The organism is Dyella sp., from assembly GCF_036384435.1.
GTDB lineage: Bacteria > Pseudomonadota > Gammaproteobacteria > Xanthomonadales > Rhodanobacteraceae > GSA-30.
This window is the reverse complement of sequence record NZ_DASVMI010000157.1, coordinates 57,672-115,164: the sequence shown is the minus strand read 5'-3', so window position 1 is coordinate 115,164 and position 57,493 is coordinate 57,672. Positions and strand designations below refer to the sequence as shown.

General features: G+C 61.7%; 51 protein-coding genes, 1 tRNA gene, 1 pseudogene and 1 riboswitch (1 of these 54 running past the window's edge). Of the genes and pseudogenes, 21 read left to right on the top strand and 32 right to left on the bottom strand.

Going from position 1 to position 57,493, the window contains the following annotated elements; translation table 11 throughout:
• Both VF436_RS15620 and VF436_RS15615 read right to left on the bottom strand, forming a co-directional pair.
• Positions 1-1,497, bottom strand: a pseudogene (locus VF436_RS15620) (efflux RND transporter permease subunit); the annotation flags it as partial.
• Between the two features lie 168 nt (positions 1,498-1,665).
• Complete coding sequence (locus VF436_RS15615; protein ID WP_330904945.1) at positions 1,666-2,931, bottom strand: efflux RND transporter periplasmic adaptor subunit; 1,266 nt, start codon at positions 2,929-2,931, stop codon at positions 1,666-1,668.
• Positions 2,932-3,346: 415 nt separating this feature from the next.
• Here VF436_RS15615 and VF436_RS15610 point away from each other — a divergent pair, with 415 nt between their 5' ends.
• The gene (locus VF436_RS15610; protein WP_330904944.1) at positions 3,347-3,868 is read left to right on the top strand and encodes a c-type cytochrome; all 522 of its coding nucleotides are present in this window, start codon (positions 3,347-3,349) and stop codon (positions 3,866-3,868) included.
• 143 nt (positions 3,869-4,011) lie between these two features.
• Here VF436_RS15610 and VF436_RS15605 read toward each other — a convergent pair whose 3' ends face one another.
• Complete coding sequence (locus VF436_RS15605; RefSeq protein WP_330904943.1) at positions 4,012-4,614, bottom strand: ACP phosphodiesterase; 603 nt, start codon at positions 4,612-4,614, stop codon at positions 4,012-4,014.
• A gap of 48 nt (positions 4,615-4,662) precedes the next feature.
• Here VF436_RS15605 and VF436_RS15600 point away from each other — a divergent pair, with 48 nt between their 5' ends.
• The 4 genes from VF436_RS15600 (at position 4,663) to VF436_RS15585 (ending at position 8,214) form a co-directional block, all read left to right on the top strand.
• Positions 4,663-5,349, top strand: a complete 687-nt coding sequence (locus tag VF436_RS15600) for an alpha/beta hydrolase (protein WP_330904955.1) — start codon at positions 4,663-4,665, stop codon at positions 5,347-5,349.
• A gap of 4 nt (positions 5,350-5,353) precedes the next feature.
• A complete protein-coding gene (locus tag VF436_RS15595; protein ID WP_330904942.1) occupies positions 5,354-6,367 on the top strand; it encodes a lysozyme inhibitor LprI family protein in 1,014 nt (337 codons plus the stop codon).
• A gap of 183 nt (positions 6,368-6,550) precedes the next feature.
• Positions 6,551-7,666: a cell division protein ZapE gene (gene zapE / locus VF436_RS15590; protein WP_330904941.1), complete on the top strand. Its 1,116-nt coding sequence runs from the start codon at positions 6,551-6,553 to the stop codon at positions 7,664-7,666.
• 158 nt (positions 7,667-7,824) lie between these two features.
• Complete coding sequence (locus VF436_RS15585; protein ID WP_330904940.1) at positions 7,825-8,214, top strand: peptidase C13; 390 nt, start codon at positions 7,825-7,827, stop codon at positions 8,212-8,214.
• 165 nt (positions 8,215-8,379) lie between these two features.
• On the opposite strand, the gene VF436_RS15580 is transcribed toward VF436_RS15585, so the two are convergent.
• Positions 8,380-9,180 (bottom strand): serine protease, encoded by an 801-nt coding sequence (locus VF436_RS15580; RefSeq protein ID WP_330904939.1) that lies wholly within the window; start codon positions 9,178-9,180, stop codon positions 8,380-8,382.
• A gap of 336 nt (positions 9,181-9,516) precedes the next feature.
• Here VF436_RS15580 and VF436_RS15575 point away from each other — a divergent pair, with 336 nt between their 5' ends.
• Positions 9,517-10,809 carry an MFS transporter gene (locus tag VF436_RS15575; protein WP_330904938.1) on the top strand — a complete coding sequence of 431 codons (1,293 nt, stop codon included), beginning with the start codon at positions 9,517-9,519 and terminating at the stop codon, positions 10,807-10,809.
• A 112-nt stretch (positions 10,810-10,921) separates the two neighbouring features.
• Positions 10,922-11,142, top strand: a riboswitch (cobalamin riboswitch).
• A 150-nt stretch (positions 11,143-11,292) separates the two neighbouring features.
• Entirely contained in the window at positions 11,293-13,803 is a 2,511-nt protein-coding gene (locus tag VF436_RS15570; protein WP_330904937.1) for a ribonucleoside-diphosphate reductase subunit alpha, read from the top strand.
• Between the two features lie 262 nt (positions 13,804-14,065).
• On the opposite strand, the gene VF436_RS15565 is transcribed toward VF436_RS15570, so the two are convergent.
• Positions 14,066-14,200, bottom strand: coding sequence for a GIY-YIG nuclease family protein (locus VF436_RS15565; protein ID WP_330904954.1), 135 nt, complete (start codon positions 14,198-14,200; stop codon positions 14,066-14,068).
• A 143-nt stretch (positions 14,201-14,343) separates the two neighbouring features.
• Here VF436_RS15565 and VF436_RS15560 point away from each other — a divergent pair, with 143 nt between their 5' ends.
• The 3 genes from VF436_RS15560 to VF436_RS15550 all read left to right on the top strand — a co-directional run bounded on the left by VF436_RS15560 (position 14,344) and on the right by VF436_RS15550 (position 17,167).
• Positions 14,344-15,360 (top strand): ribonucleotide-diphosphate reductase subunit beta, encoded by a 1,017-nt coding sequence (locus tag VF436_RS15560; RefSeq protein WP_330904936.1) that lies wholly within the window; start codon positions 14,344-14,346, stop codon positions 15,358-15,360.
• Positions 15,361-15,455: 95 nt separating this feature from the next.
• Positions 15,456-16,292, top strand: a complete 837-nt coding sequence (locus VF436_RS15555; RefSeq protein WP_330904935.1) for an energy transducer TonB — start codon at positions 15,456-15,458, stop codon at positions 16,290-16,292.
• A 23-nt stretch (positions 16,293-16,315) separates the two neighbouring features.
• On the top strand, positions 16,316-17,167 hold the full coding sequence (locus tag VF436_RS15550) for an energy transducer TonB (protein ID WP_330904934.1): 852 nt from the start codon (positions 16,316-16,318) through the stop codon (positions 17,165-17,167).
• 59 nt (positions 17,168-17,226) lie between these two features.
• Here the strand turns inward: VF436_RS15550 and VF436_RS15545 are convergent, their stop codons facing one another.
• Positions 17,227-17,868, bottom strand: coding sequence for a DUF2076 family protein (locus VF436_RS15545; RefSeq protein WP_330904933.1), 642 nt, complete (start codon positions 17,866-17,868; stop codon positions 17,227-17,229).
• A 758-nt stretch (positions 17,869-18,626) separates the two neighbouring features.
• Positions 18,627-19,634: an aldo/keto reductase gene (locus VF436_RS15540; RefSeq protein WP_330904932.1), complete on the bottom strand. Its 1,008-nt coding sequence runs from the start codon at positions 19,632-19,634 to the stop codon at positions 18,627-18,629.
• 113 nt (positions 19,635-19,747) lie between these two features.
• Between VF436_RS15540 and VF436_RS15535 the strand changes: the two genes are divergently transcribed.
• Entirely contained in the window at positions 19,748-20,659 is a 912-nt protein-coding gene (locus VF436_RS15535) for a LysR family transcriptional regulator (protein ID WP_330904931.1), read from the top strand.
• A gap of 147 nt (positions 20,660-20,806) precedes the next feature.
• Here the strand turns inward: VF436_RS15535 and VF436_RS15530 are convergent, their stop codons facing one another.
• A complete protein-coding gene (locus tag VF436_RS15530) occupies positions 20,807-21,202 on the bottom strand; it encodes an acyl-CoA thioesterase (RefSeq protein ID WP_330904930.1) in 396 nt (131 codons plus the stop codon).
• Between the two features lie 165 nt (positions 21,203-21,367).
• Between VF436_RS15530 and VF436_RS15525 the strand changes: the two genes are divergently transcribed.
• Entirely contained in the window at positions 21,368-23,674 is a 2,307-nt protein-coding gene (locus tag VF436_RS15525) for a S9 family peptidase (protein ID WP_414649871.1), read from the top strand.
• Positions 23,675-23,930: 256 nt separating this feature from the next.
• On the opposite strand, the gene VF436_RS15520 is transcribed toward VF436_RS15525, so the two are convergent.
• Both VF436_RS15520 and VF436_RS15515 read right to left on the bottom strand, forming a co-directional pair.
• Entirely contained in the window at positions 23,931-25,883 is a 1,953-nt protein-coding gene (locus VF436_RS15520; RefSeq protein WP_330904929.1) for a M56 family metallopeptidase, read from the bottom strand.
• A gap of 1 nt (position 25,884) precedes the next feature.
• Positions 25,885-26,271, bottom strand: coding sequence for a BlaI/MecI/CopY family transcriptional regulator (locus tag VF436_RS15515; RefSeq protein WP_330904928.1), 387 nt, complete (start codon positions 26,269-26,271; stop codon positions 25,885-25,887).
• A gap of 92 nt (positions 26,272-26,363) precedes the next feature.
• Between VF436_RS15515 and queF the strand changes: the two genes are divergently transcribed.
• The 4 genes from queF (at position 26,364) to VF436_RS15495 (ending at position 30,273) form a co-directional block, all read left to right on the top strand.
• Positions 26,364-27,188, top strand: coding sequence for an NADPH-dependent 7-cyano-7-deazaguanine reductase QueF (gene queF, locus VF436_RS15510; RefSeq protein ID WP_330904927.1), 825 nt, complete (start codon positions 26,364-26,366; stop codon positions 27,186-27,188).
• Between the two features lie 117 nt (positions 27,189-27,305).
• Complete coding sequence (locus VF436_RS15505) at positions 27,306-27,941, top strand: hypothetical protein (RefSeq protein ID WP_330904926.1); 636 nt, start codon at positions 27,306-27,308, stop codon at positions 27,939-27,941.
• A gap of 240 nt (positions 27,942-28,181) precedes the next feature.
• Positions 28,182-28,388, top strand: a complete 207-nt coding sequence (locus tag VF436_RS15500; RefSeq protein WP_330904925.1) for a CsbD family protein — start codon at positions 28,182-28,184, stop codon at positions 28,386-28,388.
• Between the two features lie 223 nt (positions 28,389-28,611).
• Complete coding sequence (locus VF436_RS15495) at positions 28,612-30,273, top strand: hypothetical protein (protein ID WP_330904924.1); 1,662 nt, start codon at positions 28,612-28,614, stop codon at positions 30,271-30,273.
• Between the two features lie 12 nt (positions 30,274-30,285).
• Here the strand turns inward: VF436_RS15495 and VF436_RS15490 are convergent, their stop codons facing one another.
• Entirely contained in the window at positions 30,286-31,245 is a 960-nt protein-coding gene (locus tag VF436_RS15490) for an NAD-dependent epimerase/dehydratase family protein (protein ID WP_330904923.1), read from the bottom strand.
• Between the two features lie 90 nt (positions 31,246-31,335).
• Here VF436_RS15490 and VF436_RS15485 point away from each other — a divergent pair, with 90 nt between their 5' ends.
• On the top strand, positions 31,336-32,223 hold the full coding sequence (locus VF436_RS15485) for a LysR family transcriptional regulator (protein ID WP_330904922.1): 888 nt from the start codon (positions 31,336-31,338) through the stop codon (positions 32,221-32,223).
• Positions 32,224-32,416: 193 nt separating this feature from the next.
• Here VF436_RS15485 and VF436_RS15480 read toward each other — a convergent pair whose 3' ends face one another.
• From VF436_RS15480 to VF436_RS15435, 10 genes are all read right to left on the bottom strand, one after another.
• Positions 32,417-32,902: a glutathione peroxidase gene (locus VF436_RS15480; protein WP_330904921.1), complete on the bottom strand. Its 486-nt coding sequence runs from the start codon at positions 32,900-32,902 to the stop codon at positions 32,417-32,419.
• A 110-nt stretch (positions 32,903-33,012) separates the two neighbouring features.
• On the bottom strand, positions 33,013-34,128 hold the full coding sequence (locus VF436_RS15475; protein WP_330904920.1) for a hypothetical protein: 1,116 nt from the start codon (positions 34,126-34,128) through the stop codon (positions 33,013-33,015).
• Positions 34,125-35,273: an ATP-grasp domain-containing protein gene (locus VF436_RS15470; protein WP_330904919.1), complete on the bottom strand. Its 1,149-nt coding sequence runs from the start codon at positions 35,271-35,273 to the stop codon at positions 34,125-34,127. The genes VF436_RS15475 and VF436_RS15470 overlap by 4 nt, the downstream gene beginning before the upstream one ends.
• Positions 35,266-36,585, bottom strand: coding sequence for a F390 synthetase-related protein (locus tag VF436_RS15465; RefSeq protein WP_330904918.1), 1,320 nt, complete (start codon positions 36,583-36,585; stop codon positions 35,266-35,268). Before VF436_RS15465 ends, VF436_RS15470 begins: the two co-directional genes overlap by 8 nt.
• On the bottom strand, positions 36,582-37,409 hold the full coding sequence (locus VF436_RS15460) for an MBL fold metallo-hydrolase (protein WP_330904917.1): 828 nt from the start codon (positions 37,407-37,409) through the stop codon (positions 36,582-36,584). Before VF436_RS15460 ends, VF436_RS15465 begins: the two co-directional genes overlap by 4 nt.
• Complete coding sequence (locus VF436_RS15455; RefSeq protein WP_330904916.1) at positions 37,396-38,391, bottom strand: NAD(P)-dependent oxidoreductase; 996 nt, start codon at positions 38,389-38,391, stop codon at positions 37,396-37,398. Before VF436_RS15455 ends, VF436_RS15460 begins: the two co-directional genes overlap by 14 nt.
• Before the next feature lie 15 nt (positions 38,392-38,406).
• Positions 38,407-39,417: a 3-oxoacyl-[acyl-carrier-protein] synthase III C-terminal domain-containing protein gene (locus VF436_RS15450; protein ID WP_330904915.1), complete on the bottom strand. Its 1,011-nt coding sequence runs from the start codon at positions 39,415-39,417 to the stop codon at positions 38,407-38,409.
• A 143-nt stretch (positions 39,418-39,560) separates the two neighbouring features.
• Positions 39,561-40,835, bottom strand: a complete 1,275-nt coding sequence (locus tag VF436_RS15445; protein ID WP_330904914.1) for an adenylosuccinate synthetase — start codon at positions 40,833-40,835, stop codon at positions 39,561-39,563.
• A gap of 15 nt (positions 40,836-40,850) precedes the next feature.
• Entirely contained in the window at positions 40,851-41,774 is a 924-nt protein-coding gene (locus VF436_RS15440; protein WP_330904913.1) for a hypothetical protein, read from the bottom strand.
• A gap of 1 nt (position 41,775) precedes the next feature.
• The gene (locus tag VF436_RS15435; protein ID WP_330904912.1) at positions 41,776-42,831 is read right to left on the bottom strand and encodes a hypothetical protein; all 1,056 of its coding nucleotides are present in this window, start codon (positions 42,829-42,831) and stop codon (positions 41,776-41,778) included.
• 132 nt (positions 42,832-42,963) lie between these two features.
• On the opposite strand from VF436_RS15435, the gene VF436_RS15430 reads away from it, so the two are divergent.
• Complete coding sequence (locus VF436_RS15430) at positions 42,964-43,656, top strand: NUDIX hydrolase (protein ID WP_330904911.1); 693 nt, start codon at positions 42,964-42,966, stop codon at positions 43,654-43,656.
• 253 nt (positions 43,657-43,909) lie between these two features.
• Here VF436_RS15430 and VF436_RS15425 read toward each other — a convergent pair whose 3' ends face one another.
• The 4 genes from VF436_RS15425 to VF436_RS15410 all read right to left on the bottom strand — a co-directional run bounded on the left by VF436_RS15425 (position 43,910) and on the right by VF436_RS15410 (position 45,363).
• On the bottom strand, positions 43,910-44,365 hold the full coding sequence (locus tag VF436_RS15425; RefSeq protein WP_330904910.1) for a hypothetical protein: 456 nt from the start codon (positions 44,363-44,365) through the stop codon (positions 43,910-43,912).
• 385 nt (positions 44,366-44,750) lie between these two features.
• Positions 44,751-45,014: a hypothetical protein gene (locus tag VF436_RS15420; RefSeq protein ID WP_330904909.1), complete on the bottom strand. Its 264-nt coding sequence runs from the start codon at positions 45,012-45,014 to the stop codon at positions 44,751-44,753.
• A gap of 41 nt (positions 45,015-45,055) precedes the next feature.
• Positions 45,056-45,181, bottom strand: a complete 126-nt coding sequence (locus VF436_RS15415; protein WP_330904908.1) for a hypothetical protein — start codon at positions 45,179-45,181, stop codon at positions 45,056-45,058.
• On the bottom strand, positions 45,178-45,363 hold the full coding sequence (locus VF436_RS15410) for a hypothetical protein (RefSeq protein ID WP_330904907.1): 186 nt from the start codon (positions 45,361-45,363) through the stop codon (positions 45,178-45,180). The genes VF436_RS15415 and VF436_RS15410 overlap by 4 nt, the downstream gene beginning before the upstream one ends.
• Before the next feature lie 107 nt (positions 45,364-45,470).
• On the opposite strand from VF436_RS15410, the gene VF436_RS15405 reads away from it, so the two are divergent.
• The gene (locus tag VF436_RS15405) at positions 45,471-45,707 is read left to right on the top strand and encodes a hypothetical protein (RefSeq protein ID WP_330904906.1); all 237 of its coding nucleotides are present in this window, start codon (positions 45,471-45,473) and stop codon (positions 45,705-45,707) included.
• Between the two features lie 171 nt (positions 45,708-45,878).
• A complete protein-coding gene (locus tag VF436_RS15400) occupies positions 45,879-46,982 on the top strand; it encodes a S41 family peptidase (RefSeq protein ID WP_330904905.1) in 1,104 nt (367 codons plus the stop codon).
• On the opposite strand, the gene VF436_RS21730 is transcribed toward VF436_RS15400, so the two are convergent.
• The 3 genes from VF436_RS21730 to VF436_RS15390 form a co-directional block, all read right to left on the bottom strand.
• Positions 46,919-47,323 carry an Arm DNA-binding domain-containing protein gene (locus VF436_RS21730; RefSeq protein WP_414649870.1) on the bottom strand — a complete coding sequence of 135 codons (405 nt, stop codon included), beginning with the start codon at positions 47,321-47,323 and terminating at the stop codon, positions 46,919-46,921. The two genes, VF436_RS15400 and VF436_RS21730, sit on opposite strands and share 64 nt — an antisense overlap.
• Before the next feature lie 102 nt (positions 47,324-47,425).
• Positions 47,426-47,502: transfer RNA gene (locus VF436_RS15395), tRNA-Arg, on the bottom strand.
• 158 nt (positions 47,503-47,660) lie between these two features.
• On the bottom strand, positions 47,661-49,517 hold the full coding sequence (locus VF436_RS15390) for a M61 family peptidase (protein ID WP_330904952.1): 1,857 nt from the start codon (positions 49,515-49,517) through the stop codon (positions 47,661-47,663).
• Between the two features lie 295 nt (positions 49,518-49,812).
• On the opposite strand from VF436_RS15390, the gene VF436_RS15385 reads away from it, so the two are divergent.
• Complete coding sequence (locus VF436_RS15385; protein WP_330904904.1) at positions 49,813-50,388, top strand: outer membrane protein; 576 nt, start codon at positions 49,813-49,815, stop codon at positions 50,386-50,388.
• Between the two features lie 46 nt (positions 50,389-50,434).
• Here VF436_RS15385 and VF436_RS15380 read toward each other — a convergent pair whose 3' ends face one another.
• From VF436_RS15380 to VF436_RS15365, 4 genes are all read right to left on the bottom strand, one after another.
• A complete protein-coding gene (locus VF436_RS15380; RefSeq protein ID WP_330904903.1) occupies positions 50,435-51,868 on the bottom strand; it encodes an amino acid permease in 1,434 nt (477 codons plus the stop codon).
• Between the two features lie 103 nt (positions 51,869-51,971).
• Positions 51,972-53,291, bottom strand: coding sequence for a sterol desaturase family protein (locus VF436_RS15375; protein WP_330904902.1), 1,320 nt, complete (start codon positions 53,289-53,291; stop codon positions 51,972-51,974).
• Positions 53,292-53,370: 79 nt separating this feature from the next.
• Positions 53,371-54,462 (bottom strand): glycerophosphodiester phosphodiesterase, encoded by a 1,092-nt coding sequence (locus VF436_RS15370; RefSeq protein WP_330904901.1) that lies wholly within the window; start codon positions 54,460-54,462, stop codon positions 53,371-53,373.
• Between the two features lie 145 nt (positions 54,463-54,607).
• Positions 54,608-57,493, bottom strand: the 3' portion of a protein-coding gene (locus VF436_RS15365) for a glycosyltransferase family 32 protein (RefSeq protein WP_330904900.1). Its footprint extends 36 nt past the window's final position; 2,886 of the gene's 2,922 nt are visible here — the last part of the coding sequence; the start codon falls outside the window, past its right edge; the stop codon is at positions 54,608-54,610.

Here is a 57,493-nt window from a genome sequence, read left to right as displayed (position 1 = left end):
GTCGCCTTCGGGCAACGCGTCGGGGCGCAGCAGGTACGCGCACATCATGGGCGTGAGCGTCAGCGACACCAGCATGGAGATCGCCACCGCGATGGTGAGCACCCAGGCAAATTCATGGAACAGGCGGCCGGTGACGCCCGGCATCAGCAGCAGCGGCAGGAACACGGCGATGAGCGACACGGTCAGCGACAGCACCGTGAAGCCGATTTCCTTGGCGCCGATCTCGGCCGCTTCCTTGCCATCCTAGCCCTGCTCGATGTAGCGCACGATGTTTTCGATCATCACGATCGCATCGTCCACCACGAAGCCAGTGGCAACGGTCAGCGCCATCAGCGAGAGGTTGTCCAGGGACATGCCGGTGAAGGCCATCACGCCGAAGGTGCCTAGCAGCGACAACGGCACCGCGACAGACGGAATCACCGTCGCCCACAGCCGTCGCAGGAACACGAAGATCACCGCCACCACCAGGCAGATGGTAAGGATCAGCGTGAACTGCACGTCTTCCACGGAAGCACGGATGGTGACGGTACGGTCGGCGAAGATGTCCAGGTGCACGTCGGCCGGCAACACGGCCTGCAACTCGGGCATCAGGTTACGCACGCGCTGCACGGTCTGCACGATGTTGGCACCGGGCTGGCGACGGATGTCGAGCAGCACGGCGGGCTTGCCATTGGCCCACGCGGCGAGCTGGTCGTTCTCCACGCCATCGACCACGCTGGCCACATCGGACAGGCGCACGGGCGCGCCATTCTTGTAGGCAAGGATGGTGCTCTTGTATTCCTGCGCGTCGCTAAGCTGATCGTTGGTGCCGATGCTGTAGGACTGCGTCTTGCCGTTGAGCGTGCCCTTGGGCGCGTTCACGTTGGCCTGGGTCAGCGAGCTGCGCACGTCTTCCAGGGTGAGGCCGAGATTGGACAACTGCGCGGGATTGACCTGGATACGCACGGCCGGACGCACGTTGCCGGCGATAGACACCAGGCCCACGCCCTGCACTTGCGAGAGCTTCTGCGCCAGGATGGAGTCGGCGTAGTTGTTGACGTCGCGTAGCGGCAGGCTGTCGGAGGTGAGCTTGAGCGTGACGATCGGTGCATCAGCCGGATTCACGCGGTTGTAGACCGGCGGGTATGGCAGGTTGTTCGGCAGCGTGCCCTTGGCCTGGCTGATGGCCGCCTGGACGTCCTGCGCGGCGATGTCGATGTCGCGATCCATCGAGAACTGCAACACGATGGTGGACAGACCCGCCGAGGAGTCGGAGGTCATCATCGACAGGCCGGAGATCTGGCCGAAGTTGCGCTCCAGGGGCGTGGTGATCAACGCCGCCATGGTCGAGGCACTCGCACCCGGGTACTGCGTGGTCACCACCAGGCTGGGCGCATCGATTTCCGGCAGCGCCGAGACCGGCAGCTGGCGATAGCCGAGAATGCCCAGCAGCAACACCGCCACCATGAGCAGCGAGGTAGCGATGGGGCGGCGAATAAAGAGGGTGGAAAAGCCCATGGGTTTCTAGACCGTCACTGGTTTTGCTGCACGCTGGCAGCCTTGGCAAGTGCCTTGGAGACGAGAGACAGATAACGGGGGCGTAAGCGCGAGCGACCGGTGTGAACCGAAGGCTTGCGCAAACGCAACCTCATCGCACCCACGACCCATCTCCCTCTCCACTAAGAGTTACCGGCCGCGACGGCCGCCGCCCTTCTGCGAATCTTTCTTGGCCTGCTGCAATTCCGCGTCGGTCGGAGCGGCTGGCACTTCGCCGGGCTTGAGCGGCTTGATCTTGCTGCCGGGCTTAAGGCGGAACTGGCCCTCGGTGACCACCTGATCGCCCTCCTTCAGGCCCGAGGCAATCATCACGTGGCTGTCGCCGACTTCGGCGGCGGTCTTGACCGGCTGCATCTTGACCGTGTTGTCGCCCTGCACCAGGTACACGTAGTCGCCATCCGGACCGCGCTGCACCGCCTGCGCCGGGATCACCAGGCCACCGTTGACGGTGTTGACCTTCAGCTGCACGTTGACGAACTGGCCCGGCCACAATTCGGCCTTGGGATTGGGGAATTCCGACTTCAGGCGGAAGGTGCCGGTGGTGGTGTCGATCTGGTTGTCGACCACGCGCAGCACGCCATCGCTGGCGATGGTGTGGGCATCGGCGCGATCAAGCGCGGACACTTGCAGCGGCAGGCCCTTGTTCACCGCTTCACGCACCACTTCGAGGTTCTGCTCGGGCAGCGAGAACATCACGTTGATCGGATGCAGTTGGGTCAGCGTGACGATGTTTGAGGTGGTCGTGACCACGTTGCCCGGGTCCACGGCACGAATGCCGGCCACGCCATCGATCGGCGAGAGGATCTTGGTGAAGCCCAGTTGCACCTTGGCACTGTCGATCGCGGCCACGTCGGCCTGCACGGTCGCCTGGTTCTGGCTCAGGGTATTGCGCAGGGTGTCCATGTCCTGCTTGGAGATGTAGCCCTTGGCACCGAGGTCGACGCTGCGATCGAGGTTGCTGCGGGCGGTGGCCAGCGCGGCCTCATCCTGCAGTTTCTTGGCCACGGCCTGCTGATAGCTCGCCTGGAAGGTGCGCGGATCGATCTCGGCGAGCACGTCGCCGGCCTTCACTTCCTGGCCTTCCTTGAAGTTGAGCTTAAGTAGCTGGCCGCCAACCTGCGGATTGACCGTGACGGTGTTGAGCGCCTGCACGGTGCCCAGCGCGGTCAGGTAGATCGGCACATTCTGCTTGACCGTGGGCACTACGGTGACCGGCACCGGCTGGTTGTTCTTGTCATCGCCGTTGGCATCGGATGCCTGCTGGCCGCCACGATGACGCCCCTGGCCCGCGTCGGCAGCTTGATCGCCCGAGGGCTTGTGAAGCATATGCAGGCCCACGAAGGCAATCACGATCACGACGATGACGATCAGCGCGATCTTCCAAAAACGCGACATGTAGAACTCCCAAAAATTGAGCTGGCGGGTCACCCGCCCTCACGCGGCGCGGCAGGCGCCCGCCTTATGTTGAGTGAAAGGATAGGGGCAGTTGAACGAGATTTGACAATGCCGGTTGACATGGTCGATCCATGACCGATGGCAGGGCAAAGCCCTATGGTATGCCAGTGAAGACCTCAACCTGAGAGAAATAGTTGCCTATTTATGTGACGACAAAGCGCTTTCGGCGGCTTCGGGGGCAACTGCAAACTTCCGGCGGGGTTCGTCTATACTCTGGGGCTTGTTGCCCGGGGACACTTTGTCCGGGGGAGCGGCAAGCAGAGCAATCGCCTCGTTCCAGCGCCACGCCGTGTCGTGTACTGGTTCGATGCCCGCCGACTTTACTTTTGACTGGAGTAATTGCGTGAGCGGTTCCATGAGCAAATCCGACCAGAGCTTCATGCGCAGCTTTTCGCTGCTGATCGTTGGCCTGGCCGTGCTGACCCTTGTGTTGATTGGCCTGGCATGGTCGATCTACAGCAACGAGCCGAAGGAAACCGATCCGACCGCGCAAGCGCAGGTTTCCGCCCGCATTGCTCCCAATGGCGCCGTCTACGCCGGCAATACCGGTCGCGCGGCCATGCTCGCCGCGCAGGAAGCGGCCGCCAAGGCCGCCGCATCCCAGGTTGCCTACGGTGGCACCAAGGACGGCAAAACGATCTACGACAACCTCTGCCACAGCTGCCATACCGCTGGCGTGGCCGGCGCACCGAAGCTGGGCGACAAGGCCGCTTGGGGCCCGCGCATTGCCCAGGGCCTGGACACGCTGGTCAAGCATGCGACCGAGGGTTATCACGGCCCTGACGGCAATTTCATGCCTCCCAAGGGCGGCAACCCGGCGCTGACCGACGATCAGGTCAAGGCCGCAGTGACCTGGATCACACAGCAGGCGAAGTGAGGTTTTGAGGCTTCGCGGGATGGGGAGGGCCGCCTTGGGGCGGCCTTCGCTATTTTGGGGTCGGGAGACGAGTGGCGGGGGCGCACGCAAGCTCGTCATGCCACTTCTAGCCCAAGGCTCATGTCGCACCATGAAAGCTTGCCTCAGGTGGCAGGCTTTCGCGCCTCACCACGCCACTCCCGCGCAAACCCTTGAAGATGCGGAAAAAATGCTTCGAAGCGCAGTTGCAACGGCTCCCTGAGCGCCTCCAGCACGGGTAATGCGGCGCCCAGCGGATTTTCGCGCTTGAGGCGTCGAGAGATGCCAGCCAGTGAGCGGCCGATCGCGGCCGGTTCGGCGTAGCCGGCTGGCAGGCCGTGGGATTCCATATAGATCAGGAAGCGCTTGAGATCGGGCGGCAGCAGCTTCTCATGGCGATAGAGGGTATCGCGCAAGGCTGGCGAGAACAGGTGCAGCGGCTGGCCGCTCCAGCGCAGGAAATCCCGCGCCAGGCAGTGATCGAACCACATGTCCAGCAGGATGCCGGCGTAGCGACGGAACGGCGGCTCGAACAGCCCGCGCGCGGCCACCACTTCCGGGTGGCTGTCGGTATAGACATCGATCGCCCGGTGCAGGCGTATTCCCTCGATGGCGCGCTCAGGCAGGGCCAGGGCCTCGGGCGGGCCGTGCACGAAATCGCCCAACATACCTCCCAGGCGCATCAGCTCGTCGTCGCCCGCGAGCAGGGCATGGGCGAGATGATTCATGGGTGAGGCGCGGGCGGCCGGGCGGCCCGGCCGGTTATCATGGCGACTATGAACATCCTGGCGTTACCTGCAAACCCTGATCTTTTCCCGTCCGAAGCCGCCAGCTTCGCGCTCACCGGCCCTATGGGCAAGCTCGAAGTGGTCAGCGATGTGGCCGAACGTCCGGGGGCGCGGCGCGGTACGGCCATCGTCTGCCACCCGCACCCGCTTCAGGGTGGCACCATGCACAACAAAGTGGTGACGATGGCCGAGCGTAGCCTGCTGGAATCGGGATTGGATACGTTGCGCTTCAATTTTCGCGGTGTCGGCGCCTCGGAAGGCAGCTACGACAACGGTAACGGCGAGGGTGACGACCTGGCCGCCATCGCCGCCTGGGTACGCAAGGTACGGCCGGATGACGAGCTGTGGCTGGCCGGGTTTTCATTCGGCAGCTATGTATCGATTCGGGCGGCCGTGCGATTGCGCGCCAGCGCGCTGATCAGCATCGCACCTCCGGTGGGTCGCTGGCCCTTCGAGAGCATCGAGCTGCCAACTTGCCCCTGGCTGGTGGTACAGGGCGAAGACGACGAAGTCGTTGATCCCCAGGCTGTGTTCGACTGGATCCAGGCCATGGAACACCCACCGGAACTGGTGCGTATGCCCGAGACCAGCCATTTCTTTCATCGCCGGTTGATGGACCTGCGCGGTGCGATCAAGCACGCGGTCCGGGACTGGCTGCCACCTCCAAGGAGTTGATCCGATGCGTCCATGGATTGCCATGGCGGCGCTCATCGCGCTGCCGCTCGCGGCACACGCCGCCAGTTTCGATTGCGCCAAGGCATCGAGCACGGCCGAAAAAGCGGTTTGTGCCGATGCCGACCTGTCCCAGTTGGATGGCGACCTGGGCAAGGCGTTCGTGCAGGCCATGTCGGCCGCCGGCAATAGCGATGCCCTGCGTACATCGCAGCGCGCATGGCTCAAGCAGCGCGATGCCTGCGGTAGCGACAAGCGCTGCCTGCAACGCAGCTACCGGCAAAGGCTGGACCGCCTGCATGGCACCGCCAGCAGCGACAAGGGCGGCGACGCGCGCTGGACGCAGACCTGGCAGCTGGACAGCGGCAATCCGTCGGTGAACAGTCAGATCGACATCACCGGCAAGGGCCCGACCTACCACTTCGACATGTCTGCCGCCAATGGCGGCAACATGGGCCGGCTTGAAGGTGACATCACCGTCGCCAATGATCGCGCGCACTTCGATGGGGGTGCCGATGCTCCCGGCTGTACCATCGATTTCGTCCGCGTGGGCCAGCGGCTCACACTCAAGCAGAGCCAGAATGATTGCGGCGCCGGCAATGGCGTGTATTACGCAGGCACCTATCTGCCTGCATCGGTGATGGCCGCCAAACCGAAGGCCGACCTGGTCAGCCTCAAAATACTCGATGCGGCACAGAACACGGCCGCACGCCAGTTGCTGGGCAAGGATTATCAAACCCTGGTCGATGACGTGAACGTGTGCGGCAATATCGACGACAAGGACGGACTCGGCGCCAGCGTGACGGATTGCTTCGTGCGCGGACTGGCCCCCACCAATGCCGCCGTGGTGATGAGCAAGGGCTCGCAGTTGTGGATTGGCATGCTGGTCTTGGACAAACAAAACAACTCGCGGCTGCGTTACTACACGAATGTGCCAGCGTGGAAGCACAAGCTGCCCAGGACCATTCAGGCCTGGCATGACGAACATGACAAAACGCTGCCTGTGGATCTGATGCCGTGATGCGCTCGCGTGCGGGCTACGACAAGCCCTGGCGCTGGCCGGAGCGACCCGCGCCGCGAAAGCCGTTCGCGGGATGGCCTCGTCGACGGCCAATACATGGAAACACTCCAGACCGCCGCACACATCCAAGCCACCCTTTGAACCACCTCTCCACTTTTTAGCCTTCCAAACGATTACGCGTTCATGAGTGACACATCTTTTTCTCCCAGCGCCCGCTACCAGGAGGGCGTCGCGGCGCATCGCTGGGAAGCCGATCCCGCGCAGATGGCGATGCTGCCGGAATTCGATCGCATGCATGCCGCGCTGAGCGCAGCGCGCCAGGATACCGGCGGCTTATTGGGCAAACTCAAGTCGTTGCTGGGCAATGACACTCCCGATGCCGTGCCCGGCTTGTACCTGTGGGGTAGCGTCGGCCGTGGCAAGACCTTCCTGATGGACATGTTTGTCGCCAGCCTGCCGCAAGGCATGGCGCTGCGACGCCACTACCACCGTTTCATGGCCGAGGTGCACGAGCATCTGCGCGAACTGGGTGAACGACAGGACCCGTTGATCGAAGTCGCCGCCGGCATCGCGCAGCGTTGCCGCGTGCTGTGCCTGGATGAATTCCTGGTCAGCGACATCGGTGACGCCATGATCCTGGCGACGTTGCTCGAATCACTTTTCGCGCGTGGCGTCACCCTGGTGACCACGTCCAATACCGCGCCGCCCAATCTCTACAAGGACGGCCTGCAACGCGCACGCTTCCTGCCTGCCATCGCAATGATCGAAAAGCACTGCCACGTGGTGGAAATGATCTCCAGCCGGGACTGGCGCCTGCGCGCTCTATCGCAGGCCTCGGTGTACTACACGCCACCGAGCGCGGAAGCCGAACGCGCACTGGCGAAGATCTTCACCACACAGGCCATGGGTGACATCATCGAAGATGGCCAGATCGTCATCAACGACCGCGCCATTGCACTGCGCAAGCGCGCGGACAATATCCTGTGGTTCGAATTCGACGCCTTGTGCGACGGACCGCGCGCAGTGGCCGACTACATCGAGCTGGCCAAGGCCGGCCCGGCGATCATCGTATCCAACGTGCCGCAATTTACTATCTACACCGAAAACCAGGCCAAGCGTTTTGTACTACTGGTCGATGAGTTCTACGATCGCCACGTGAAGCTGATCCTTTCGGCCGCCGCGCCGATCACCGAACTTTACGACGGCGAACGACTGCGTGCGGAATTCGGGCGAACGGAATCGCGGTTGATCGAAATGCAAAGCGAAGCATATCTAGGGTTGGAGCACCGGGCCGATTGACGGGTGGGAGAGAGATAACGGGGACGCAAGTTCGTCAGCGTGCGCCCCCTGACGTTCACACCGCTCATGTCGATCAACGCAAAATCACCTTCATAGCCCGGTCTTTGCCCCCCCTGCACCCATCTCCCATCCCGAACCGTCGATCCAGGAGTCCAGCCATGCGTACAGTCCTCGCTATCGCCCTACTACTGGTCACCATCTGCGCATTCGCCAGAGATGACTTCGATCAGCGAGTGCAGGCGGCGAAAATGGCTGAGGGTACGGCGACGGGGCCGGCTTACCAGCGGGCGTTCTGGGATAAGACCGGCAATCCAATGACCGATGCGCTCAAGAGCTGCATCAAGAGCAACGAGCCGGCGGACAAATCGCCCTTCACGCTGGTGGCCGATATCTCCGCCGACGGCCATCCGCAGCGGGTGGATGTTCGCGCCCCCACACCGCTAGCTCGCTGCCTGGCCGGGCAGTTTTCGGGATGGACCTTTCCCAAGCCGCCGCTGAAGGAAGGCGCGAGCTATCCCGTCGAGATCGACGTCAGCGTGACGCAGTAAAGCAATCAGCCGCCAAACCGGTCGACATCATGGCCACGGCTCGATCCGCATCATGCCCGTCTGCGCTGCATTGGCTTGGCCCAAGCGTTCGTTTTATTCGGCCCACGCTCACGCCGTGACTGCGACCTGCTCTGACAGGTCGCAGTCGAAGCGCCAAACATAGGCTTAGCTTTCAGGTCTCACCCAGATTGGCGTAAGGCTATCAAATAGATCCTGCCGGCTGAGGTTGACATAAACGCCAGGTGCCCCTTGTTCGGCACAACCTTTGCCGCTAGAGACGACGCCGATCTGAAATACTCGGCCACGGATGGCGCGAATGATCGGACCACCGCTATCGCCCTGACACGCATCCCGACCTCGCATACCAGCGCAGAACTCGGTGCTCGAATAATCGGGATAGGAGAGAGCACATTCTTCGGGTGACAAGATGGGCACGTCGACGAAACGAAGACGATCCGGCGCAAATGGCACTTCGGGGTCCGTATTACCCCAGCCCATGACGGTGGCGAACTGTCCTGGTTGGTAAAGTGCATCACTATTGGCGGTAGGCAATGAAACAGGAGTGACGTTCAGCACGGGTTTTTCCAGTATCAGCACTGCCAAGTCGGAAGATGGCGAGACTCTGACCTCACTGATGCGCCGACGTTGTGCACCTGTTTCATCCGACAGCAAAGTCTGCCCGACTATCACCGAATACTGATCGGCTATTTCTGTGGTCTTGATGTGCTCCACACAATGCGCAGCAGTAATGACCATCTGGAAGTTCGCCAGTGAAGCTCCGCATGCGTGCTGCTCATTTTCACGAATGGAGGCCATGAAAGGATACTGCCCCCTGGATGCCTCCCAACCGCCGACGATGCTGGGTCTGATCTGAGTGGCACCCTCTGCGGCAACCCATCCCGAGAACCCCAGAGCCGCCGTCAATAATAACTGGCATATGGTTCGTGTTTTGCTTAGATATTTCATGGCATTCCTTTCCTGCGCACTAGTGAGGCATCCGATCAACAGTTGTCGGCGCTCCCGCAAAAACTTAAGTCTCTGAACGGTCCTGCACCATAAGCATGCACGTGACATCCTTGTAAGCATGTCACCGAGCGCTTTGTAGCCAGTAGGCCTGTACACTTGGCTCGCTTCCACACACCGGGGACTCAACGGGATGGCCCTCACTCCATACCGATATCCTGGCTGGGATATCCATGGCAGCCGCATCGCCATGCTGCCTCCGGTCGTGGCATGCCTTGAAGCCTGGGTGACAGTTTCTTGTGTCGACTTTCCGGCTGCGGTGCGAGTGGGAGTCATCGAGTGAACACCCATGACTTGCCGACACGTTCGCGTGGCGAGAGCGTCAAGGCCATCGTGCGCGTGGTCAGCGGCAATTTCCTGGAGATGTATGACTTCATGGTCTACGGCTACTACGCCTCGGCCATCGCTCATGCGTACTTCCCGGCAAAGAGCCAATACGCCTCGCTGTTGCTGACCCTGCTGGCATTCGCCGCCGGCTTCGTGATGCGACCGGTCGGCGCCGTGGTACTAGGCGCGTATATCGACCATCATGGGCGCCGCAAGGGACTGATCCTCACCTTGCTGCTGATGGCCATCGGCACCCTGCTGGTGGCAGCCGTGCCTGGCTACGACCGGATCGGCGTGCTGGCACCGGTGCTGGTGCTGGCTGGCCGCCTGCTACAAGGCTTCTCCGCCGGTGTGGAATTGGGCGGCGTGTCGGTCTACCTGAGCGAAATCGCCCGGCCTGGTACCCGTGGGTTCTATTGCGCCTGGCAGTCCGCCAGCCAGCAAGTGGCCGTGGTATTCGCCGCGCTGCTTGGATTGTTGCTTCAGCACTGGCTGACACCCGCGCAAGTCTCGGACTGGGGCTGGCGAGTACCGTTCCTGGTCGGCTGCCTGATCGTGCCATTCCTGTTCCTGATCCGCCGCTCGCTGGAGGAAACCGAATCGTTCCTGGCACGCCGCCGGCCCGGTATCGATGAAATCTTCCGTTCGATGCTCGCCAATAGCCGCATCGTGCTGTTGGGCGTGGCGCTGGTGATGATGACCACCGTGTCGTTCTACCTGATCACCGCCTATACGCCGACGTTCGGCAGCGAGGTGCTCAAGCTCTCGCAGGGCGACGTGTTCGTGGTAACGCTCTGTGTAGGCGTGTCCAATTTCGTCTGGCTGCCGCTGATGGGCGCGCTTTCCGATCGTATCGGCCGGCGGCCGCTGCTGCTGGCCTGTACCGCCCTTGCCTTGCTGACCGCTTACCCTACCCTGCGCTGGCTGGTCGCCGAACCGGATTTTGGCCGTCTGCTGACCGTGGAACTGTGGCTATCGTTCATCTATGCCAGCTACAACGGCGCCATGGTGGTAAGCCTGACCGAGATCATGCCCGAAGCGGTCCGTACGACAGGTTTCTCGCTGGCCTACAGCCTGGCCACTACGGTTGGGGGGTCCAGTCTGGCCATCTCACAGTGGCTGATCCACGTGACGGGAGACCGCGCCGCGCCCGGGTTGTGGATGTCCTTCGCCGCCCTGTGCGGCCTGGTGGCGACCTTGTGGGTATTCGGCGATCCCCGGCATCGGGATCTGCACCGCCATTGATCGGATGGGTCCGAAAAAAAGTAAATCCCGCAAGCCCGCGCCACGCCTGGGTTCGGGCCGCTTATCCACGGGTTATCCACAATTTATCGGGTTGACCGGGCCGACTGACCCCTATATGTTGTGCCTCGTCGGTGCCTTTCTCAGACCCACGGTCGGATCGGCTTAATAGGGAATGCCGGTGTAACTCCGGAACTGCCCCGCAGCGGTAAGTGGAAACGAACGCCTCTCTTGCGCACTGGCCTTCTGTCAGGCTGGGAAGCGAAGGCTAGTAGGTGGATCACCTGTCGATCCGCGTCCACAAGTCCGAAGACCTGCCGACACATCGCAGCCTGTCTGCTGCGGTGAGTGATGGCGGCCTCCGCGGGGAGGTGCGTCGTAGCCGCGGGGCGCCAGCCTCGCCATACGACCGTCCGCGACCCCATCACACCTTTTCAGCCCTGCGCGGGGAGCAGGCGATGGAAACTTCTTCGGAGCGCTGCCGCCATGCAACCTCTTGATACCTCCACGCGCGAACGCACTGTCGGTCGCGTGGATGCATCTTCTTTCTCCGCCGATACCCACCTCGGCGGCACCAGCACCCCTGCCGCATCGGAAGCTCCGTTTGCGCTGACCCCGCCCCACAATCCCGGCCAGATGCGGGTGACCAAGCGCAACGGCGGCCAGGAGATCGTGGACGTCAACAAGATCGTGCGCGCCGTGACCCGCGCTGGCGAAGGCCTGCATGCGGTCGATCCACTGCGCGTGGCGCTCAAGACCATTGGCGGCCTGTACGACGGCGCGACCACCCAGGAACTGGACGAACTGTCCATCCGCACCGCCGCCGCCCTGACCGCCGAGGAGCCTGAATACGGCCAGCTCGCTGCTCGCCTGCTCGGCGCCTACATCGACAAGGAAGTGAGCGGCCAGGAAATCCAGAGCTTCTCCCAGTCGATCGCGCGCGGCGCGGAACTGGGCATCCTCAATGCACGCCTGCGCGACTTCGTCGCCACCAATGCGCGCAAGCTCAACGATGCCGTCGATGTGCTGGCCACGCGCCGCTTCGAATACTTCGGCCTGCGCACGGTGTACGACCGCTACCTGCTGCGCCATCCGCAGTTGCGCAAGGTGATCGAAACGCCGCAATACTTCTTCATGCGCATTGCGTGTGCGCTCGGCGGCAATGACATTGGCGAGACGCTGGAACTGTATCGCCTGCTGTCCTCGCTGGAATACATGGCCAGTTCGCCGACCCTGTTCAATGCAGGCACGGCGCACGAACAGTTGTCTTCGTGCTTTCTGCTCGATTCGCCGACCGATTCACTGGAATCGATCTACGAGAAGTATGGCGACGTGGCCAAGCTCAGCAAGTTCGCCGGCGGTATTGGCCTGGCCTATTCGCGCGTGCGTTCGCGCGGCTCGCTGATCAAGGGCACCAATGGCCACTCCAACGGCCTGGTGCCGTGGCTGAAGACGCTGGACGCCTCGGTGGCGGCAGTGAACCAGGGTGGCAAGCGCAAGGGCGCGGCCTGCGTATACCTGGAGCCGTGGCATGCCGATATCGAGGAGTTCCTCGAACTGCGCGACAACACGGGCGATGAAGCACGCCGTACGCACAACCTCAATCTCGCCAACTGGATCCCAGACGAATTCATGCGTCGCGTCGAGAACGACGGCGACTGGTCGCTGTTCGACCCGAAGGTCGTGCCGCATTTCGTCGATAGCTGGGGCCCGACGTTCGAGCAGGCCTATCGTGATGCCGAGGCCGCCGGCCTGGCGGTAAAGAAGATCAAGGCGCGTGAGCTTTATGCGCGCATGCTGCGCACGCTGGCGCAGACCGGCAATGGCTGGATGACCTTCAAGGACCGCTCCAACGCTACCAGCAACCAGACAGCCAGGGCAGAGAACGTCATCCACCTGTCCAACCTGTGCACCGAGATCCTGGAGGTCACCTCCTCCGGAGAGACGGCCGTGTGCAACCTGGGCTCGGTGAACCTGTCACGCCACGTCGTCGATGGTGCGTTCGATTTCTCCAAGCTGGCTTCGACCGTGCGCACCGCCGTGCGCCAGCTCGATCGCGTGATCGATCTGAATTTCTACCCCATCGATACCGCGCGCACGGCCAACATGAAGTGGCGCCCGGTCGGCCTGGGTGTGATGGGCTTGCAGGACGTCTTCTTCAAGCTACGCCTGCCATTCGACTCGGCCGAGGCGCTGGCGCTTTCCACGCGCATCGCCGAAGAGATCTACTTCAACGCGATGGACGCGTCCAACGAGCTGGCCAAGGCCAGTGGCGCGCATCCGGGCTTCGACGAAACCCGCGCCGCCAACGGCGAGTTGCAGTTCGACTATTGGCCACAGGCCAAGCCGAACGACACCGCGCGCTGGGACGCCCTGCGTGAGCGCATCAAGGCACATGGCTTGCGCAATTCGCTACTGATCGCGATCGCGCCGACCGCCACGATCGCTTCGATCTCCGGTTGCTATGAGTGCATCGAGCCGCAGGTGAGCAACCTGTTCAAGCGCGAAACGCTGTCGGGCGACTTCCTGGTGGTCAATCGCTACCTGGTCGAGGAACTCAAGACGCTGGGCCTGTGGACGTCGGAAGTGCGCGACGCGATCAAGCTAGCCGAAGGCTCGATCCAGGGTATCGCCGCGATCCCTGAGCGCCTGCGCCAGATCTACCGCACCGTATGGGAACTGCCGCAGAAAGCCCTGATTGACCTGGGTGCCGCACGCGGCGCATACATCGACCAGAGCCAATCGCTGAACCTGTTCATGGAGAACCCGAACATCGGCCAGCTCAGCTCCATGTACATGTACGCATGGAAATCGGGCATCAAGACCACCTACTACCTGCGCTCGCGCCCGGCGACCAAGATTGCCAAGACGACGGTTGCCAGCAGTGCTGCCGCTCCGGTAGCACCCGTAGCGCCAGTGGTCGATGCACAGGAACAGGCTACGGCTGCCGTCTTTTGTTCTCTTGAGAACCCGGAATACTGCGAGGCTTGCCAGTAACGCCTCACGTCGCCCCGGCGAAGGCCGGGGTCCAGTGTCTTTCGCCCGTTCGATAAAGAGCAAAGACACTGGATCCCGGCCTTCGCCGGGATGACGATCCGGTCAGGGTTCGGACGGAGAGAAGATTGGCGGCCAGATAAGGTCTTAAAGATCACGCGAGCAAGGGTTGGCGTCTTCAATAAGTTTCAGCTTTCAGGCGCGCCGCCAGGATTTCAACGCTTTTTCCGCGCAGGATCGCCGACTCCATGATGTCGTGTCGCTCTTACCAGACAAGCCTGTGGATGTTGTAGCGGCTGGTAAGACCCTCGACAAAAGCTTCCCGATGCTGCCAAACCCGCTGCACCAGATTCGAAGTAACACCTACGTAGAGAGTTCCGTTTCTTTCAGTCGCAAGCATGTAGACGCAAGGTTCTCGTGACATGCTCGTGGTATCGCTCAAATAAAATCTGGCATCAGTCATCTATCGCTGCCTCGTCGCGTCATCCCGACGAATCCCGCAGCCCCCTGTGACTGAAGCGCCATCTATAAGAAAGGCCATTTATGTCAACCACAACCCAGCACATTCTCGATCCAGGCTTCGAACTCACCCTTCGCCCGATGCGCTACCCTGAGTTCTATGAGATGTATCGCAACGCGATCAAGAACACCTGGACGGTGGAGGAAGTCGATTTCTCGCTCGACGTCACCGACCTGAAGTCGAAGATGTCCGATGCCGATCGCCACCTGATTCATCGCCTGGTCGCGTTCTTCGCCACCGGCGACACGATCGTGGCGAACAATCTGGTGTTGAATCTCTACCAGCACATCAACGCCCCCGAAGCGCGTATGTATCTCTCGCGCCAGTTGTTCGAGGAAGCACTGCACGTACAGTTCTACCTGACGCTGCTCGACACTTATATCCCTGATCCGAACGAGCGCAACAAGGCGTTCGCGGCGATCGAGAATATTCCTTCGATCCGCCAGAAGGGCGAGTTCTGCTTCAAGTGGATCGACTCGATCCAGCATGTGCAGCGCCTGGAGACGCGCGAACAGCGGCGGCAGTTCCTGTTGAACCTGATCTGTTTTGCCGCCTGCATCGAAGGCTTGTTCTTCTATGCCGCGTTCGCCTATGTATATTTCCTGCGTTCGCGCGGCCTGCTGCATGGCCTGGCCTCGGGTACCAACTGGGTGTTCCGCGACGAATCGGGCCACATGGCGTTTGCCTTCGCCGTGGTGCGCAAGGTACGCGAGGAAGAGCCCGAGCTGTTCGACGAGACGATGCGCGAGCAGGTGGAACAGATGATGGAGGAAGCCATTGCCTGCGAAACACAGTTCGCCAGTGACGTGTTGTCGGGCGGCGTGGCCGGCCTGTCGGTCGCCGATATGCGGGCTTACCTGGAATATTGCGCCGACCAGCGCCTGACCCAGTTGGACCTGCCCAAGAAGTACGGCACCAAGAATCCGTTCGACTTCATGGACCTGCAAGACGTGCAGGAAGTGACCAACTTCTTCGAGCGCCGCGTCTCGGCCTACCAGGTCGGTGTGCAGGGTGAAGTGGCGTTCGACATGTCGTTCTGAGTACCCATGACGGGGCCGGCTTGCGCCCCCGTCATGTAATTGCGACGCGACAGGCGCATACTCCCGCGAACCGGACAGGTATCGGGGGGCGAAGGATGAAGCGCTGGGCCGCAGTGTTGTTGTGCGTCGGTTTTATCGGTAGCACCCAAGTTGTCGGTGCGGTATCCGCGCGCAAGTCCGTGGAGGCGAGCATGATGCTTACCGGCTCGCTCGAGCTGGCTGCCGATGGCTCGGTTAGTTCATACGCCCTGGACCGACAGGATCTCCAGCCGGAGATCGCCGATCTGATCAAGCGCAATGTCGCCACCTGGCGTTTCAAGGCGCAGGACGGCGGCACCCTTCCTGGCAAGACATCGATGCTATTGCGCCTGGTCGCCAAACCCGTGGGCGATGGCAACTTTGGCGTGTCCATCGTGGGCGCCAATTTCGGCGAGAAGGACCCGGCCAGCAGCATCAGCTTCAAGGATCGCCAGTGGCCAAAGTATCCAGACATGGCTCGCCATGCCAAGGCCGGAGGCATCGCATATCTGATGTTGCGCGTGGACCGCAGCGGTCACGTGACCGACGCGGCGGTCGCCCAGGTGGACCTCACGTCCGTCAGCTCCGATAGCGATATGCGCACGCTGCGCACCGTGCTCGGCGACGCGGCGATGCGCGCGGCACAGAACTGGACCTTCAATCTTCCTACGCAAGGGCCGCACGCCAACGACGCGTCGTGGGTGGTGCGAGTGCCGGTCAATTTCCACATGCGCGACCAGGGCTTGCCGGACAAGGATGGTTGGATGGCTTATATCCCCGGCCCGAGGCAGGAGATTCCGTGGCTGGCCGCTTATCGTGCCAGCATCGCCGGTGCAGTGGACACCTCATCGGAAGAAACGCCTTCGCTGGTGGGTACCGGACCGGTACTGACCACACCATTGAACCAGGGTTGATGCAAAACAAAGGGAGTCAAGGAATGAAACGTTTGCTCGCAACGTGTGTATCACTTGTGCTGGCCGCGACGGCCATGGCGACAAGCCCGCAGGCCCTGCGCAAGCAGGCCGAGGCAAGCATGCTGGTCACTGGCAACATCCAGGTCGCTCCGGACGGCTCGGTCAGCTCCTATACGCTGGACCATGCCGATGAAGTGCCCGCCATGGTCACGGACCTGATCAAACGTGGTACGCAGGCCTGGCATTTCCAGATGCCACCCAATGCCGCGCCAATCACGGCGAAAATGAGCATTCGCATGCTCGCCAAACCAGATGGCAATGGCAATTACACCGTATCCATCGCGGGTGCCAACTTTGGTGAATACCATCCGGATAATGAAAGGATCAGCAGCAAGCAGATGCAGCCACCGCGCTATCCTGAAGCTGCGATCAGGGGACGCGTCGCTGGCACGGTGTTCCTGCTCGTACGTGTGGGCAAAGATGGACACGTTACCGATGCAGCAGCCGAACAAGTAAACCTGGAAGTCGTGGACACCGATGCCGGCATGACACGCTGGCGCAAGGCATTGGCCGATAGTGCAATCAAGGCGGCCATGGCATGGACCTATAACATTCCCACGCAGGGCAAGAGCGCCAATGCACCGTTTTACCTGGTGCGCGTACCGGTCAACTACAACCTCAACGTACTCGGCGCCAAACTGGATCACTATGGCCAATGGGTAGGCTATATTCCGGGCCCGCACGAGTCAGTGCCCTGGTTCGAGGACTACAAGAATCAGCACAAGATGGGAGCGTTCAATGACGCGCTGCCTAATGGCGGGACTTTCCTGGTTGACGATAGCCTCAAATTAACCACGCCGCTCGGAAGTTCCTGATCGACGGCGGCTAAAAAAGGCCTGGCATGATGCCAGGCCTTTTTCGGTTACCGCGTCGGTTACGACCAGCTGCTGTCGTCAAAACTGCTGTCATCGAAGTTATCGTCGGCAAAATCGCTGTTGAAATCGTTGTTACCAGCGTTGAAGTTGTCGCCACGATTGCCATCGTCGTAGAAGTTGTTTTCGGTGATGTTCTCGATCACCTCCGGCTGCTGGCCACTGCCGAACAAGCCGCCGCCGTGATGGCCGCCGAGCAGGTTTTCGATACCGTCGAACAGGAACATGCCGCCGGCGACGCCTGCCGCGGTGGTGGCTGCGCTAGCCAGGAAACTCGGTGCCGCACTCGGCTGCTGGGGGGCGCCGCCACCGAACAGGCGATCACGCCAGGTGGGGGCAGGTGCCTGCTGCGGCATGGGCGGAGGCATCGGTTGCTGCGGCTGAGCCCAGCCTTGCTGCTGCCCCCCCAGGAAACTTGCACCGCCCTGCTGCTGGGCCTGCTGGAGTTGCGCAATCTGTGCCTTGGCCGTATCGAGTGCGTGCTGCTGCAACAGGCAACGCTGGACAAGCAGGTACAACGCATCCGGATGAGCGGACAGGTATCGCTGGATCAACGCATCGGCTTGCGGGTCCTTGGCGGCGCCCTGGACGGCCGACAAGCGCTGCAGGAAATCTTCAAGGAGCTGTTGTTCTTGCGGAGTCATGGCTTATCTACCTGTGGTTTGTGCCGATGATAAGGGCGCTACGGGCCGGTTCAATGACGTGCCGGCACATCGTGCGCCGCCGGTTTAAGCGTGGGACAGTGCCGGAAGTGGATGATTGCGCAGCGGTGGGGGCACGTCGACAAAGCGTAAATTCATGCGTCTTCCTCGACCTGCATTCTGCGTCGCTGCAAGGTTCGCGACATATTTGATCGGTGCAGACCAGGCTGCATCGAAATCAGTGAGGAACGTCGCTAGCCCGTGGAAGCGATCAATCGCCGCCCGTCGCCGCTGACGACCTGGATGACAGGAGGGGAAGTAACGCCTGCGGCCTTCATGAGCGCACCTCATGCGCGCCTTGCGATGATGACGGCGCGGATTCTACTCCCGCTTTTTGGGAGCCGCACACATTCTGCAACGTAATGACATATCGGCCAAAACCACGATGCGCCAGTCAAGCAAGCTGCTGTTTGCGTGATGGTCTGCGATGACAAGCTTTCGGTCGAAGCGCGATTGCTTCGCGGGTGGCCAAGCTCGCGCGTGGAAGCCGGTTCGGCATGGAGGGTCTAAAACCTCCCATCTGCTAATGAATTTGCTGCTACCAGGCTGCCCATGCACGGAGCCATGCCTGATTCGAATCCAGCACTGACGCCCAGGATACGATCTCACGCTTCAAGCCCCTCTCTCCCGGCTCAGCCGGGAGAGAGGGGGCGTGCGTGAAGCGGCCGTTCAGATGCGGCAAAGCGTTTCAAGCCATGCGATCACACATTGACCCGCTGCATCATCGCTTCGGGATAGCGCGTGCCCGCAGCGGCATCTGCCGGGAATGCGGCTTCGATCTCACCACGCTCGGCGTCGTTCAATGACACCTTCAGTGCTCCGACATTCTCTTCCAGGTATTTGCGACGCTTGGTGCCGGGAATCGACACGATATCCTTACCTTGCGCATGCACCCATGCCAACGCCAGCTGGCCCGGCGTGCACCCCTTGCGCTCGGCCAGCGCCTTCACCTTGGCGACCAGTTCCAGGTTGCGCGCAAAATTCTCACCCTGGAACCGAGGGCTAAGGCGGCGATAATCGTCGGCTTCGAAATCATCAGGCGAGGTGATCTGGCCCGTGAGGAAACCGCGACCCAGCGGGGAATAAGCCACCAGGCCGATGCCCAGGCGGCGGCAGGCATCGAGCATGCCGTTGGCTTCCGGATCGCGTGTCCACAGGGAATATTCCACCTGCAATGCACTGATCGGATGCACCGCGTGCGCGCGCTCGATCGTCTTGGCGCCGGCCTCGGACAAGCCCAGGTAACGCACCTTACCCGCCTTGACCAGTTCGGCCATGGCGCCCACGGTCTCTTCGATCGGCACGTCCAGATCCACACGATGCTGGTAGTAAAGATCGATATGATCCACGCCCAGACGCTTGAGGCTGGCATCGCACGAGGAACGCACGTATTCCGGTCGTCCGCTCACGCCCCGTGCCTGCGGGTTGGAGGGATCACGCAAGATGCCGAACTTGGTCGCCAGCACCACGCGATCACGGCGATCGGCAATGGCCTTGCCGACCAGCATTTCATTGGTGTGCGGGCCGTACATATCAGCTGTGTCGAGAAAATTGACGCCCAGCTCCAGCGCGTGGTGGATGGTGGCAATCGATTCGCTGTCGTCGAACGAGCCGTAGAAGTCGCTCATGCCCATGCAGCCCAGGCCTTCGACCGAAACCTTCAGGCCCTGCGTGCCAAGCGCGCGTTGTTCGAGTGAGGTATTGAGCATGGTTCTTTCCTTGAGGGGAGGAGGGGACGAAACCGGGCTATTCTTCGCTCATACCGCTTGTCGATAAATAGCCAATAATCGACAAGTCTGTTCCAAATTGATAAATAATCGGCATGGACCGCCTGCACGCCATGCGCGTATTCACCCGGATCGTCCAGCTGCGCAGCTTTACCCGCGCCGCTGACGACATGAATCTTCCTCGCGCCACCCTCACCCATGCCATCAAGCGCCTGGAGTCAGAGCTGGGCACGCAGCTGCTGCAACGAACGACGCGGCGAATCCATGTCACGCGTGATGGCGAGACGTATTACACGCACTGCCAGCGCCTGTTGGCTGACCTGGACGAGGTCGAGGGTAGTTTTCGCGACGATGCACAGGGGCCGCGTGGCCGCCTGCGCATCGACCTGCCGATCTCCCTGGCTCGCACGCTGGTGGTGCCGGCGCTACCGAGCTTCTTTGCGCGCTATCCACAAATCGACCTGGACGTAAGCAGCGGCGATCGGTTCGTGAACCTGGTGCAGGAAGGCGTCGATTGCGTGCTGCGTATCGGCGAACTGGCGAACTCGGAGCTGGTCGGACGCCGCGTCGGCGTGCTGCCGCGGATCACCGTGGCCAGCGCCGGATACCTGCGCAAGCACGGTGTTCCGGAAAATTTGACCGACTTGCAGAACGGGCACTTGGCGGTGAACTGGGCTTCGCCGACCACTCGCCGGGCCGAATCGCTGGAATTCATAGTCAATCGCAAGTTGCGCGCGGTCGACCTGCCCGGCCGCATCACCGTCAGCAGCACGGACGCCTATGTGGCCGCCTGCATGGCGGGGCTGGGTATCGCACAAATGTCGCGCTATCGCATCGAACCCTACCTGGCGAAAGGGCAGCTGCGTGAAATCCTGTCTGCCTGGTCGCCGCCGTCCCTGCCTGTGACCGTGCTCTACCCCAGGCAGCAGCAATTGCCGGCAAGGCTGCGCGTATTCGTGGACTGGCTCGTGGCGCTGATGGAAGCCGAGCCGCTAGGCCTGCGGTAGGAGCGAATTCATTGGCGAAGCACTCTGCGATTCAGTCGCAGATTGGGGCTCTGAACCTGCAAGCCCAGGCGCTCACGTCCCGGCCTGCGCCGGGACGATGGATCGAAAGGCTTTCAGCGTCCCCTGAGATCACACCTCACGACAAGATCAGACGATATCGCCATTCTTCAGCGGCGGCACGTCGGTAGGCGTGCCGTTGGAATCGAGTGCCACCATCACGAAACGGCCCGTGGTGCACACGCGACGGTCGCCGGTCAGCGGGTCTTCGGCGGTCATTTCCACTTCCACGTGCATCGAGCTGTGACCTACCTTGATGATGCGGGCGACCAGTTCGACCAGTTGGCCCTTGCGCACCGGGGTGCGGAAGCTCACTTCCTCCGAGCGCGCGGTTACCACGGTACGGCGGGCATGGCGGGAGGCCACGATGAAGGCCGCCTTGTCCATCCAGGCCAGGGCTTGTCCACCGAACAGCGTGCCCAGGTGATTGGTATGGTCGGGAAAGACCATCTCCAGCAGGCGGGCTTCAGACAAGGCGGTGCTCATGGGTTTTCCCGGTAACGACGTTGGACGAATCCGCATTTTGCCGCATTGCAGGACGGAACGGCAGGACTTCCGGCAGGGGTCCCCCCTTGGCGGCGGGCGTAGGATCGAAGGATTGTCCACGCCGGGCCCGAAGGGCTGGCACGTATTCTTCAAGGGGAGCCTCGCATGGGCCCGATGTTTGTACGTACGCGCCTGTTCGGCGCGCTGATTCTCGCTGCCCTGTCCGCCAGCGCGACCGCCCAGACGGCGACGTTGAGCCGGGATGACTACGCCCGCGCCGAACGCTTTGTCAGTTTCAACACCACGCCCCTGGTCGACCACGCTGTGACATCCGTCAACTGGCTCGATGGAACGCATTTCTGGTATCGCGACCATGACGCCTCGGGCGACCACTATCTGCGTTATGACACAGCCACTGGCCAGGCCAGTCCGCTGTTCGACCAGGCCAGGATGGCCACCGCCCTGGAAAAATCCGGCGTGAAGAAAGTGGAAGCCAACAAGCTGGGAATCACTGGTTTCGAAACGCTGACTGATGGCCGCCTGGGCATCGAGCGCGGCGGCAAGCATTACATATGCGACGCCAAAGGCGACGACTGCACGGCACAGCAGGACAAGGAACCAGGCGTGGTATCGCCGGACAAGCGCAGTGAAGCTTTCATCCGTGACTGGAACCTGTGGGTTCGCGACATCGCTAGCGGCAAGGAAACCCAACTGACCACCGACGGCGTGGAAAACTACGGCTACGCCACCGACAACGCTGGCTGGAAGCATACCGATGCGGCGATCCTGGTGTGGTCGCCCGATTCGAGCCAGATCGCCACCTTCCAGCAGGATCAACGCAAGACCGGTGACATGTACCTGGTCAGCACGAACGTTGGCCATCCCAAACTCGAGCAATGGAAATATCCGCTGCCTGGCGATGACAACGTCACGATGATCGAGCGCGTTGTGATCCATGTGGCCGACAAGCACGTGGTACGCCTGCAAATGCCCGCCGACCAGCATCGTTCCAGCCTGTGCGATGACATCAGTTGTGGCCGCGACGGCGGCTGGGATGATGTGAAATGGTCAGGCGACAGCAAGAGCCTGGCGTTTGTCTCAACCTCGCGCGACCACAAGCAGGAGTGGTTCCGCCTTGCCGATCCTCAGACCGGCAACGTGCGCACGGTGTTCGACGAGAAAGTGAAGACCTACTTCGAAAGCGGCAACGACATGGTGAACTGGCATTACCTGCCAGATACCGACGAAGCCATCTGGTTCAGCGAACGCGACGGCTGGGGACAGCTTTACCTATACAGCCTCAAGACCGGCAAGCTGGAGCACGCGATCACCCAGGGTGAAGGCAATGTCACCCAGGTGCTGCGCGTTGATCCGGCCACTCGCACGATATGGTTTCGCGGTGTCGGCAAGGAAAAAGGCGTCGATCCTTACTATCAGCAGTTCTACAAGATCGGTTTCGATGGCAAACACGCGACGTTGCTGACACCGGAGGCCGCCGATCACACAATCAGTCTGTCCGACGACGGGCGCTTTTTCGTCGACGCCTATTCGACGCCGACCACGCCGACGATCACCGTGTTGCGCGATGCGCAGGACGGCCACACACTGCACCAGGTCGCCAAGGCGGATATCAGCCGTCTGACTGCCGCGGGCTGGCAGGCTCCGCAGCCATTCACCGTGAAGGCGCGCGACGGCAAGACCGACCTGTACGGCTTGATGTTCAAGCCAACACACTTCGACCCAAGCAAGAAGTATCCCATCGTCGATTACATTTATCCGGGTCCTCAGACAGGCTCGGTCGGCAGCCGCAGTTTCAGCGCCGGGCACGGCGATCATCAGGCACTGGCGGAACTGGGGTTCATCGTCGTGGCGATTGACGGCATGGGTACGCCCTGGCGCTCGAAGGCCTTCCACGATGCGTACTTCGAGAGAATCGAAGATAACACGCTACCCGACCAGGTAGCCGGCCTGAAGGAACTGGGCAAGCGCTATGCGTGGATCGACATGGATCGCGTGGGTATTTGGGGTCATTCCGGCGGTGGCAATGCCACGGTCGGTGCCATGTTTCATTACCCGGATTTCTTCAAGGTGGGCATTGCCGAAAGCGGCAACCAGGACAACCGCAATTACGAGGATGACTGGGCCGAGAAGTGGCAGGGCCTGCTGAAGAAGAATCCCGATGGCAGCAGTAACTACGACAAGCAGGCCAATCAATCGTTCGCAGCCAATCTCAAGGGCCATCTGATGCTGGCCCATGGCACCATGGACGACAACGTACCGCCCTCGGAAACGCTGCTGGTGGTCGATGCCTTGATCAAGGCAAACAAGGATTTTGACCTGGTGATGATCCCCAATGCGCATCATGGTTACGGCGCCGCCAGCACTTACATGATGCGCCGGCGCTGGGATTACTTCGTGCGTTACCTGATGGGCGCGCAGCCGCCGAAGGAATACCTGCTGAAAGCGCCCTGATCGGATTGGGCAGGAGCGGTTCAATCGCGTGCCAGGAGCGAAGTCGCGGTGCAAGTCGCGACTTCGGTCGTGGCTTGGAGGTTTCGACAGCCCCAATCTGCGACTGGATCGCAGATTACTTCGCGAATGAATTGGCTCCTACAAGGTGACACACGGCTTGGCGCAAGGGCGACCTTCATCGCGATGCAGGTCACGGCGTGGACGTTCAGAGCTCCAAGCCGTGACTGTATCGCAGCACATGCAATCAGACGGCCCTTCAGACATCGACCGCTTGCGCCGCACCGCTGCTGATCGCCTCGTTGATCAGCTTGTCAATCTGGGCGTCCGCCTTGCCATGCAACTGGTCCTGCTTGCGCGTGAGGTCGACTTGCTGACGATCGAGGTCGCGACGCTGCTTGTCGATCGCTTGGCGCTGCTTCTGGATATCGGCGCGTTGGCTATCCATTTCCTTGCGGATGTCGTCTTCACGCTCCGACAAGGCGCGATCGCGGGCGTCGATTTCCGCATTGCGCGCAGTGGCATCGGCACCGCTGGATATCAACGCGGCGCGTTCGGATGCCAAGGCAGCGCGTTCGCTGGCAATCTCACCTTCGCGACCGGCAAACGAGCCTTCGCGAGCGGCCAGTCCCCCTTCTTCACCCGCCAGGCGGCCTTGCTCACCGGCCAGTCGACCCTGTGCGGTATCGGCTTCAATCACAGGCGCGTACACGTCACGTACGCGCTTGAGGAACGCAGCATCGCGCACGACATAGGCCTTGTCGCCACGCCGCACCCATAGCATCGGGCCGTTCTTGCTCATGCGCTTGATCGACTGCGCATCGGTGATGTCACCATCGAACATCACGTTATCGCCGTCGATCAGGGCAATGCCGTTTCGTGCGCCATCGTGCATCGATATCTGCATGTGCCGTGCGCGAACGCCAAGCATGTCAGTCGATGAAGGCGGCGGCGGCGGAGGCGGAGGTGGCACCGCGCCGGCCGGCGGGGCTGGCGGAGGCGGAGGCAGGGGCATCGGACCATGCGGCGGCATCGGCGGCGGAGGCGGCAACGGCCCGGGACCGTAACCAGGACTGACCATGGCCACACGCTGCGGATGCGGCATGGGGTGCGGTGCGGCAGTGGGTGCCGGACTGAGGGGCGTCGTATCGTCGCTGGCGCTCTGCGTGGCCTGACCGTTGCTGATCATGCCGGGCGATGCCGTGGTCACGCGGTAGGGAAGCACGCCGGCGCAGGCAATCAGGGCTACCAGCAACCATCCGCGTGCCCGCGGCGAAGAGTCGTTGATCGATTGTTGCAACATGGTCAGTCGCCTTTTCAGGGTCTGAAACGTGGGGGACGCTCCGGCCAAGCCGGAGGGGAGTGGTTGCGCGACGCCCAGGCGCAGCAATAGCCGGCCATAGGTCTGCGCTTCGGTATGCCGATGACGCGCCATGACTTGTGCATCACAGGCAGCCTCGCGGTTCAACGCGTATTCGCGCGTAGCCCAACGGGCAAGTGGATGAAAGAAAAACAGGCCCTGGGCCAACGCGGGAATCCAGCCCAACCACAGATCGCCACGACGCAGATGAGCTAGTTCGTGTGCTATCGCCATCGCCGATTCCTCGGGCGTCAGGCCATGATCGGCCGGCAGCAGCACCACCGGACGCCAGCCCGCCATGACCTGCGGGGAGGTAATGTCATCGGACAGGCGCAGGGCCGGATGCCGATGCAAACCCATGGCGTGGGATTGTTCGCGTACCGCGTCGAACAAGGGCCCTTCGCGCAACGGCGTCGCCGCGCGCACGGTGCGCCATGCTTCCAGCGCTTGGCGCGAAACCAGCAAAAGCTGCAACAGCACGCCGGCGGCCCAGGCCGCGAACAACCATTGACGCCAATCCAGCGACCCGCTTGTCGCCTTCGCGGTCAGGACCGGTGCGGTATCGGCATGGTCGTATCGCAGCACGGTGACGGGCTGGTTATCGTGCCTCACCATCGCCGTGGGTGTCGCCGATTCCGTCGCCAGCGGCTTGAGCAACGGCAGTCGCAGAGGCGAACCCACGGCCAGACCCAGCAACAGTTGCAGGCCGACCAGCCACCACAACATGCAGCGGATGGCGGGAGTCAGACGCGGCAGAAAGCGGGCCAGCAGCCACACGACGCCAAACAACAGCACGGCCTGGAGCGAGGTCCACGCCATGCGTTCGAGCCAGGTATCGAAAAGGGCGTGCATGTCAGCTCTCCTTGCGCCGGGACTGCAACTGGCTCACCAGTGCTTCGAGTTCGGCCAGTTCGGTATCGCTGACGGTCGCCCGCTCGGACATCCATGCCACGAACGGTGACACCGACCCGCTCAGTGTCTTCTCGACGAACTGCCCGACCGCACTACGCATCGCCTCGCCCGGCCCCGTGGCGGTGCTGTAGCGATAGACGCCCTTGACGTGTCGGCGCTTGAGATAACCCTTCGTGCGCAGTCGTTCCATCATCGTCAACACGGTGGACCGGGCCAGGCCGCGCTCCTCGCCGTAGCCGGCCGCCACTTCACCGACCGAAGCAGGCTCATGCGCGGCCAGGTAGTGCAGCAGCGCCAGCTCCTGGTCGCCGATCGAGGTCTTGCTCATGCGGAACGCTCCGTGACTACATGTGTCGTCAACGTACGCCGTGACGACACATGTAGTCAATAGGCCGAAGGTGCTTCCGCTAAAATGCCCGCATGACCACCCCCGAACACTCCCTGCTGGGCAAAAGCACGCCCTACGCCGATCGTTACGATCCCAGCCTCCTGTTTCCGATTCCGCGCCAGGCCAAGCGCGATGAGATCGGCATCGACGGGGCCGCCCTGCCATTCCAGGGCGTGGACATCTGGAACGCCTATGAACTTTCCTGGCTGGATGTTCGTGGCAAGCCGATGGTGGCGATCCTTCAATGCCGGGTGCCGGCAAGTTCGCCCGCCATCATCGAGTCGAAGTCGTTCAAGTTGTATCTGAACGGCTTTGCCGGCGAACGCCTGAACAGCGAAGCTACCCTGGCCCAAACCCTTGAGCGCGATCTTTCCGCCGCTGCCGGCGCGCCGGTCACGGTGCGTCTGACCCCAGCCCGCGCCCACGCGCACACGATCGAAGATCTCAACGGCACACTGATCGATGCATTGGACGTGGCGATCGACGACTACGGCCCACCCAAGGCCGCGTACCTGCGCACGTCGGGTGAGGATATCGTCGAGGAATCGCTGGTTTCGGATTTGCTGCGCTCCAATTGCCCGGTCACCGGCCAGCCGGACTGGGGCAGCGTGCAGGTGGCCTATCGAGGCCGTCGCATCGACGCCGAGGGACTGCTGCGCTATCTGGTTTCGTTCCGCAATCACAACGAGTTTCATGAGCAATGCGTGGAGCGGATCTTCGTGGACATCCAGCGCCATTGCGCACCGCAGAGCCTGAGCGTCTACGCACGCTACACACGCCGCGGTGGACTGGATATCAACCCGTTCCGCAGCAGCGAACCAGGGCATCCAGACAATGCGCGCGGGGCTCGCCAATAGGCCATCCGGTAATCAAGGCTTCAGATCATTGGAGCTACGCTTTACGCTGTACAGCCCGGCGCTCATCACAAGGTGGCGCCGGCTTCACCTTTCCCGCTCCTGCCAATGGGTCCAGACATGAAACTTTCCGTACGCTCCGCCGCCTTGTACAGCGCCACGTTTGCCGGCCTGCTGATGCTCAGCGCCTGCGGCAAGGGCGAACAACAGGCGTCCAATGCGCCGGCCGGTGCATCGACCTCCGCCGCCTCCACGCCGAAGCCGGCAAGCACGGCAGCAGCTCCGGCTGCTACCGGCACGGCCGCTCCGGCTCCGACGTCCACGGCTGCCACACCCGCGCCTGCCAGCACGGCAGCCGCGGCGCCTGCCGCAACCCCGGCCACCAACACCGCCGCAGCCGCCCCGGCCGGCGGTGACCTGAAGGTCGCCAGCGTCACCGTGGGCGGTGCTGTGAGCGCCGACCACAAGGTCAGCAAGGCCAAGACTTCGTTTTCGCCGACCGAAAAGGCAATCTATGCCAGCGTCGCCACCGACGGCAGCACCGATGGCGCTACGCTGAGCGCCAAGTGGAGCTACCTGGAAGGCAAGGGCCAGCTAGTCAACACCACCAGCCAGTCGATTGCCACCGATGGCCCGGCCACCACCACCTTCCGCGTGCAGAACCCCAACAACTGGCCGGAAGGTAAGTACAAAGTCGAAATCGCGGTGAACGGCAAGACGGTCAGCAGCCAGAACTTCGAGATCAAGAAGGGCTGAGCAGCGATTGCTCGTCACATCGAAAAGAGCGCTCCGGGAGGGGCGCTTTTTTTTGGAGTTAGCGTTGGGCGCTGGAAGCGGTCCTGGGATATCGGACTCTGCCGTGGTTTGCTGTCTCGACGTTCATGAGTATCCACGCGTGTTCACTTTCGCAGCACGGACGCGTCACGGTCAGCGAGTTCTACTGTGCATCACGCATCGGCGGATGCGTGCAATCCCATGCACGTGGAGGAACAACTCATGAACCAAGACACCATCAAAGGCCAGTGGAAACAGCTCGGCGGCAAGATCAAGGCGCAGTGGGGCAAGCTCACCGACGACGATCTGAAGGTTGCCGAGGGCAATGCAGAATATCTGTCGGGCAAGCTGCAAGAGCGCTACGGCATCGCTCGCGACGAGGCCGAGAAGCAGGTTCGCGACTTCGAGAAGCGCAACGAGCTGCACTGATCGCGAACATTCTGTTTCGGGCAAAAAGCGCCGGCTCACGCCGGCGCTTTTTTATGGAATCGTGCAACGCCTGGCCCCTCATTCCTCACTCTATTCACTCCTCGCTCCTGGCCACTCACGACTCCCAGCTCCTAGCCGCACGCATCGCCAACACGTGACTTCCGGCGTGTTGACGCTGTCATAGCCAGGCGGCTTACTGGCGAGTAACTCAGGGGAGTCGAACATGTCCCGATGGATCGTAGTCACCGCATGCCTGCTGCTGAGCCAGGTCGTACACGCGGCAGCAACGGCTTGCATTCCCGCCGACATTCGCCTGGATGCGAGCGGCAATCATGCGGATATCCGCATCGCACTCCCAAAGGATATCCGATCGCTTGCGCTGATCGATCTCACACCACTGCATCGGCCGTCCATCTGGACCTCGCCCGATGGCTCGGCACATATCCAGGACAACCAGATCAGCGCGGCCGACCCAGGACATCGGCTGCTTTATATTCAAATGGACGTCCATGCCATGCCCGAGCGCGAAGACCGCGCATACGCGCCGTTCCTGCGCTACACAGACGGCACCGTGGTGATACGCAACACCCTCTTCAAGCCAGCCGGTGACCACGGCCCTGCGCTATGCCCACGCTTTCATGCCTCCATCGATGGCATGGTGGCAGGCTTCGGCCAGAGCCGGCGAGATGCCATTGCGCTCGATGTCAGTGCACCCGATGGTTATGTCGCGCTGGGGCATCCACAGATCAAGCAAGTGGACGGGTTGACCATGATCGTCGATCGAGGCCTGGCTTCCTGGGTGGTCGACGACACCGTCAGGAACATCAGCGCGATCAGCGCGTACTATGCGGCCACGCTGGGCAAGCGGCAGGTACCGACGATCTTCCTGTATCTGGTGCACGGACAGGGGAAGGGCTATCACGGCGACCACCAGGAGGCCGCCCTGTCCCTGGCGGTGGAGGGCGACGACTGGAAAACGCCCGATCCGGCGGGTGAGAAGCAACTGCTCGGCTTTCTGGCGCACGAGATTTTCCATACCTGGAATGCCGGTCCGGCGCTGGGTTCACCCGAAGGAGAGGCGTTGCTGGCCAAGGAAGGGGGTGCCGAATTCGCGCGCGTCATCGCCACCGCGCTCGTGCTCAAGCAGGATCGCGCTACTTGGCTGGGTAAGGTGTCCGACGCTTACGACCGTTGCCTGGCACAGTTACCCAAGGATCGTTCGCTGGCAGCCGCATTGAACGATGCCCGCGCTCCGGGCAGCCTGCCCTATGACTGCGGCGTCCCCCTGATGTTTGCACTGGCGGTGGCGCAGGAGCCAGGGAATCCGGCCCATGGCTATCTCGAACTCTGGCGCCAGCTGCAACACCAGGCGCCCCACGAACACGGACGTGATTATCGCTGGCAGGACCTGATGCCAGCGCTATTATCATCGGGCACGCGCCAGGCCCTGTTGCAAGCCACCGCCGACACCGGCGGCTACGCGAACGGCATGAGCACGGCGTTGGCCCAATTGCACTACGACGTGCGCGTGCGTGCCTCCATCAGTGCGAGCGGTCGCCAGATGTATGCGCAGCGACAGATGGCTCGCCTGATGTCCGGCGATTGCGGTTCGGTCAGCATGTGGACACTCGACGATGGCTTCATGCTCGACAAGCTGCCCAACTGTCACGCGCTGGTTCCGGGCAAGGTGACCTCTATCGCCGGCATCCCGATACCCGGCGGCGAACCGGCCGCATTGCAGCATGCACTCGACGAGCACTGCGGTCACGACCAGGTGGTAGCCGTCGGCTACGACGGCAAACAGCCAGCGATATCGGTCGCGTGCAAGGCACCGGTCAGCGCTGCGCCGCAGGAGTGGGACATCCTGCCGGCGGCGGAGCATTGATCGGATCATTGCTCAGGTCTCTGCCAGGCAGCGCATGCCGCGTAGACTGTGCCGCACCGCTTCGTCCAGCGGTGTGTGCGGCTCTTCGCCCAGCAGTTCACGCAGACGTCGGTTGTCCATGCGCACCGGACGCATCCACAGATAGCGCATCTCGTGCAGCTCACGCATCAGTTTGACGAAGGGCCTGGCCAGCGTGACCGCCCACCAGGGGAATGCATAGATCGAGACATTGCCGCCTGCCACACGCGCAACGCTCCTGGCCATCTGCCAGCCGTCGGCATCCCAGTGGCCGGCCATATGCAGGTTTTCGAACACGCCCAGTTTCTCCTGCTTATCCAATAGGCGCAGCATCGTCTGCGCGACATCGGGCAGATAGCTCCAGGTATGGCCGACACCGGCCTTACCCACCCGCATGACGCGCTTTACCGGCTTGCCCGCCGTGACCATGTGCGCAAACCAGCTATTGCCCGCTTGGGGACCGAAGAAATCACCGGCGCGTACGATCAATACCGGAACCCCTTCCCTGGATGCATCGCGCAAGGCTTGTTCCATCTTCACGCGAATCGCGCCCTTGCGAGTCTTTGGCTGCTGTGGGGCGTCTTCGGCAATCACCGGGAAAGCATCCGGACCGTAGTTGTAGACCGTGCCGGGCAGGACGATGCGTGCGCCATGGTGGCGAGCGGCTGCGATCGTGTTGACCATCATCGGCATTACCCATTGTTCCCAATGGCGATAGGCCGGCGGATTGACCGCATGAACGATGACATGGACCCCTTCGGCGGCGCGCATCACATCGGCTTGGTTCATTGCATCGCCACCTACCCACTCAATGCCCGAGCGCTCGGCGGCCATCCGCTCGGGGTGGCGATTGAGCGCACGGACATTCCATCCGCGACGCAGCGCTTCGCGCGCCACTTCACCGCCAACGCCGCCGGTCGCGCCAAGGACCAGCATGATTCGATTCGTATGCATGAGCACTTCTCCTGTCTGGGTGCAGGCATGCTGCGCCTTGACGGGGCTATAAGGAATTGACGAAATTCTTGATCAGCTATACAAAAACGTATGGATGCACACGACCCCGAATGGCAGCTCTACCGAACATTGCTTGGCGTCATTGAGGCGGGCTCGCTGTCAGGCGCGGCCCGGGCATTGGACCTGAGCCAGCCCACGGTAGGCCGTCATCTCGACACCTTGGAATCGGCGCTCGGTGTCAGCCTGTTCACGCGCTCGCCCAGCGGCCTGCTGCCCACCCAGACCGCGCTGGATATCGCACCCTACGTCGAACGCATGCAAGCCACCGCGCAGGCCCTGCGCCGGGCGGCGACTGGTAGCCATCGCCAAGCCACCGGCACGGTGCGCATCAGTGTCGCCGAGGTCATGGGGCTGGAGGTATTGCCGGCGATCTTGGCCGACATACGGCACACCCACCCCGGCATCGTGCTGGAACTGGTGCTTTCCGACCAGGCCGGCGACATGCTTCAGCATGAAGCGGACATTGCCGTGCGGATGTTCACGCCGACCCAAGAAGCCCTTATCGCCCGGCGTGTAGGCAGCATCGAGCTGGGCATGTATGCACATCCAGACTATCTCGCGCGTCACCCTGCGCCACGGCAACCCAAAGACCTGGCGCTGCACACGTTGATCGGCTTCGATCGCGAACAGGCGTACATGCGCCGCATGCTGGGCAACCGGATCACGCTACGGCGTGCGATGTTCGCCTTGCGTACTGATAGCAATGCCGCGCAGCTGGCGGCCATTCGCGCCGGGTTCGGCATCGGCTTCTGCCAGGTTCCCCTCGCCCGCCGCGAGCCTCGCCTCCAACGCGTGCTGCCGCGCATCGCCATGAACATGGATACCTGGCTGGTCATGCACGGCGACATGCGCCGCCACGCGGCATGCCGCGCGGTGTTTGACGGGTTGGCGAAGGGGCTGGAGCGGTACATGGCGTGAGTTGGAAAGCCGGGCACCCGGTCGCGCCATGTCGAAGAGGGCTAAGGGGTGAGGGCCAGTAGCGAGGGCACAACGAAGCTCGCCGCCGATACCGTGAGGCTGGCAAGCATGCCCTCGCTACCATGTGGCGGGTTGGTACGGAAGGCATGCAAGCGCCCCCATGATCGACCTTCCTTCCTCGCTGTCCTGGCAGCTAGGCCACCTTCAATGCCCCGACAAAGTCCGCCTCGATATGCTCAGGTGTGAACGCCGGGGGGTAACGGCGCTGCACCTTACCGGCGGGATCGACCAGGAATTTGGTGAAATTCCACTTGATCGACTCCGCGCCCAGCAGACCCTTGGCTTGCTGCTTGAGATACGCATACAGCGGGTGGGTGCGCTCGCCATTGACCTCGACCTTGGCGAACATGGGAAAGGTCACGTCGTAGGTCAGCGAGCAGAATTGGCTGATTTCACTTTCGCTACCTGGCTCCTGCTGGCCGAACTGGTCGCAGGGAAAACCCAGGATCACCAGGTCGCGGCCATGCCGGCGATACAGGGCTTCCAGGCCCTGGTACTGCGAAGTGAACTGGCATTTGGACGCCACGTTCACTACCAGCACCCATTTGCCGGCAAACGCACGCATCGGTTGCACCCGGCCCTCGATGGTGACGGCGTCGAAATCGTAAAACGGACTCATGAACTTTCCACCCTGTTTATTGGCACCTGCCATGGGCGGGAAAATTAACGATCACGTTCGCATTTATCCAATCGATTGATTGACTGGTTACGATCGAAAAGCCCTATCGGTCACCATTTGTAACGGCGCATCAGCGGCACCCCGACCCGGCGCGTGGTCACCCCTAGTGCACCAAGCACGCGCCGGGTACGCGCCGGCATGTGGCCGGCCAGCACCGCGCTGTATTCGATGGCCGGCTGACCACCACGCTGGCGCTTGAAGTGCGCCACGCCTGCGCTGAGGTTGACCATTGCACGATCGCGCCGGGCCTGACGCAACACCAGCCCGGCGAGCATCCGATACAGGCCCTGTCGGGCGGGCTGGTGCGTGTCGTAGCCGACGATGGGCGACGTCAGCAGATCGCCAAAACGCAGCATGCCGACCACGCCCTGCAAGACACCTTGCGCATCGCGTATACCATGCAGCTCCAACAGGTTGGCACGATGCCAGGCCGCCAGCACAGACGCGCCATAGCGCGGGTTGAGCATCGAATACTTGTCGATATACAACTGGGTATAAAGCCCTGCTGCCCGCTCGAAATCGTCATCGCCGAAATACCGCGTAATGCGCCCTTGTGCATCGTGGCGTTCCAGAAGGGCCAGGTCGCGCCGCAGATCGGTGCGCTCACGCGCAGCCGTATCCACGTCGTCGAACAAGTAGACCTGACGACTGGGAATCAACACGCCTCCCATATCGGACAGCCGTTGCAGCCACGCCGCATGATGCGTGGTATTGAGCGAGCGAAACCAGAGGGCATGCCCGGGCCAGCGTTCACGGGCCTGCGCGATCACCAGGCCGAGATCGACATCGCACAGATCCGGGTATGCATTGGTGGAGACGAGCCAGTTGTTGATCGCCACGGCACGATCGATATCGGCGTGCTGCAACCAATGGGCGAAGCCGGCCGCCAGCATGCGCAACGGCGCCGCCAGCCACGGGCGCCCGAGACGATCGACTTCCTCGCGCGCGTAATGACCGTAGGTCGTCAGCGGCGAACACACCCAGGCATTGCCCAGCTCGCCATGGTTGACGGTCACGGGAAACAGCACGCCGCCAGCATCGATCGCATCCACCTGGCATTGCACATTGGCGATGAAGGGCTGCGTGGGCTGACCGCGATGCAATTGCAGATAAGCCGCCGCCTTGGCATTGAAGGCATCGATGGCGATATGCGGCAGGCGGCTCATGCCGGCAGACCGTCCCATTCGATGTCATGCGTGGATGCCTGGCGCAGGTTCAGGCGCTGACGCCGGGCCATGCCGGCGAGGCTGGCCATGTCGAACAGGCCACCCCACATCGGACGGCGGTCGCCTCGTAGGGCCACCACATCGCGCGCGCGTCGATGGTCTTCGCGCCAGGATGCCCAGCGACCTTGTCGCCACGCCTGCCAGGCACCGGCCGTGGCCATCACCGAACCGAGCATGCATGGCTGCGACGAAGACGGTCGCAGCATACCGATCGCCTCGCCCATCAAGGCAGCCGGCAACGCATCGTCCAGGCCGAACAGGTGCACGCCGCTGACGGCGCGCGGATTGCATTCGATCGGCCATACATCGCCTTCCGGTGACTCGATCCAATCGAAGGCGATCTGTCCGGTGAAGCCGGTATGCGCGATCAGTGCGGCGACCTTGCGATCGATCGCCGGCAAGGTCTGGGATTCGAACCAGAAACTCGCGCTGCCCGCCAGGCGATAGACCGGACGATAGACGACATGTGCCAGCAGGCGACCGCGATCGGCGATGCTGTAGGAACATAATTCGCGTCCTTCGCAGAACCGCTGCACGACCCAGGCGCCAACAGGCTCAAGCTCAGGGGCATCGACCGCAATGCCCTGTCTGTACAGCCGAACGAAGGTACCAAAGCGCGAATACTCTGGCTTGAGCACCACGCCATCCTCGCCTGCCCAATGCCGCGCCTGGTCCAGCGTAGTCACGCGCGCACTGGCCGGTACCGCGATACCGCATTCGCGCGCCAGTTCGAGGAACTGCCATTTGCTGTGCAAGCGATCGAGCAAGGCAAGATCAGACGTCGCCACGCGTACCGACTCGGGCAGGCTTACCCGATGGCGTGCCAGATGAAAGACCTCCTCGCACGTCGGCAGCACGAGATCGATGCGATGCTGGCGTAGCGCCTCGGCCAATGCGCGCGCGAAGGCGTCCGGCTCCCATCGGGGCGAGGGCAGCCGCACACAGGCGGAAACAGCCTGCGACCAGGCCGAAAGCCGGCAGGATGCACTATCGGCCACGACCACCGACCAGCCCTGGTGCGCGAAGCGTCGTGCATGGTCGAGCGCGACCGGCGCACGCGCGCCGAGAATGAGCACTTTAGGCATCGGGTGCTCCACACAGGCGACGAACGCGCCTGCATTTGCGCTCGTCACGCCGATCAATCGCACCGTCGATCGTCAGGGCCGGCGTGACGCCGTCCAGCCGCGCGATGCACGTGCGGATCGCTGCACGGATGGCATCGCCGCGCGCCGGATCGGGTGCGGGCTCGACGGCCAGGTGCAGATGATCGAGGGCACGCTGCTCGATGCGGTAATCGACAATCGCCGTATCAGCCTGGAGCAGCGCTCGCGACAGGACGTCGGCGAAAACGGGAACCCATCCCTGGCCACGGACGTGCCGCAGCCAGAGGATATCGTCCTCCCGCCCCTCGATGCGCTCGATACCCGTAAAGGGCGAGCCACACGGGCACGGCGTCGCACGCTCGACCAGGACGTCGTTGAGACGGTAGCGGATCACTGGCTGGGTACGGCGATACAGATCGGTGACCACGGGCGCGAAGCGCCGTCCTTCGCGATCGATCCAATCCTTTTCGAACAGCAGCACGTCTTCATGCAGGTGCAGCGTGCCATGTACGCAGGTGGTTCCCAGGAAGCCTTCGGTGGCCTGGTAGATCTGTTCGATGCGCACGCCGAAGGTTTCGCGCATGCGACGTTCGTCGATCTCGTCCAGGACCTCCGCGGCGGCCACCACGCGAGCCGGGGCCAGGTGCAGGCGTCCGGCCCGCACCGCATCGGCCACCAGCGCAAGCACGCTGGGCGGCCCGACCAGGACACTCGGCTGCCAATGCGCCAGTTGCGCCAGTACGTCGGCAAACGGCTGGGTCAGGTCGACATAGCGAAACGACAGGCGCGCGCCACCATCGAGCGTGTCATAAAGATTGCTGCCCGCGCGCAGCAACAGGGCGATGCGCGCACGCGCCAGCAGGCCATCCGGCAGCATCCTGGCCAGCATGGCGGCAGCCCATTGCAGTCGTTCGTGACGCGAGGCCAGGAACACGCCACGCGCACCGGATGTGCCCGTGGACAGGCCGATCGCGATGCCATGCCAGTCGGGGCGAAAATCGCGCGAGACCTCCGCGCGGGTGGCGATCGTCCATGCGTCGTCCAGATCCAGGCCCACGGTGTTGATACGATTGAATGCCGCCATCCAGGCCGCTTTGTCCATCACGGGAAACACTTCCAGCGATTGCCCGGCGTAACTTGCATAGAACGGCGAATGGCCGGTCACGAAGGTCGCCAGCGCACGCCAGCGTCGCTCCTGATGCGCGCGCAGCGCATCACGATCGCGCAGATGAAGGCGTCCACGAGCAGCCACGTAATGGCGCAGCAGGGCCAGCCCATCACGCAGGCGGCTCATCGACAGTGCTCCAGGCTGCCATGCGAAGGCAACATGCGCAGTGCAGGCTCGGATTCCGCCAGCCGGTGCAGATTCGCCAGGGTGCGGCGATAAGTCTGCGTATCGCCCAGCATGCCGGTGACCAGGGCCGGCGGCGGCGTGTTCGTACGCACAGACTCGATGGACCAGACCGCGTCGGCGATCAGAAACATGGGCTGGCCATCGGATGCCTGGAACGACACGCCGTAATGTCCGGCGGCGTGGCCTGGCAAGGCAATGGCCAGCAGGCTGCCATCGCCGAACAGATCGTGACCCTGCCCGAAATCCATCCATGCCGGTGGCAGGGCCACGCGTGGCGCATCTTCGATCCAGCACACACGGGACAGGAAATCATCCGGCAGCAAGGCGGGCAGCAGGCCGTGACGCAGCGCATCGATGCGTCCGCGTGCGCGCAAGTCATCCCAGGCTTCGCGGGCGCACAGCAGAGTTGCCTGGGGAAAATCACGCACTCCTGCGATGTGGTCGCCATGGAAATGCGACAGCACGATGCAGCCGACATCTTCCGGGGCGATGCCATCGGCGCGTAGCTGCTCGCGCAATCCGTCGTGTTCGCCCAGATGCACGGGTGTCACCGTGCGGTACAGGCGTTCGGGCAGGTGCCGGGTGGCCTGGATGAAATGCCGTGCATAACCGGTATCGAACAAGACCCAGCCGCGCGTCGGATGCTTCAAGGCAAATGCCAGGGAGGGATAACGTGCCGCCTTGAACGGCGCGCCGACGCGAGTGGCGCATTCCGGGTGCATGCAGTAGCCGGCCTCATAGGCCCGCCATTCAAGGCGCGGCATGATGCTTCCACCATGTGGCGAACCGGGCGACGCCTTGCTCGATGCTTATGCGGGGGCGGTAACCCAGTTGCTCGCGCGCCGCAGTGATGTCCAGGGTCTGCGAGAAGCCAAGCACGCCCACGCCGTAACGGCTGAGCCTGGGCTCGGGCTGGCCAGGCAAGGCCCGCGCCATCGTCTCGCTCAACGCGCCCAACGTCAGCGCCAGCGAGCGCGGCAGTGGTAACAGGCGCACGTCACTTTTCGTGGCGCAAAACAACAGGCGCAACAGATCGATGGCCGCCATCGGCTCGCCGTTGGTGATGTTGAACGCCTGGCCCTGGGATGGCGCGCTCGGCTGCATCGCCGCTTCCACTGCATCCACGACATTGCCGACATAAGTGACGTCGATCATGGCCTGGCCATTACCAACGCGCGGAAACCAGCCGCGTCTGGCCAGTGCCAGCACGCGCGGAAAAATCGCCCGATCACCCTCGCCAAACACCGCCCGTGGGCGCAGCATCACGCAGGGAAGGCCCAGCGTCACCGCGTGACGCACGCGCTCCTCGGCCAGCCATTTGGTTTCGGCGTAGGCATTGATCCAGCGAACCGGCGGCTCGAACGCTTCGCCAATGCCGTAGCGATCCTGCAAGCGGAAATAAATGCTTGGCGACGACATGTGCACGAAGCGCGACACGCCTTGTGCAAGAGCGGCATCCAGCAGGCGCTGCGTGGCGTGTACGTTGGCGGCGAGGAAATCCTCGCGCCGCCCCCAGGGGGAAGACAGCGCAGCCGAATGGATCACGACGTCGACGCCCGCCAGGCTGGACGCCAGTTCGCCATCGATGAGATCGATCGATCGCGTACGCAAACCTGCCGATGTCAGTGGCATCAGTCGCGCCGTATCGCGCCCCATGGCAAGCACGTCGTGGCCGGCGGCGTGCAGGCGCTGGGCGATATGGCTGCCGATAAATCCGGATGCACCGGTAACCAGAACACGAGACATGTCAGGCGCCCTCGCTCAGTACTTCAGCACTGCGCCGCCAAACGACAGGCCAGCGCCCGAGCCCACCAGGGCGATGGTATCGCCACGACGAATGCGGCCGGCCTCGATGGCCTGGTGCAGGGCCACGGGAATCGATGCGGCCATCTGATTGCCACGCATGGCCAGTACGCGAAACAACATGCCTGCCGGCAACTGCAACGCCGATTCCAGATGGGCCAGGCCTTTCATGCTGGCCTGGTGCGGCACGATGCACGACAACCCATCGATGGACACATCGGCGCACTCAAACAGGCGCTCCAGGAAAGGCGGCAAAAGCCTGGCCGCCATGCGATACGTCGCCGGTCCGTGCATTTCGAAGTACGCACCTTGCCGGAAAGCCTCTGGATCGTCGCGCAATCGGATACGTGTACCGCCCGAGCGCACCTGACAAAGTTCGGCGCCATCGGCATAGGTCTCCAGACGCACGCCCAGCAATTGCGACGAGGCGCCCTCGCAATGCTCCAGCACCACCGCTGCCGCGCCGTCGCCAAACAGCATGGCGGTGACCGGATCGTCCCAATTCAGACCCGCCGAAGCGACCTCGCTCGACACCAGCAGCACTCGACGATATCGCCCGATGGCCATGGCGGCACTGATCATATCGAGCGCGGCAATGAAACTCAGGCAGGTCGCATTGATGTCGAAGGACGGGATACCGCTGCCGCCCAGGCCCAATGCACGCTGGATCAATACCGCTGTGCATGGAATGGCCTGCTCCATCACGCTGCATGCTGAAACGATGGCATCGAGATCGCCCGGCTCCAGCCCCGCAGCGGCCAGCGCCTGCCTGGCCGCACTGGCAGCCATCGAGGACGTGGTTTCTCCATCAGCGGCGAAGAAACGACTCAGCACGCCGGAATGACGCTGGGTCCATCCAGAAGGCTTGCGCCAACGGGTATCGAGCTCATCGGATGTGACGCGACGCGCAGCAACGTGTTCACCCGTGCCGGCGATGCGAATGGAAAGCGGTTGTTGCGCGACGGCCATGTAACGTCAAGGTCCCTGTATTGCTGGCGATGCGAGCCGTCATCCTCGCACAGGCGACGAAGATTTCGCGGACAGGCGGCACGGTGATCCTGAACAAACCTTCATCACGCGTCACGTCAGTTCGGTCCGTTACGCAGAGCCACTTACAGACACGGGCTCAACGACGACTCCGTCGCGATAGCATCCCGATGCCCCCTGCTCGTGCCGGCTTCCCGTCGATCCGTGCGGGCAGGTCCCCATGCCTGTGCAGCCAGGGGAATGCCGATCGCATCGGCCGTGGCCTGCGCCAGTTCGGCGGTGGGCCAACGGCGGCCATCACGCCACATCGTATGCGGTCCCATTTGGTCCAGGCAGGTGACTTCGAGCATCGGGCACACCCCCACAGTCGCGTTCTCGGTGGAACCTCGCCGCAGATCACGCCAGATGTCGTCACGCAACGCGATGGGGTCCAGATGGGCGAAGCGTAAGCTGCCCTGGTAAGGATTGGGCACATTGGTCGGGTCATGGAAATCCGGCGCGGATGGACCAGGAAGCTCGTCGGCCAATGGCCCGGCACCATGGCGGGTGCGATAGGCACGCGTCACATAGTGCGCCTCCAACGGCGCGATCGTATCCAGGCCGGCATCCTTGAGCACGCGAACAATGCCCGGCAAACCGGTATGGGATCGGGTCACGAAGGGGAAATCACCCAGATCCTGGTCCAGCCGTAATCCTTGGGCGCCCTCGAAGACAAGCACATCCTGGTCGGCCAGCACCTGCGTGGCGCGCCATACCAGGCGACGGCCCAGGGCCAGGGCGTCTGCCACGAAGCGGTCAAGCAGAGCCACGCTGTCCATCCAGGGGCCCAGGGCATCGCCGGATAGCCCCGCCTGCGCCAGCCTGCCTGGCAGATACTCGTGGCGGATCACGGCCAAACGGGCTCGCACGCGCGCCTCAGACGCCAGGTCCTGCCCACGCAGGGCAAAGGCCTCGTGCCGCGAGCGCTCCACGGTTTCTCCGAAACCCACGCCGCAACTGCCATGACGCCCCTCGCCACGGGCGTGTTCCAGCGCCTGGTTGATCATCGCGTCCCAGGGCACCGACACCGGCGCACGCGGATCGGCCACCAGATACGGCGCGGACACGCCCATGCCGGCCAGTGCATCCAGCTCGGCGCCAAGCAACCAGGGGTTCAACGCTACTTCGGCCCCGAGGTAGGTCGGGGCACAGAGCAATGCCCCGCTGCCAACCTGATGAAATACATGGCGCTTGCCATCGGGCGTCACGACGGTGTGACCCGCCTGGGCTCCGCTGTTGAAGCGAACCACCCAGGCATTCAGGCCGTCCCGATGAGCATCGGCGACCAGGGCGTCTACCGTGCGGCCTTTGCCCTCGTCACCGAATCCCGCCCCGATAACCGCCTGCATGCGTATGACCATGTTCAGCTCCGCGACTTAGAAGCGAGTGAGTGCCGGTGTCGCCCCCGCAGTGGGGCTGGGGAGTCCTGCGAGGGCACGGCGCACCACCAACGCCGTATCACCGGTCCAACTGGCGGCAACATCTGCCGCGTGTGCACCCTCGTTGGCCTGGATGGTCGATACCAGTACTTCCGACAGCCGCGTGTAGTCGGACAGGGGAATCACACGCTGCCCCATCAGGTGATGCCAACTGTCGAACACCGCATCGCGACTCGCCGGCGAACTGCACGCATTGCCCTGCTCCACGATGATATGGAACACGTGGTAATAGCGCTCGGCCAGGGCAAGCAAGTCCGCCGGGCTGTAATCACGCTCGATATCGTCGCCGAAAATGGCCTGGGCCTGGGCGACCGTCAGTGCCGGTGGCACCTGCTCATCGCCCACGGTGAAGAGATAGCCCTTGGTGTTGCGCTTGGCGATCGAGTCGGTCTTCGTGCGCACGCCGGCGAAATACCAAGGCAAGTGGTAGGACTCGCTGGCGTTGCCACCACCACCGCCCTCCAGGTAGATGGACGACAATTGCTCGGCGATGCGCAGGTCGGCTTCGAACTGTGTCACTTGCAGCGGTGCGCGATCAAAGAAGGCATCGCCCACTCCCATGAACATCAGGTGTGGGTCGGTCACCGGCTTGCGGTGGTAGACCTCGTCGATGAAAGTGCCCAGGCTGCCCTTGATCAGCGCCTCGGGAATGCTGCCCATGGAGCCGGTGACATCGAGCGCCACGATGATGGGCGTCGATTGCGGGTTGAGATCGGAATCGACCGATTCGCGCAGGGTGATGTTCTTCGGATCGAGCGCAGCGTGCATGCCGCGCGACGCGAAGATAGCGCCACGCGACTTGCTGCTGGTGGAAGCGGCATAACGATCCCAGTCACTGGGATTCCAACGTGCAGAGCCCATATCAGTTCTCCGGATAAATGGTGCTTGTGGACAGATCCCATGTCGCAAAGCGAGGGGGACCAAACGTTGTTTCGACGACTTTTTTCCATGACCGATACTGGTCGATCGCGCTACCGGCAGCCGGACTGCGGGCGAAGGTGACCCATGCCGCCGGTGCCCTGGCCGTTATCGGCCCCATGCCAGTGGCGTCACCGAGCAATGCGCGCAGCAAGCGGCGGATGCGGATGTGACCGAGCGCGCTGCGCTGGACCGGATCACCGCGCCATGCGGGCGTAACGTCGGCCAGGGTGTTGCCCGGAAGCGCGGCCCAGCGCTCGTCGATGCGACCGGCATAAGCCCAGCCGCCCAGCAACGCCACGCGGTGACGCACGGTATCGATCCACACCGTGGAGGCATCGATCGCCGGATGCGCGCGCTGCGCATACTCCAGATAGCAGGCCAGGTTCCACAGACCGCTACCGATCCAGGCTACATGCTCAGGCGGCACGGTGCCGACGTGGGCCATGACGTCGGCCAGCCGCACCAGCGCGGGGTCACGAGGGCGCACCACCAGCACCGCGTCGGCCGTGCGATGCACCGTGGCGGGCGCAGGCAGACACGGACGGATCTGCTCCTCCATGCCGGCGGAAGCGAACGTCCATCGTGATGTCTGCGCGACGCTACGCTCGGCCAGGTCGGCCATATTCAATGGCACCACTTCGAGCAAACTGCGCTGCCCGATGTAGACCGCACCGAGCTCACTGGCATAGGTCGCCAGGTAGGGCATCGTCCAGCGACGACCATCGGCTGTCGCCGTGCTTTCAAAAACCGGACGTGCCTCAGTAGCCCGGCGATCGGGCGCCAGCATCCGCGAACCACCAGACACGCGCCGACGCTGGCGTTGGATACGGGCAAACACCGCAGCCGCTTGGGAATCGATGCAATGGTCCGGGTGCCAGCGCCCGGACAAGCGACGCAGCAATGTCAATCGTTCCGTCAGCGCGACACCCAGTGCGGCTTCCCACTGCGCGTCGGTGGCGGCAAGCAAATCAGCAGCAGAGGCGGTGAGCAGGTCCATGGCGATATGCTAGCAAATATTTGTTGTTTGCAATTAAATAATAATGAGGCAAATTTTTGACCAAAGATCATTGTTTCAGCTCGAAAAATCAGGTAATTTTTTGCAAAGCAAAAGAAATTTGAGGAGCTCATCGTGAGCGACGACTACCCCACCCCGATCGTGACTACCGATATCGTCGTCCTCACCCTCAAGGAGGGCGCCCTGCAATTGCTGCTGGCGCAACGCGCGGCCGATTCACCCGTTGCCCCGGGCGCCTGGACCTTGCCCGGCGGCTTCGTGCATACGGACGAGGACCACGCGCTGGAAGACACGGTACGCCGCGTGTTCCGCAGCAAGACCGGCGGCGACGTCGCCTACCTCGAACAACTGTGCACGTTTGGCAGCGCGGATCGCGATCCGCGCGGGTGGTCGCTGTCGGTGGCCTATCTCGCCCTGGTGCCCGAGCACAAGGTCACCGGATTGGACGCGCAACGGACTCGCTGGGTCACCGTACGCCCCTGTCCCAGCCTGCCCTTCGATCACACCGCCATCGTGGCCCAGGCACTGGATCGCGTACGAGGCAAAGCCGCCTATTCCTCGCTACCAGCGTTCCTGCTGCCCGATACCTTCACCCTGCCCGAACTCATGGCCGTCTACGAGGCTGTGCTGAACCAACAACTGGATCAATCGACCTTCCGCCGCAAGGTGGCCGAGCAACGCATGATCGTGCGCGCACGCGGCGCGCGCGTGCATGAGGGCGCAGGCCGACCGGCCGCGCTGTACAAACTCTCGCGACCGGCATTGCAGGATTTCGGGCGGGTATTGCTGGGGACGCGGGACGCTTGAGCACCCCAAACAACACGTCACGAGGCATGCTGGAGGCAACGAGAGATCGATGGCTATTGAGTAGCGATTATCTTTTCCTTGTCACGCCATCTTCAAAGCTCACGTGAGCGAGAAACTCGGCAAGCCCCCGAAGAGCAAATCCGTAGACTACCGCGGCAGCAACAAGAAGCAGAATCGCTGACATTGGAGCCTAACGCCGGAATTGAGTGGCGGCGTAGCCGTCCGACTCGAATGGTTTGTTAGCTGGCGCAGCCTACCTTGCAACTAACTTTTTGATGAGCTTGGAGCCAAGAATGGTCTCAAGTTGAAGGTCTTGAGCTGGAGTCGTGTCGCCCCATGGGCTGGATGCTTCGAGGAGGAACGAGGCGAAACGGTCGCCACCCGGAAAGTGGAGTTGAGACAGCAGGATATTACTGTTGCAGCAGGGAGTAGTTATTGATAGGTCGTGATACGCGCCCTCGCTCTCATTCCATGCGTGTTCCATGGCATGTTGAAACCAGTCCTCTGAGCCTGCGCCACAATGCGGACACGTCGGATATTCCCATTCCTGTCCGGAGTCGAAGAACTGGATTCCCGGATAGTTACCGGCAGTAACTTCGCGAGCTTGAGGAAGGATGGACTCAAGTAGTTCCCTTGCCTCTTCAAGGGCGGCCAGCGACGGCTGGTATGCCGGGTCGACGGGAACGAACTGCAAATAGGTTTCGGCCATATTTCCTCGGCTAACGCTTGAGTTAAGCGGCGCCGCTACGGCGTCCGCCTGGACGACTTGTCAGGCCACGGTGCCCGCGCCATCGGAGCCGGACCTAGCAGCCTTGCACACGCCGCACAGGGTTGGTTTATACCAAACAAAGCGTTTGTCGACCTCATACGCTTGCTGCTGCTCCCCGAGCGTGCAGACGAACGACCGGGTGCAAATAGAGCACTTGCAGCGGATGCCCTCATATTGGGTGGCGTTGCGATCGTACTGGCCACCGTTGCGCTGGCTAGCAGCGCTCCACTTTGACCGGTCAATGAAAATACAGGATGCAGAATCGGTAGTCGTGGCCTAACGCTGGAGTCAAGCGACGGCGAAGCCGTCCGCCTTGAACGAGTTGTTAGGAGCCTTGCTCAAATAGCTGCTTTCGTGCCAATTGCCACTCGGCCCAGCAATTTTCAGCAACGATATCAGGATAGCCTCTGGCTTTTTCCCCTGCGACGGCTACGTTATAAGGGAGAACAACGCAGATGGCATGGTCCCGGATGGCTAGCACCTGAGCCTCCGTGAGTGGAGCGCCCATGGTTTGCTCCGCTTTGTAGAGCAGCGCCACTAACGGCGGATTGAACACGAGGCACTTCGGATCGTCTTGATCGTTGCTCACACAGTCTCCCAATTACGGTTTATCCGGACGCTACGGCCCGGTTATACATCCAGTCGGCTACAACGCGTATTGACCCACAAGCCGATGATCTTATCGAACCAGCGATTGAGCTTGAGTAGCATGCCGACCAGCCGGCAAGCCAACGAATCGTGGGCAGCGGCGGTCATGACGTTACCATGGCATGTTCAAGACACGTGGCTTGCTGCCGTGCGTTCACAGGGTATGACAATGCGCGGCTAAACTTGAACAGCGCCAGCATGAAATTTCCTTTGCGCGCATTCTTGACGAGCAGCTTCGCATCGAAGCGCTCCACGCTTTTGGGCAGTTCTGTTTGCAACCGAATGATCATGATCTCTTGCGCCCGCCAACCCATGGCTTGACCATGAACGGGCAAGCAGCAAGATTCGCTCCATGATCCAGGGAGCTCGTGCCTGGCTTGCGCTTCCTCGATAGGTCGTGCAGATCCAGGCCGAACCCCTCATTGGGCAAACTTGGCGCCGCTCGAACGATCCGCCGAAGAAGTTCATTTCTATCGAAGATGCCGGAGCATCTCGGCCGAACAAGCGCATGGCGATGGAAGCGATCTCCATGACTTACGACCTGGCCGCGCCTGGCCATGAAGCAGTTGTGCAAGCCGTTGTGGTCTGCCGAATTGAATGCCTGCTCCGGGCATCGGAGGCATACCGCCGGTGATGATTACCGTGTCGCTTCTCACGTGTCCGCCTACCAGAGTGTCCGCTTCGGTCCATCGAAAGATGGATCTTTTCAACTCTGAAGGGTGCCGATAGTTACTGGACAGCACGCAGATGCATCGCCAAAGTGCGCCTGAAGCCCGGCAACAGTACGGCATCCGAGAACCAGCGTATGAACTTCTTCACCTGGATCACCACCATCGGCATCGTGCTTGCCACGACATGCTCTTTTGTCCACGCTCGCGACGTCGCACGTGATGCAAGCGATGACGTTCGTTTTTTGTCCGCCCGAATCGCACAAGACCATCCTGGCATGGTGAACCCAGGCGATCCGGCTTTTCGGCGAAGGGCAAACGAGGCGGCACGTAAAGCTCTTAGAAGGGCTGATAAAGCGCGAACGGTCGGTGACTACCGCGACGTTCTAACCGCTTATGTGGCAAGTTTTGAAGACCCTCATCTAAGCGTGGAGTTGAACGATACTCAGGACGCCGCGTCTCCGCCTCCCGGGGCTGCGCTGACGCGACGAGGAGGCTTTGAGCAACTCAGCTCGGATATTTGGCTCCTGAGGCTACCTACTTTTTACGCCGGCGAACCTGGTTTTGACGACGTAATTCACGCCATTGACCAAGCGGAGAAGGAGCTGGCAAGAAACACACCGGGCACGCTAGTGATCGACTTGCGTGGCAACGGTGGCGGTGCATCTGAGCCAGGTGATCGCGTGCTCATGGCCATCTGGGGAAATCACGCGCTTCCTGCACTAGCCGGTCGGCGGGCAAAAAGTTCAGCATGGCGCGCATCACGCAATGTTCTGCGCGATCTTGAGCAAAGGCGACCTCGAATTGCTCAGCGCTACCCCACTGAACTAGCCGGATATGACCAGTTGCTCTCCGGACTGCGTGGCGCCGTAAACCATAACCAACTGCTTTACCAGGAACCGATCGTTCCAACCGTGGATCGAGGCGCACTAAAGGCTGGCCCAAAGAAAGTCTTTGTCATTACCGATAGTGCTTGCATCAGCGCATGCCTTGATTTCATGGACCGGGTTTTGGAGGCGCCCCATGTCGTACAAGTGGGTCAGGCGACAGGGTGGGACACCATTTACACAGAAGTGGAATCCATCTCGTTGCCGAGCGGGCGAGGTGACGCCACCATCCCGGTCCAACTCCTTCAGGGACGATACCGCGCGAGCCGTCAGGTCTATGAGCCGTCCATTCATTTGGACGACGATAAAGCGATAGATGGCTGGATTGCCTCGCTTAAGCCGTCAACCCCATAAGGGGAACGGTCTGCTTTGTGTCGCGATTTCGTGGTGATCAACACATCCTTGAAAGTCTGACAGAAGTAATTCCCACCTTTTTCGACTTCGCTGCACTCTCGTGGTGTGTACCGGCTTCGCCCCTTGATAGGAGTACACGCGTTACCTCGCCAAGTTCGCGCCTCGGCAAGGGAGACCACCGGATATTCACCGAGCGCCGCCCTGCTCGATCTACCGGCGCGACGAGAGCACCAGAGCTTTGCATCTGATGGACGAACCTCAATGCATAGGCCACCGGTGCAAAGTACACGATAGACCCTGTCGCCAGGCCTCAAAGCACGAAGCTCGCTATCGATAGGCATGCAAGTAAGCCGCCGCGAGGAACGGCGCTTATGGCATTGCCACGTACTCACTACCTTACTCGCTTTTCACCTGAACGCGACTGGGCGCTTCTGGACTGGTATTGGCGCGCCCGGAGGGATTCGAACCCCCGACCAATGGCTTCGGAAGCCACTACTCTATCCGGCTGAGCTACGGGCGCATGGTGGACGTGCCGCGAGCACGTGGGCCCGGGGCAGTCTGGTAAGTATAGCGGAGCTTGGCGGGGAGGCCCAGCCTCACGGCGTGGGCGCCCCCTCCCCGATTCATCAGACCCCTTCCCTGCCAGGGGAAGGGTCTTTCAATGATGGGGGCTGGAACTCAGCGAGCCTTGAGCAGTTCGGCCAGACGATCCGGCTTGCCCTGGATGCGCTCCAGGTGCGGGTACTTCAGGCCGTCGTGGTAGTCGATGCGGATGGTCTGGAATTCATCGAAGTTCTTGACCAGCAGTTCGACCGGCTTGCTCTTGTCCTTGGACGAGGCGGTCACGGCGTCCTTCAGCGTGTCGCTGGAGAACTCCTTGCCGTTGACACCGATCAGCTTCATGCCCGGCGACAGGCCAGCCTTGAATGCCGGGCCATCCCACAACACGTCGGCGATGTCGCCGCCCTTGCCCACCGACACACCAAGCGAATAGGTCAGGTCAGTCGAACCGCGGCGAGCCTCGACTCCCTTGATCGCATCCGATGGCTTGTCCGTGTAGACCAGCTTCCAGCCGTGCGCTTCGATACCACCGGTGATCGGGCCATGACCGTCCAGGCGCTCGCGCAGGTACTTGGCCCAGTCGTAGGGCTGGATATCGTTGAGAGTCTTGACCACATCCTCGAAGGTGTAGGTGTTGACGTCCCACTCGCCGTTCTTCATGCCGAAGAAGTTCTTGCCGAAATCGTCGATGGTCTTCTTGTTGCCCGACAACTCGCGCAGCTTGCCGTCGACGTCCAACCAGATCATCTGGCCACCCGAGTAGTAATCCTCACTCATCTGGTAGTTGCGATACGGCAGCGGACGGCGCATCGCGATGATCGGGTCGTTGGTCGTGTCCTGGATATTGCGCCACAGCTGCAAGCCCGGACGCCCCTTCTCATAGGTCGCGGCCACGTAGGCGAGCATGTCGCGCGCCATGTCTTCCTTCCACAGCCCGGAACGCGCGGCCATGACGTAGCCCCAGAACTGGGTCTGGCCTTCGTACACCCACAGCAGGCTGTCCTGCATCGGCACATTGAAGCTCGGGGTGGCCAGGTCGGCCCCCCGGCGATACTTGCCATCCCACGAGTGATTGAATTCATGCGAGAGCAGGTCGCGCTCGACGGCGCTCTTGTCCCACTCGGTGAAATAGTTCGTACCGACACCGTTCTCGCTGGAGCGATGATGTTCCAGGCCATTGCCGCTCATCTTCTCGCTGAGCGACAGCAGGAAGTCGTAGTGGTTGTAATGGTGTGCGCCGTACATCTTGTACATCTGCTGCACGAGGTTCTGGTGCACCTTCAATTGCTCTGGCTTGATCTCCAGGAACTTCGGATCGTCAGCCACGATGTTCAGGAACACCGGTGTCTTGGCGCCCGGATCGAGATCGACACGCTTGAAGTACTTGCCCGCATAGATCGGCGAATCGACCAGGTCGTCATAGTCGATTTCTTTGAAGCTGACGGTATCGCCACTGCGCGCAGCGACATCCAGGGCGGTGCCAAGCTGCCAGCCGGCAGGCAGAGTTACGCTGGCCTCAGCCTTGATCTGGGTGGTGAAATAGCCGGCCGGATACACCGACACGGCGTTCCATTGCACATTGAGCATTTCTGGCGTCATCACGACACGGCCCTGGCGCGGGTCCTGCGGTGAGAGAAACTGGAATTCCACCTGCACGTCGCTGGCGCCCTGCGGCACGTCTACATGAAAGGCATAGACGTTGAGCGGGTCGCGCGTCCACGGCAGCACCTGGCCGTTGGCGGTGACCTTCAAACCGGCGAACTTGTCGATCGGGCCGGTCGGCGAATGATTGCCCGGCAGCCATTGGGGGTACAGCAGAGTCAGCGGACCGGCCTGGGCGGGAATCGTCTCTTGCACACGAAACACGCGATGCGCGATATCGGTTGCATCCACGTGGATCTTCAAGGTGCCCTGGTAGGGTACGTTCTGTGGGGCCGGCACATCGGCGACAGCGGCAAAACTGCCCAACCCCATGGCGGAGGCGAGCACGGCACAAGCAAGACGTGAAACTTTCAACGGAGGTCTCCCATGGACACTTTGGCCCGGCGGGTGGCCGCCGGGCTGGACACAAATTGACCGTGGGATGCTAGACCCCCATGACCTTCAGCACCCCCTGCCAGAGGTCACGGGCGATCGGACATTGCAGCAGGGCGCCGGAAAGGCCCAGTTAAGAAGGGTAAGTTATGATCTGTAAGTCGCCTCATTTGACCTGCGACACGCCGTAGAGCCGTTTGCGGCGGAACCTCAACAACGTAGAGATGGACTTCTCATGCGCAAGAACTTCTTCGTGGCCACGCTGGCCGCCGCAGCTTTGCTGCCCCTCATCGCCCACGCCGCTCCTCTCGACAACTTCTTTGTCGCAGGCAATCTGGGCCAGACCAAACTGCGCTCGGCAGGCGTCGATCACAACAAGAGTGTGTTCCAGAACGCTCGCTTCGGCTGGCGCTGGAACGGTATCGTCGGCCCGGAAATGGGCTATGCCTACCTGGGCCGTCCGAAGACCTCTTTCGATGGAGGCACCATTTCAGCCAGGACCCAGGCAGCAACGCTTGGTGTGAACGCCCGGTGGGACTTTACGCCAAGCTGGTTCGTCACCGGCCATAGTGGATATGCCCGGACGCGGACCACTACTCAGTTCAACGATGTGCCTTCGCGGTCGCAAAGCTTACGTAGCACCAATAACGGTTGGTATGCTGGCGTCGGTGTGGGCTACAACATGACCCAGCATGTCAGCCTGGGATTGAACTACGACAACTACGGCGTGAGCATGGGTCGCCGCAGCCAGGGCAGCGCAACCAACACCAATATCGCCGCCTACTCGGCATCGCTCGAATATCGCTTCTGAGTGTTCGCTTTCGCAGGAAAAACGGCCGCATTCGCGGCCGTTTTTCTTAGTGCTGCTCCAATCGACTATGTCTGATGCCATAACCGAAATAGGCCAGCAATCCCAACGAGGTCCACACCACGAACAGTTCCCACGTGGCCAACGGCAGCTCCGATAGCAACCAGATCGAGAAGGCAATGCCGATCAACGGTACCAACGGCACCCAAGGCGTGCGGAAAGCGCGCTGCAGGTGAGGCTTGCGCACGCGCAGTACGATGATCGACGTACAGATTACGATGAAAGCCGATAGCACGCCGATATTCACCAGTTTGGCGACTTCGTCGAGCGGAAAAAGACCCGCCACCAATGCGGTAAAGACGCCCAGCACCACGGTCGGTCGATGCGGCGTGCCATAACGTGGATGCACCTTGGCGAACCAGCCAGGCAAAAGCCCGTCGCGTGCGAGCGCGAACCAGATGCGTGTCGCGCCCAGCATGAAAGCGAACAGCACGCTGATGAGACCAAAGACCGCCGATACCGATACCGTCAACGCCACCCAGTGCAGACCCAACCCCTTGAATGCATCAGCTACCGGCGCGTCGGTATTGAGCGTGGTGTAGTGTGCGATACCTGTCAGTACCATAGATACGGCCAGATACATCGTCATCGAAATACCCAGCGATAGCAGCACCGCGCGCGGCAGGTCGCGCTGGGGATTCTTCGACTCTTCCGCGGCGGTGGTCAGCGTGTCGTAGCCAAACACGGCGAAGAACACCACGGCCGCTGCGGTCGCCACACCCTGGAAGCCGAAGTGGCCAACACCATCAGCTCCCACCACACGTGCAGGAATGAAGGGTGTCCAACGCGAAGGATCGACATAGAACACGCCCACGCCGATCACCAGGGCTACGGCGAGCACCTTGACCACCACGACCAGGGTATTGAAACGAGCGCCCCATTCGGTACGAAAGATCAGCAGCGCAGATACACCCAAGGTAACCAAGGCAGCGATCACGTTGAAGACGTGGCCTTCGCCGGTGCCAATGGCACCTTGCGCCCACGCGGGCAAATGGATGCCAAGAGTGCTTAAGGCCGCCTGTACGTAGCCGGCCCAGCCGATGGCCACCACTGCGACGATCAGCGCGTATTCGAGCAGCAGATCCCAACCGATCAGCCAGGCCGCCAGTTCGCCCAGCACGGCATAGCCGTAGGTGTAGGCACTACCGGTGACCGGGATCATGCCCGCGAACTCGGCGTAGCACAGGGCCGCGGCAGCGCTGGCGATGCCGGCGATAAGGAAGGAAAGCGCCACGGCTGGGCCCGCGTTCAAAGCCGCCTGCTGACCGGCGAGTACGAATACACCTACGCCGATGATGCCGCCGATGCCGATAGCAGTCAGTTGCCATAGGCCAAGCACCCTGCGGAAATCACCGCGCTTGCCCGCCTCGGCCTGCAGTTGCTCCACCGGCTTGTGGCGTATCAATTTACTCAAAACACTCATCGCGCGACTTCCTGGAAACGTAACGCGATCATAACTGGTTGTATCGCGGGTGCCATGCTGCACGCGCGCGCATGGCCCGTCCCCTCTGTCCGTAGGAGCGATTTCAATCGCGATGCAAGGCCACGCCAGTTGCAGGGGTAGCGCCACCTGAAGGCTCGAAGCCACTCTCCGCGATCGAGGTCATGCCCGGAGCAACGCGGCGAACGATTACAAGTAACACGCATGCACTTACAAGCGGCAATGCGATCAACGCCACCCGAAGGCGCATATCGATGACAGGCGATCCAAACCATCCGCCGCTCAGCAGCGGGATAGCCGCCGTTGCAATCAGCCTCACCAGTTCGAGCCAGCGTCCGGCACGATGTGCCTCGGTCAAGGCACCCAGCGCGTAAAGACTCATTACCAGGAAGACGGCATATCCGATCAGCTCCGTCATCGGAAGGCGCTTGGCAAGATCCAGGAAATGCACGCCCATGCCGAGCAGTAAGGCGAACTGCACGAGGCTGTAGACCAGCATCGGTGCAGTCAACGGTGGCGCAAAACGTTCGCGATCGATATCGAAGGCCGCTTTGGGGAAGCGTTCGGCGACGTCGGCGGGTCGCCAGCCCGGCGGCTTGATCCAGACGAGCAATTTGTCGCGCCAGCGACGCGCGTGCCAGGCATCCTTGAACGTGGCCCAGTAGACCTCCGCATTGGCCCATAGCGGATTCCAGCTACGCAAGGGCGAGCGTGTGCCATAGATGGGCCGATCATTGTCGTCTTCCTCGATGAAGGTGCCGAACAGGCGGTCCCATATGATCAGCACGCCGCCATAGTTGCGATCGAGGTATCGGTCGTTCACGGCGTGATGTGCACGGTGGTTGGACGGCGAGCAGAACACCCGATCAAACCAGCCCAAGCGTCGTACGACTTCGGTATGTACCCAGAATTGGTAAAGCAGATCGACCAACGCCACAACCACGAATACTTCCAGCGGATAGCCGACAAAGGCCATCGGCAGGTAGAACAGCCAACCCAGCAACATCCCGCTGCCTGTCTGGCGCAACGCCGTAGCGAGGTTGTAATCCTCGCTTTGATGATGCACCACGTGTGCAGCCCAAAGGATGTTCACTTCGTGGCCACAACGATGCAGCCAGTAGTAGCAAAAGTCGTAGAACAACAGTCCGGTGACCCACACCCACATGCTGCGGGATGGCAGTTGAAAGAGCGCCAGGTGCTGCACGCACCACGCGTAGATACCAAAGGTCAGAAGCTTGGTGAAAACGGCAACCACCTGGGAAATCACCCCCAGCGACAAGCTGTTGATCGCATCGCTGGCGTGGTAAGCCTTACGCCCCTGCAGGCGCGCTACAAACAGCTCCACCGCGATCAGCACGAAGAACACCGGGGTCGCCCAGGTGATGATGGTTTCCTGCGTGTTCAAGGCTGCGCTCCTCCCCGGTTCCGCCTTCGCGGTCCGAGTGTAGCGCCGTTTCTTGTTTGAAACGCCAGCCTGACCAGGCTCAACGGCCAGCTAGCGCCTTGCGGCCAATCGCCGGATCATCGGTAAAGAACGCGTCGATGCCGGCATCGAGATAGGCGCGGATCTCGGCTATCGATCCCGCTTCGTTGAACTGCCTCGGATCGCTGCCTTGCCAGAAATCCTTCGCCTGAAAATGATTTTCGGGTCTGAATGTATAAACGTGCACTTCCAGGCGCTCGGCGTGGGCATCGCGCACAACCTCGGTGGCCTCGCCCAACCGGCCATCGGCGCGCAGCGGAATGATCGCGCGCATGCTCGGACCAATCGCATCGGCATACGTGGCAATATCGTGCAGACCTTTCGGTTGCAACATCTGACCGTATGTCAGTTTGCCGCCGGTGGCGACGATATCGAACGGCTGCTGGTCGAGATCGTCGATCAATTGCAGCAAGCGAATGTTCGGATGGTTCTTGCCCAGACGGCTGCGCAGATAGCGCAGGTTGGCCGTCTCGAAGGACTGGATCTCTATTGGCGCGGTGCGTGTGTAAGCATGTGCATCCAGGGCAGCGATGACCTTCTGCTCCATCGGTAAACCGATCTTCTGGAAATACGTGCCGTGCTTGATCTCCGGGATGATACCAATACTGCGCTCATGCGTAGCAGCCTCGGCAGCCACGAAATCGATGATCTCGTCGAACGTGGGGACCTGGAACTGGCCGTCATAGCGCGTGCCGCGAAACTCTGGCAGGCGTTCACGCGCACGCAGCGTCTTTAGTTCGGCGAGGGTAAAATCCTCGGTGAACCAGCCAGTGACGCTATGACCATCGATGATTCTGGTGGTCTTGCGCTGCACGAACTCAGGATGCTGGGCTACATCGGTGGTACCGCCGATTTCGTTTTCATGGCGTGCCACCATCACACCGTCGCGCGTCATGACCAAGTCTGGCTCGATGAAATCCGCGCCGTCGGCGATCGCCTTGGCATAGGAAGCGAGCGTATGTTCCGGACGCAAGGCGCTGGCGCCGCGATGCCCCAGGACCATAACCTTGCTCGCGATGGGGGCTTGTGATGCCTGCACATGGGACATGATGACAACCAGGATCAAGACGACGAGAAGCAGTATACGTTTCATGATACCAGCGTAACCCGGCGTATCTTGCGTTGCCGTGACAAGTGCCCGGTCCGCCTGATTACAAGGGACAATCTGCGTGGCTTATGGTCCCGGCGACGCCATGAGCCAACTGGCGCGAAGATTGTTGACCATCATGTGCTCTGGATCAGCGCGTCGTCTCCCAGGAGTGCTCGCCTCCCATGGAGATCGGATATCGATCCATGAACGGGAAAAGGTGCTCCTCGACTGCCTTCATCTGAGACATATATTCGGCTGGAGGTTGCATGATATCCAGGCGAAGCGGCCCTCCCTTTGCCAACTCATTATAAGCGGGATCGTGGCGTGACAGGATGTCGTTGAAAAGAATAGGCCCAGTGGTTTCGAAGACCTTTTTGACATACTCTGGAAATGCGTCAACATCTGAATGCATCGGTCGCTTACTGTCGAAATATTCGCGATTAACCTCAAAACGGGTTGCCATTTTTTCGATGACTTCCTTCAAGATTGGATTATCCGGAAGGCTGGCAAAATGACTGGTATTGAGACCTTTCAGGCCGGAGAGGCCATGCTGAACAGGAGAGTTGGCCAGAATCTCTCCTGGGGCTGCCATCAACGGTGTCGAAGGAAGCCGTGACGTAATCGTGTCGTCGGTATCCATGTAAATACCACCGTAGCGATCAATTAAACAGTAGCGAAGCGCATCTGATGCGGCAGCATAGTTGACGTGATTCTTCGAACGGAAATGGTCAAAGATCTTGCCCGCCTTGCTTTGCATGAACTCATTGAAGAATGGCTCTTCGCGTAAGACACTGACCTTGATGTTTGAAGGACCATCTTTGAACGCGTCCTTGATGGATTGCAAGGCTTCAGGGCCGTCGACATCGACGTGGATAACATGTTCCATGCTGGGACTGTTGTGCGCGTTGTCGATGATGTTCCTGGCCAGATGCTCAGGAAGTTTCGAGCCAAGCCAGATCGAGTGTATCTGCTGAGGTATCGGCTGGAGTTCGGCAGAAGCGCGCAAGGCCGGCAAGGACCTCAGTTCAAGCATCATGCCGTAGTTGGACTCCATTTTGTCCGGCGCATTACGAAGTTCATCGAGGCTGCCGCGTTGCCATTCACCGGTACGGTCTCGCCACAGGTAAAGGCTGCCACTCCGCTCTTTCCAGGCCTTTTCAGCGACATCGTAGACGACGTTCAGGATGCTATTGTTCCACTGGATCGTGGGATGGGCACGATCTATGTAAACGCCATCGACGCCGTCGGTGGGCACATGAATAGTTCGGCCCGGCAGCGCGGGGCGCGCGGGAAAGTCGGTGGCAGAAGAATCGGTGACGGCAGCCGGTTCGACTTCTATCACTTCGCCACCCGGCTGCTCGCCGCCGCCCGCTTCCTGGGCCAACTCTTCCGACGCTCGCGGCACCTGACCTTTGCCGGAGCTATGGAGCATACCCAGCCCCAAGGCGCCGATGGCCAACAGGCCGTCGCCAATCTGGACTTTACCCTTATGACGCTCCTGCTTGTCGTCGCCGTTGACGGCACGGTCGGCTCCCGTACTCAGCTGCACCAGCGGCGCGAGGTCCCCGAAGGCTATGGATATCCGGTCGATCTTATCGCGCCAAATTTCCCAGGCCGAACGGGTGTGCGTTTTGGCGTCCCGGATGGATTGCTCACGCGCATGCTCGAACATGTCCACGAACACGTCCCGGTCCTTGGACAGTGTTTGCCCGGATATGCGACTTTGCGCGCCCCCGTCCCCCTGGGCGACTGCCTGGATGATGGCTGCGGCTCCGTCAGGTCCCGTGTCCAGGCGAACGTCGGCCGGAAAGCGCGCAGCCCATTGCGCGCGGCCAGATGGCGTGCCGAGCTGTTCCGACATCCATTGCTGCATATGACCGGCATCGGCAAAGGACACGAAGCGCGGTTCACCACCAGCGATATAAAGCGTCTGGCCACCCTGAGGTTCGATGAAACGCAACACGTTGGTCAACGCCACCCGGTTGCCCGCGCTGTCGCTGAAGCCAAATCTTTCGACATGCACTGAAGTGTCAGGGGGCGAAGATGTACTCAACTGCGCCAATGTCACCGGGCCTTCCAGCGGTATCGCGGGTGCCGCCGCCTTCATCACCATCCGGTACTGCGAAGGATCGAGTTCTCCCTTGTCGCGAGCAACACGCGCATGGGCGGCAAACGCATAGCGCGCAAGCACGGGCCACTCCTTGCCATGCATGGACCAGTAGCTAGCGATCTGGCTGTCGAGGTTTTTGATGTAAGGCAGCTGTTCGAAGGAACCGCCCTCGAAGTAGCTCTCCGCCACCGACGGTAGCAGCACATCCCCATCGGGCCGCAGGGTCTGATTTCCCGGCAGAAAGCCTTTTTCATTCGCCTGGAAAATACCAAAGGCATCGTCCAGGTTGCGCAGATCCTCGCGGGTGGTTTCCACCACGTTTCCGGGTGCAAAGACCGTGTTGTAAATCCAGCCGATCGCGGTACGGCTGAAGATAAATTCACCCACTTTCTTGCCGATATCCAGGGGGCTCTGGCCTTGGATCAAACCATCGACGGTCTGGCCTGGCGATGGGCTGGCCCCTCCTCCCAGCACCCCTCCAATACCGTCTGCCAGCGCCCATCCGGCACCGTGCCCCTGCTGCGCGGAAAAACCTTGCATGACCGCCTCTGTAAGGGTCATCGTGGTATCTGGCTTGCCTTCGGCACGGGCCTGGGCATCCTTGAAATGCGCAACGATTTGCTTGTCGCCGTCGACGCCCAGGCGCTGCATGATCATTTCCCTAGCCACCGCTCGCGCATCCGGTGGCGCCAAGGCCATGTTCGATTGCATACGCAGCACTTGCGCGGCCCCTTGGGGGCTTGCCAGGGGTAACACATCAAAGCCACCGACTGGCGACACGGTCTCGTTGGCGGCCACGGGACTGTCATTGATGGCGCGTTGATCACGCCGGAGGGCAGCGCTGTCCATGCCGAATTTGCGCGACGCCACCCGGACCTGGGCCTCGAACTTGAGTGTCAGCCGGGTCTTACCGGACGAGCACAG

What these genes read in the sequence shown, in the direction of transcription:
- VF436_RS15615 (WP_330904945.1), bottom strand. Translation starts at nt 2,931, where the DNA reads ATGTCGCGTTTTTGGAAGATCGCGCTGATCGTCATCGTCGTGATCGTG.
- VF436_RS15610 (WP_330904944.1), top strand. Translation starts at nt 3,347, where the DNA reads ATGAGCAAATCCGACCAGAGCTTCATGCGCAGCTTTTCGCTGCTGATC.
- VF436_RS15605 (WP_330904943.1), bottom strand. Translation starts at nt 4,614, where the DNA reads ATGAATCATCTCGCCCATGCCCTGCTCGCGGGCGACGACGAGCTGATG.
- VF436_RS15600 (WP_330904955.1), top strand. Translation starts at nt 4,663, where the DNA reads ATGAACATCCTGGCGTTACCTGCAAACCCTGATCTTTTCCCGTCCGAA.
- VF436_RS15595 (WP_330904942.1), top strand. Translation starts at nt 5,354, where the DNA reads ATGCGTCCATGGATTGCCATGGCGGCGCTCATCGCGCTGCCGCTCGCG.
- zapE (WP_330904941.1), top strand. Translation starts at nt 6,551, where the DNA reads ATGAGTGACACATCTTTTTCTCCCAGCGCCCGCTACCAGGAGGGCGTC.
- VF436_RS15585 (WP_330904940.1), top strand. Translation starts at nt 7,825, where the DNA reads ATGCGTACAGTCCTCGCTATCGCCCTACTACTGGTCACCATCTGCGCA.
- VF436_RS15580 (WP_330904939.1), bottom strand. Translation starts at nt 9,180, where the DNA reads ATGAAATATCTAAGCAAAACACGAACCATATGCCAGTTATTATTGACG.
- VF436_RS15570 (WP_330904937.1), top strand. Translation starts at nt 11,293, where the DNA reads ATGCAACCTCTTGATACCTCCACGCGCGAACGCACTGTCGGTCGCGTG.
- VF436_RS15565 (WP_330904954.1), bottom strand. Translation starts at nt 14,200, where the DNA reads ATGCTTGCGACTGAAAGAAACGGAACTCTCTACGTAGGTGTTACTTCG.
- VF436_RS15560 (WP_330904936.1), top strand. Translation starts at nt 14,344, where the DNA reads ATGTCAACCACAACCCAGCACATTCTCGATCCAGGCTTCGAACTCACC.
- VF436_RS15555 (WP_330904935.1), top strand. Translation starts at nt 15,456, where the DNA reads ATGAAGCGCTGGGCCGCAGTGTTGTTGTGCGTCGGTTTTATCGGTAGC.
- VF436_RS15550 (WP_330904934.1), top strand. Translation starts at nt 16,316, where the DNA reads ATGAAACGTTTGCTCGCAACGTGTGTATCACTTGTGCTGGCCGCGACG.
- VF436_RS15545 (WP_330904933.1), bottom strand. Translation starts at nt 17,868, where the DNA reads ATGACTCCGCAAGAACAACAGCTCCTTGAAGATTTCCTGCAGCGCTTG.
- VF436_RS15540 (WP_330904932.1), bottom strand. Translation starts at nt 19,634, where the DNA reads ATGCTCAATACCTCACTCGAACAACGCGCGCTTGGCACGCAGGGCCTG.
- VF436_RS15535 (WP_330904931.1), top strand. Translation starts at nt 19,748, where the DNA reads ATGGACCGCCTGCACGCCATGCGCGTATTCACCCGGATCGTCCAGCTG.
- VF436_RS15530 (WP_330904930.1), bottom strand. Translation starts at nt 21,202, where the DNA reads ATGAGCACCGCCTTGTCTGAAGCCCGCCTGCTGGAGATGGTCTTTCCC.
- VF436_RS15525 (WP_414649871.1), top strand. Translation starts at nt 21,368, where the DNA reads ATGGGCCCGATGTTTGTACGTACGCGCCTGTTCGGCGCGCTGATTCTC.
- VF436_RS15520 (WP_330904929.1), bottom strand. Translation starts at nt 25,883, where the DNA reads ATGCACGCCCTTTTCGATACCTGGCTCGAACGCATGGCGTGGACCTCG.
- VF436_RS15515 (WP_330904928.1), bottom strand. Translation starts at nt 26,271, where the DNA reads ATGAGCAAGACCTCGATCGGCGACCAGGAGCTGGCGCTGCTGCACTAC.
- queF (WP_330904927.1), top strand. Translation starts at nt 26,364, where the DNA reads ATGACCACCCCCGAACACTCCCTGCTGGGCAAAAGCACGCCCTACGCC.
- VF436_RS15505 (WP_330904926.1), top strand. Translation starts at nt 27,306, where the DNA reads ATGAAACTTTCCGTACGCTCCGCCGCCTTGTACAGCGCCACGTTTGCC.
- VF436_RS15500 (WP_330904925.1), top strand. Translation starts at nt 28,182, where the DNA reads ATGAACCAAGACACCATCAAAGGCCAGTGGAAACAGCTCGGCGGCAAG.
- VF436_RS15495 (WP_330904924.1), top strand. Translation starts at nt 28,612, where the DNA reads ATGTCCCGATGGATCGTAGTCACCGCATGCCTGCTGCTGAGCCAGGTC.
- VF436_RS15490 (WP_330904923.1), bottom strand. Translation starts at nt 31,245, where the DNA reads ATGCATACGAATCGAATCATGCTGGTCCTTGGCGCGACCGGCGGCGTT.
- VF436_RS15485 (WP_330904922.1), top strand. Translation starts at nt 31,336, where the DNA reads ATGGATGCACACGACCCCGAATGGCAGCTCTACCGAACATTGCTTGGC.
- VF436_RS15480 (WP_330904921.1), bottom strand. Translation starts at nt 32,902, where the DNA reads ATGAGTCCGTTTTACGATTTCGACGCCGTCACCATCGAGGGCCGGGTG.
- VF436_RS15475 (WP_330904920.1), bottom strand. Translation starts at nt 34,128, where the DNA reads ATGAGCCGCCTGCCGCATATCGCCATCGATGCCTTCAATGCCAAGGCG.
- VF436_RS15470 (WP_330904919.1), bottom strand. Translation starts at nt 35,273, where the DNA reads ATGCCTAAAGTGCTCATTCTCGGCGCGCGTGCGCCGGTCGCGCTCGAC.
- VF436_RS15465 (WP_330904918.1), bottom strand. Translation starts at nt 36,585, where the DNA reads ATGAGCCGCCTGCGTGATGGGCTGGCCCTGCTGCGCCATTACGTGGCT.
- VF436_RS15460 (WP_330904917.1), bottom strand. Translation starts at nt 37,409, where the DNA reads ATGCCGCGCCTTGAATGGCGGGCCTATGAGGCCGGCTACTGCATGCAC.
- VF436_RS15455 (WP_330904916.1), bottom strand. Translation starts at nt 38,391, where the DNA reads ATGTCTCGTGTTCTGGTTACCGGTGCATCCGGATTTATCGGCAGCCAT.
- VF436_RS15450 (WP_330904915.1), bottom strand. Translation starts at nt 39,417, where the DNA reads ATGGCCGTCGCGCAACAACCGCTTTCCATTCGCATCGCCGGCACGGGT.
- VF436_RS15445 (WP_330904914.1), bottom strand. Translation starts at nt 40,835, where the DNA reads ATGGTCATACGCATGCAGGCGGTTATCGGGGCGGGATTCGGTGACGAG.
- VF436_RS15440 (WP_330904913.1), bottom strand. Translation starts at nt 41,774, where the DNA reads ATGGGCTCTGCACGTTGGAATCCCAGTGACTGGGATCGTTATGCCGCT.
- VF436_RS15435 (WP_330904912.1), bottom strand. Translation starts at nt 42,831, where the DNA reads ATGGACCTGCTCACCGCCTCTGCTGCTGATTTGCTTGCCGCCACCGAC.
- VF436_RS15425 (WP_330904910.1), bottom strand. Translation starts at nt 44,365, where the DNA reads ATGGCCGAAACCTATTTGCAGTTCGTTCCCGTCGACCCGGCATACCAG.
- VF436_RS15415 (WP_330904908.1), bottom strand. Translation starts at nt 45,181, where the DNA reads ATGACCGCCGCTGCCCACGATTCGTTGGCTTGCCGGCTGGTCGGCATG.
- VF436_RS15410 (WP_330904907.1), bottom strand. Translation starts at nt 45,363, where the DNA reads ATGATCATTCGGTTGCAAACAGAACTGCCCAAAAGCGTGGAGCGCTTC.
- VF436_RS15400 (WP_330904905.1), top strand. Translation starts at nt 45,879, where the DNA reads ATGAACTTCTTCACCTGGATCACCACCATCGGCATCGTGCTTGCCACG.
- VF436_RS21730 (WP_414649870.1), bottom strand. Translation starts at nt 47,323, where the DNA reads ATGCCTATCGATAGCGAGCTTCGTGCTTTGAGGCCTGGCGACAGGGTC.
- VF436_RS15390 (WP_330904952.1), bottom strand. Translation starts at nt 49,517, where the DNA reads ATGGGGTTGGGCAGTTTTGCCGCTGTCGCCGATGTGCCGGCCCCACAG.
- VF436_RS15385 (WP_330904904.1), top strand. Translation starts at nt 49,813, where the DNA reads ATGCGCAAGAACTTCTTCGTGGCCACGCTGGCCGCCGCAGCTTTGCTG.
- VF436_RS15380 (WP_330904903.1), bottom strand. Translation starts at nt 51,868, where the DNA reads ATGAGTGTTTTGAGTAAATTGATACGCCACAAGCCGGTGGAGCAACTG.
- VF436_RS15370 (WP_330904901.1), bottom strand. Translation starts at nt 54,462, where the DNA reads ATGAAACGTATACTGCTTCTCGTCGTCTTGATCCTGGTTGTCATCATG.